Annotated in this window: 47 protein-coding genes, 1 tRNA gene and 1 CRISPR repeat array; of the genes, 12 read left to right on the forward strand and 36 right to left on the reverse strand. The window is 57.1% G+C overall.

Going from position 1 to position 51,540, the window contains the following annotated elements:
• The 4 genes from ACEN2J_RS15885 to ACEN2J_RS15900 form a co-directional block, all read left to right on the forward strand.
• Window positions 1-451 (forward strand): transporter associated domain-containing protein (locus ACEN2J_RS15885; RefSeq protein ID WP_442107091.1); only part of this gene is annotated, 451 nt, incomplete at its 5' end.
• A gap of 294 nt (window positions 452-745) precedes the next feature.
• Entirely contained in the window at window positions 746-1,756 is a 1,011-nt protein-coding gene (locus ACEN2J_RS15890) for a TerC family protein (RefSeq protein WP_442107092.1), read from the forward strand.
• The gene (locus tag ACEN2J_RS15895; protein WP_442107093.1) at window positions 1,753-2,382 is read left to right on the forward strand and encodes an exopolysaccharide biosynthesis protein; all 630 of its coding nucleotides are present in this window, start codon (window positions 1,753-1,755) and stop codon (window positions 2,380-2,382) included. The genes ACEN2J_RS15890 and ACEN2J_RS15895 overlap by 4 nt, the downstream gene beginning before the upstream one ends.
• A gap of 11 nt (window positions 2,383-2,393) precedes the next feature.
• Window positions 2,394-2,810, forward strand: a complete 417-nt coding sequence (locus ACEN2J_RS15900) for a KUP/HAK/KT family potassium transporter (RefSeq protein WP_442107094.1) — start codon at window positions 2,394-2,396, stop codon at window positions 2,808-2,810.
• A gap of 47 nt (window positions 2,811-2,857) precedes the next feature.
• On the opposite strand, the gene ACEN2J_RS15905 is transcribed toward ACEN2J_RS15900, so the two are convergent.
• Window positions 2,858-4,192: a hypothetical protein gene (locus ACEN2J_RS15905; RefSeq protein ID WP_442107095.1), complete on the reverse strand. Its 1,335-nt coding sequence runs from the start codon at window positions 4,190-4,192 to the stop codon at window positions 2,858-2,860.
• Between the two features lie 306 nt (window positions 4,193-4,498).
• Between ACEN2J_RS15905 and ACEN2J_RS15910 the strand changes: the two genes are divergently transcribed.
• The 6 genes from ACEN2J_RS15910 to ACEN2J_RS15935 all read left to right on the forward strand — a co-directional run bounded on the left by ACEN2J_RS15910 (window position 4,499) and on the right by ACEN2J_RS15935 (window position 8,503).
• Window positions 4,499-5,704, forward strand: coding sequence for a tyrosine-type recombinase/integrase (locus ACEN2J_RS15910; protein ID WP_442107096.1), 1,206 nt, complete (start codon window positions 4,499-4,501; stop codon window positions 5,702-5,704).
• Between the two features lie 316 nt (window positions 5,705-6,020).
• Window positions 6,021-6,224: a helix-turn-helix transcriptional regulator gene (locus ACEN2J_RS15915; RefSeq protein ID WP_442107097.1), complete on the forward strand. Its 204-nt coding sequence runs from the start codon at window positions 6,021-6,023 to the stop codon at window positions 6,222-6,224.
• Between the two features lie 98 nt (window positions 6,225-6,322).
• The gene (locus ACEN2J_RS15920) at window positions 6,323-6,595 is read left to right on the forward strand and encodes a winged helix domain-containing protein (protein WP_442107098.1); all 273 of its coding nucleotides are present in this window, start codon (window positions 6,323-6,325) and stop codon (window positions 6,593-6,595) included.
• 703 nt (window positions 6,596-7,298) lie between these two features.
• Window positions 7,299-7,622, forward strand: coding sequence for a hypothetical protein (locus ACEN2J_RS15925; RefSeq protein ID WP_442107099.1), 324 nt, complete (start codon window positions 7,299-7,301; stop codon window positions 7,620-7,622).
• Window positions 7,609-8,244, forward strand: a complete 636-nt coding sequence (locus tag ACEN2J_RS15930; RefSeq protein WP_442107100.1) for a hypothetical protein — start codon at window positions 7,609-7,611, stop codon at window positions 8,242-8,244. The genes ACEN2J_RS15925 and ACEN2J_RS15930 overlap by 14 nt, the downstream gene beginning before the upstream one ends.
• On the forward strand, window positions 8,234-8,503 hold the full coding sequence (locus ACEN2J_RS15935) for a hypothetical protein (protein WP_442107101.1): 270 nt from the start codon (window positions 8,234-8,236) through the stop codon (window positions 8,501-8,503). Before ACEN2J_RS15930 ends, ACEN2J_RS15935 begins: the two co-directional genes overlap by 11 nt.
• A 108-nt stretch (window positions 8,504-8,611) precedes the next feature.
• Here ACEN2J_RS15935 and ACEN2J_RS15940 read toward each other — a convergent pair whose 3' ends face one another.
• From ACEN2J_RS15940 to ACEN2J_RS16050, 23 genes are all read right to left on the reverse strand, one after another.
• A complete protein-coding gene (locus ACEN2J_RS15940; protein WP_442107102.1) occupies window positions 8,612-9,346 on the reverse strand; it encodes a hypothetical protein in 735 nt (244 codons plus the stop codon).
• A 948-nt stretch (window positions 9,347-10,294) separates the two neighbouring features.
• A CRISPR array of direct repeats spans window positions 10,295-12,093; the repeat unit is 29 nt; unit sequence CGGTTCATCCCCGCACATGCGGGGAACAG.
• 81 nt (window positions 12,094-12,174) lie between these two features.
• Complete coding sequence (gene cas2e, locus ACEN2J_RS15945) at window positions 12,175-12,462, reverse strand: type I-E CRISPR-associated endoribonuclease Cas2e (protein WP_442107103.1); 288 nt, start codon at window positions 12,460-12,462, stop codon at window positions 12,175-12,177.
• Complete coding sequence (gene cas1e / locus ACEN2J_RS15950; RefSeq protein WP_442107104.1) at window positions 12,463-13,404, reverse strand: type I-E CRISPR-associated endonuclease Cas1e; 942 nt, start codon at window positions 13,402-13,404, stop codon at window positions 12,463-12,465.
• Complete coding sequence (gene cas6e / locus ACEN2J_RS15955) at window positions 13,401-14,072, reverse strand: type I-E CRISPR-associated protein Cas6/Cse3/CasE (protein ID WP_442107105.1); 672 nt, start codon at window positions 14,070-14,072, stop codon at window positions 13,401-13,403. The genes cas1e and cas6e overlap by 4 nt, the downstream gene beginning before the upstream one ends.
• Window positions 14,069-14,773 carry a type I-E CRISPR-associated protein Cas5/CasD gene (gene cas5e / locus ACEN2J_RS15960; RefSeq protein ID WP_442107106.1) on the reverse strand — a complete coding sequence of 235 codons (705 nt, stop codon included), beginning with the start codon at window positions 14,771-14,773 and terminating at the stop codon, window positions 14,069-14,071. Before cas5e ends, cas6e begins: the two co-directional genes overlap by 4 nt.
• Complete coding sequence (cas7e, locus tag ACEN2J_RS15965; RefSeq protein ID WP_442107107.1) at window positions 14,773-15,834, reverse strand: type I-E CRISPR-associated protein Cas7/Cse4/CasC; 1,062 nt, start codon at window positions 15,832-15,834, stop codon at window positions 14,773-14,775. The genes cas5e and cas7e overlap by 1 nt, the downstream gene beginning before the upstream one ends.
• Entirely contained in the window at window positions 15,831-16,328 is a 498-nt protein-coding gene (gene casB, locus ACEN2J_RS15970; RefSeq protein ID WP_442107108.1) for a type I-E CRISPR-associated protein Cse2/CasB, read from the reverse strand. The genes cas7e and casB overlap by 4 nt, the downstream gene beginning before the upstream one ends.
• The gene (casA, locus tag ACEN2J_RS15975) at window positions 16,325-17,800 is read right to left on the reverse strand and encodes a type I-E CRISPR-associated protein Cse1/CasA (protein WP_442107109.1); all 1,476 of its coding nucleotides are present in this window, start codon (window positions 17,798-17,800) and stop codon (window positions 16,325-16,327) included. The genes casB and casA overlap by 4 nt, the downstream gene beginning before the upstream one ends.
• A gap of 87 nt (window positions 17,801-17,887) precedes the next feature.
• A complete protein-coding gene (cas3, locus tag ACEN2J_RS15980; RefSeq protein ID WP_442107110.1) occupies window positions 17,888-20,344 on the reverse strand; it encodes a CRISPR-associated helicase Cas3' in 2,457 nt (818 codons plus the stop codon).
• A gap of 112 nt (window positions 20,345-20,456) precedes the next feature.
• Window positions 20,457-21,566, reverse strand: a complete 1,110-nt coding sequence (locus ACEN2J_RS15985; RefSeq protein WP_442107111.1) for a hypothetical protein — start codon at window positions 21,564-21,566, stop codon at window positions 20,457-20,459.
• Between the two features lie 69 nt (window positions 21,567-21,635).
• A complete protein-coding gene (locus tag ACEN2J_RS15990) occupies window positions 21,636-21,845 on the reverse strand; it encodes a hypothetical protein (protein ID WP_442107112.1) in 210 nt (69 codons plus the stop codon).
• A gap of 97 nt (window positions 21,846-21,942) precedes the next feature.
• Window positions 21,943-23,601, reverse strand: coding sequence for a tyrosine-type recombinase/integrase (locus ACEN2J_RS15995; RefSeq protein ID WP_442107113.1), 1,659 nt, complete (start codon window positions 23,599-23,601; stop codon window positions 21,943-21,945).
• 252 nt (window positions 23,602-23,853) lie between these two features.
• A complete protein-coding gene (locus tag ACEN2J_RS16000) occupies window positions 23,854-24,066 on the reverse strand; it encodes a MerR family transcriptional regulator (protein ID WP_442107114.1) in 213 nt (70 codons plus the stop codon).
• 117 nt (window positions 24,067-24,183) lie between these two features.
• Window positions 24,184-25,053 (reverse strand): hypothetical protein, encoded by an 870-nt coding sequence (locus ACEN2J_RS16005; RefSeq protein WP_442107115.1) that lies wholly within the window; start codon window positions 25,051-25,053, stop codon window positions 24,184-24,186.
• On the reverse strand, window positions 25,054-26,253 hold the full coding sequence (locus ACEN2J_RS16010) for a tyrosine-type recombinase/integrase (protein ID WP_442107116.1): 1,200 nt from the start codon (window positions 26,251-26,253) through the stop codon (window positions 25,054-25,056).
• A 149-nt stretch (window positions 26,254-26,402) separates the two neighbouring features.
• Window positions 26,403-26,492: transfer RNA gene (locus ACEN2J_RS16015), tRNA-Ser, on the reverse strand.
• Between the two features lie 81 nt (window positions 26,493-26,573).
• Window positions 26,574-27,293: an alanyl-tRNA editing protein gene (locus ACEN2J_RS16020; RefSeq protein WP_442107117.1), complete on the reverse strand. Its 720-nt coding sequence runs from the start codon at window positions 27,291-27,293 to the stop codon at window positions 26,574-26,576.
• On the reverse strand, window positions 27,294-29,771 hold the full coding sequence (locus tag ACEN2J_RS16025; RefSeq protein WP_442107118.1) for a DUF3772 domain-containing protein: 2,478 nt from the start codon (window positions 29,769-29,771) through the stop codon (window positions 27,294-27,296).
• Window positions 29,768-30,799, reverse strand: a complete 1,032-nt coding sequence (locus tag ACEN2J_RS16030) for a cysteine synthase A (RefSeq protein ID WP_442107119.1) — start codon at window positions 30,797-30,799, stop codon at window positions 29,768-29,770. Before ACEN2J_RS16030 ends, ACEN2J_RS16025 begins: the two co-directional genes overlap by 4 nt.
• A 129-nt stretch (window positions 30,800-30,928) precedes the next feature.
• The gene (locus tag ACEN2J_RS16035; protein ID WP_442107120.1) at window positions 30,929-32,056 is read right to left on the reverse strand and encodes a gamma-glutamylcyclotransferase; all 1,128 of its coding nucleotides are present in this window, start codon (window positions 32,054-32,056) and stop codon (window positions 30,929-30,931) included.
• Between the two features lies 1 nt (window position 32,057).
• On the reverse strand, window positions 32,058-32,498 hold the full coding sequence (locus ACEN2J_RS16040) for a TrgA family protein (RefSeq protein WP_442107121.1): 441 nt from the start codon (window positions 32,496-32,498) through the stop codon (window positions 32,058-32,060).
• Between the two features lie 128 nt (window positions 32,499-32,626).
• Window positions 32,627-34,042 carry a cryptochrome/photolyase family protein gene (locus ACEN2J_RS16045; protein WP_442107122.1) on the reverse strand — a complete coding sequence of 472 codons (1,416 nt, stop codon included), beginning with the start codon at window positions 34,040-34,042 and terminating at the stop codon, window positions 32,627-32,629.
• A 147-nt stretch (window positions 34,043-34,189) separates the two neighbouring features.
• On the reverse strand, window positions 34,190-35,422 hold the full coding sequence (locus ACEN2J_RS16050) for an aminotransferase class V-fold PLP-dependent enzyme (protein ID WP_442107123.1): 1,233 nt from the start codon (window positions 35,420-35,422) through the stop codon (window positions 34,190-34,192).
• Window positions 35,423-35,641: 219 nt separating this feature from the next.
• Here ACEN2J_RS16050 and ACEN2J_RS16055 point away from each other — a divergent pair, with 219 nt between their 5' ends.
• A complete protein-coding gene (locus tag ACEN2J_RS16055; protein ID WP_442107124.1) occupies window positions 35,642-36,697 on the forward strand; it encodes an extracellular solute-binding protein in 1,056 nt (351 codons plus the stop codon).
• A 60-nt stretch (window positions 36,698-36,757) separates the two neighbouring features.
• On the opposite strand, the gene ACEN2J_RS16060 is transcribed toward ACEN2J_RS16055, so the two are convergent.
• The 9 genes from ACEN2J_RS16060 to ACEN2J_RS16100 form a co-directional block, all read right to left on the reverse strand.
• Window positions 36,758-37,753: an ABC transporter ATP-binding protein gene (locus ACEN2J_RS16060; RefSeq protein WP_442107125.1), complete on the reverse strand. Its 996-nt coding sequence runs from the start codon at window positions 37,751-37,753 to the stop codon at window positions 36,758-36,760.
• A complete protein-coding gene (locus ACEN2J_RS16065; protein WP_442107126.1) occupies window positions 37,750-38,748 on the reverse strand; it encodes an ABC transporter ATP-binding protein in 999 nt (332 codons plus the stop codon). The genes ACEN2J_RS16060 and ACEN2J_RS16065 overlap by 4 nt, the downstream gene beginning before the upstream one ends.
• Window positions 38,745-39,932 (reverse strand): ABC transporter permease, encoded by a 1,188-nt coding sequence (locus ACEN2J_RS16070; RefSeq protein ID WP_442107127.1) that lies wholly within the window; start codon window positions 39,930-39,932, stop codon window positions 38,745-38,747. The genes ACEN2J_RS16065 and ACEN2J_RS16070 overlap by 4 nt, the downstream gene beginning before the upstream one ends.
• A gap of 4 nt (window positions 39,933-39,936) precedes the next feature.
• Window positions 39,937-40,935, reverse strand: coding sequence for an ABC transporter permease (locus tag ACEN2J_RS16075; RefSeq protein ID WP_442107128.1), 999 nt, complete (start codon window positions 40,933-40,935; stop codon window positions 39,937-39,939).
• A gap of 82 nt (window positions 40,936-41,017) precedes the next feature.
• Complete coding sequence (locus ACEN2J_RS16080; RefSeq protein ID WP_442107129.1) at window positions 41,018-43,057, reverse strand: ABC transporter substrate-binding protein; 2,040 nt, start codon at window positions 43,055-43,057, stop codon at window positions 41,018-41,020.
• A 261-nt stretch (window positions 43,058-43,318) separates the two neighbouring features.
• Entirely contained in the window at window positions 43,319-44,824 is a 1,506-nt protein-coding gene (locus ACEN2J_RS16085) for a sulfatase-like hydrolase/transferase (protein ID WP_442107130.1), read from the reverse strand.
• Window positions 44,825-44,887: 63 nt separating this feature from the next.
• Window positions 44,888-45,721: a universal stress protein gene (locus tag ACEN2J_RS16090; RefSeq protein WP_442107131.1), complete on the reverse strand. Its 834-nt coding sequence runs from the start codon at window positions 45,719-45,721 to the stop codon at window positions 44,888-44,890.
• Window positions 45,722-45,835: 114 nt separating this feature from the next.
• A complete protein-coding gene (locus ACEN2J_RS16095) occupies window positions 45,836-47,326 on the reverse strand; it encodes a SulP family inorganic anion transporter (protein WP_442107132.1) in 1,491 nt (496 codons plus the stop codon).
• Window positions 47,327-47,552: 226 nt separating this feature from the next.
• The gene (locus ACEN2J_RS16100; RefSeq protein WP_442107133.1) at window positions 47,553-48,608 is read right to left on the reverse strand and encodes an Ldh family oxidoreductase; all 1,056 of its coding nucleotides are present in this window, start codon (window positions 48,606-48,608) and stop codon (window positions 47,553-47,555) included.
• 122 nt (window positions 48,609-48,730) lie between these two features.
• Between ACEN2J_RS16100 and ACEN2J_RS16105 the strand changes: the two genes are divergently transcribed.
• Entirely contained in the window at window positions 48,731-49,420 is a 690-nt protein-coding gene (locus ACEN2J_RS16105) for a GntR family transcriptional regulator (protein WP_442107134.1), read from the forward strand.
• Between the two features lie 9 nt (window positions 49,421-49,429).
• Here the strand turns inward: ACEN2J_RS16105 and purN are convergent, their stop codons facing one another.
• The 3 genes from purN to ACEN2J_RS16120 all read right to left on the reverse strand — a co-directional run.
• Window positions 49,430-50,017 (reverse strand): phosphoribosylglycinamide formyltransferase, encoded by a 588-nt coding sequence (purN, locus tag ACEN2J_RS16110; RefSeq protein ID WP_442107135.1) that lies wholly within the window; start codon window positions 50,015-50,017, stop codon window positions 49,430-49,432.
• Window positions 50,014-51,057 (reverse strand): phosphoribosylformylglycinamidine cyclo-ligase, encoded by a 1,044-nt coding sequence (gene purM / locus ACEN2J_RS16115; protein WP_442107136.1) that lies wholly within the window; start codon window positions 51,055-51,057, stop codon window positions 50,014-50,016. Before purM ends, purN begins: the two co-directional genes overlap by 4 nt.
• A gap of 180 nt (window positions 51,058-51,237) precedes the next feature.
• Window positions 51,238-51,540: hypothetical protein (locus ACEN2J_RS16120; RefSeq protein ID WP_442107137.1), on the reverse strand; the 303-nt coding region annotated here is incomplete at its 5' end.

The following is a 51,540-nucleotide window of genomic DNA, read 5'->3' on the forward strand; positions in this document are numbered from 1 at the left end:
ATCTCGTCGAGGGAGCCCGCATCGCAACGTCGCCGCCAGACACTTATGGGTAACTGCAAGGGTCATCGACCGGTTACGCACAGCACCCGCGCATATGGTGCTCGTCTATGACGAATATGGTAATTTCGAAGGTATTATCACGCCGATGGACGTTCTGGAGGCCATAACCGGCGACTTCCCGGACAGCGAAACCGACGAGCCTAAAGTCGTCACCCGCGCCGACGGATCATACCTTGTCGCAGGCTGGATGCCAGTAGACGAATTCGCCGACCTGCTGTCGCTGGAGCTTGACGAGGATCGCGATTACGAGACTGCGGCCGGATTTGTCCTTGAGAAGGTCGGCAGGCTGCCAGAGGTCGCTGAAAGACTTGATCTGCATAAATGGTCAATCGAGTTGGTCGATCTGGATGGTCGCCGCATCGACAAGCTTTTGGTGACGCGCGTGGGCTAGGGACCAAGACGGCTGGTAACCTGCTGCGCCAGGCAATCACACCGATCATTGCGATTATCGGAACATAGATCGGCGGCTAATCGCCTGCCTAGATGTGAACGCCCCGTCCCTGTTGCGACAGTAGAAAATCAAGGTCGCATTCAAAAAATAGATTTCTCTGGCAGGTGTTGCGCGCCAATTTGCCGCATGCCACTTCAAATGTGCTGGGTCAAGGTTTGCTCCTGAAGCCACGGCGCGTTGGGTGAATGAGACTTTCGAATACCCGTCAACCGTCTGTTTCGGAGTTTTGGCAACATGGACCTACTTTTCGTTGATTTCTTGGGAAAACCTGTCTGGAGCTGGATTGGTTTTCTTTTTCTCGTTCTGGCACTTCTGATCTTCGATCTTGGCGTGTTGCAACGCAAATCCCACGAAATCGGGGTGCGCGAAAGCCTGATGCTGTCAGCCTTCTGCATCAGCATTGGATTACTGTTCTCGCTGTGGGTCTGGTACTTTCTGGGCCAAGCGTCGGCGCTTCAGTATCTGACCGGCTTTGTGGTGGAGAAAAGCCTCGCACTGGACAACATCTTTGTCATCGCGATGATCTTTGGATATTTCGGAGTGCCGCGCGCCTATCAGCATCGGGTGCTGGTCTATGGAATCATCGGTGTCGTCATTTTGCGCGGCATCATGATCGGCCTTGGGGCTGCGGTGGTCGCACGGTTCGACTGGGTTCTTTTGATCTTTGCGGCGTTTCTAATCTTTACCGGCATCAAGATGCTGATGTCGGGTGGTGGAGAATACGATGTTGCGGCCAATCCCGTGCTTCGCTTCATGCGGGCCAAGTTCCGGGTGACCAACGATCTGCACGGCGAGCGCTTTTTTGTCAACGTGCCGCACGCCAAAACCGGCAAGGTGGCATTGTATGTGACGCCGCTTTTCCTGGCGCTTGTGATGGTCGAACTGGCCGATGTGATTTTCGCCGTCGACTCGATCCCCGCAATCTTTGCTATTACGCAGGATCCCTACATCATCTACACATCAAACATCTTTGCCATCCTCGGTCTTAGGGCGTTGTATTTTGCTTTGTCTGCCATGATCCATCGCTTTACCTACCTTCCAGCAGCATTGTCGCTGGTCCTGATCTTCATCGGAGGCAAGGTCATTGCAGCCGAAATTCTGGGTCTGGAGAAAGTGCCAGCTTCGATTTCACTGGGGATTACGATAACTATTCTGATTGGTGGCATCGTCGTGTCTTTGTGGCGCACCCGCGCTACGGCTGACAGTTCTGCTTCTGCCCCCATTGTTCAGGTCAAAGCCGAATGAACACTCTGTCCTCCGGACTGCCACTTGGCAAAGGCGCACCCGCGAAGAAGCTTTCTGATGTCCTGCGGGAACTCGATGAGGGCACGGGCGAGCGGATTTCGCTAGGCGATCTTGTCACCGCGTTAGGGGAACGAAGTTTCGTGCCCCTGATGATCCTATTCGCGTTGCCGAACGTGTTCTTTTTCATTCCAGGATCGTCTGTCATTACGGGATTGCCGCTTATCTTCATCGCGTTTCAGCTGGTCCTTGGGCGCCCTGCTGTCTGGCTGCCCAAGGTTCTGAACGAACGTTCGATAGAGCACGGCGCGTTCACCCGGGTTGTCACCCATGCCGTTCCTTGGATCGAATGGGTGGAGCGCATGGCGCGGCCGCGCTATTGGCCGTTTTCGCGGGTCGTGGCGGAAAGGATCGTCGGACTGACCAGCCTCGTGATGGCCATTTTCATGTTCCTCCCCATTCCTTTTGCCAATTCCCTGCCAGCCGTGTCGGTGATCACTTTGGCGCTTGGTCTGGGTGAACATGATGGGGTGTGGCTTACTGGCGGCGTGGTTGCCAGTCTCGTCTCAACAGCAATCGTATTTGCCATTTTTGCGGCAGGCACCTTCGCAATGCTGAGCTTTTTTTAAGGACTCAAGTGATGCTATCGCAGAATGAAGCCTCCACAGCGCTGCAAGGCCACAACGGAGTCACCCAACGCCCCAAACGGACCGCGGCCTTGACACTCGGCGCAGTTGGCATCGTTTACGGCGACATCGGCACAAGTCCGCTCTATGCGTTTCGCGAGGCGCTGCGCCCCACCGCAGAAGAAGGGGTCGTAATCCTGGTCCTTTCCTTTGAGACCTCAACAGCTTTGGCTGCGGCATATGGCATCGCGGTCAGTGGCAGCATGATTGTCACGACGGTGCTTGCTTACCTCATGCTGCACCGTGTCTGGGGCCTCCCAAAGGTCGTTGCCATGGTGGTCCTCGCACCGATCCTGTTGATCGAGGCCGCATTCCTTGCTGCCAATCTCGCGAAGGTTCCGGACGGGGGTTATCTACCAAACCCGAATTGACCGTCACTGGCACCGCCACCGGTTCTGCAACCACTTACGAGCCCCTCTCAGATGAAATGCTCGGGCGTGGAAAGCATGACCTCCTGCGCAATAAGAAGTCGGTCGGCTAGGCTCATACTGTCGCCATATGTCTCGCGCCCGCGGCTCGCTTTGAGCGAGTGGCCCATCAGTTCTCCACGATCATCCATTTGATAGCCCGCGCGCTTCATCCGGCTTTCCCAGCTGTGTCTGGTGCCGCCGATAGTGACGCCAACCGGCAACATGCCATTTTCACGAAGGTATTTGTTGACTGAAGCGCTGTAGCTACTCTTGTTCCTATACCTGGGGAAACCATCAGGATGCCGCTTGGCCGCTGCCAGGGCGACGCCAACCAATGGTATTTCCCGATGCGACGACAAATTCTTCACCTCTCGCCGCTCATCAGGATCGTCCGAGGCTTCATGCGCAATACGTAAATGTGGGATTGGGTTGTTCAAGCATATTGCTGAAGACGGCAAATTGTAAATTTCGTTCTGACGGCATCCCGTTTCAATGGAGATCAGAAGAATATCGCGCGCCTCTTCATTGAGTCCATCAAGGGCGCCCGGTGCGAACCATTTCTCAACGATCCAGTCGACAGGCACTTCAAGTTTCTGCGACGGCTTTGCATGACGGTCGCGAATAGATATTCCGGCAAAGGGTCGCGGCGGGTCTTCATGTTCGAGATCTTCATAAAAGCGCCCAAGCATGCCGTTCATATACGTAAAGTCTTTGTTCGCCGTCTCCGATGATTGCCCTTCCCGCGCTATTCTGGCCTTCCACCATTTTTTCCATGCCCGCGCTTCCGTCGAGCCAATGGAAGCAACAGCGATATCCTTGCCCAAAGCTGACATCAGGTTGTTTACTGCGCGCTGGCGAGGAGTGCGCCACAATCGCATTTGCTCGTTGTTTTTGAAACGGTTGTCATGTGCAGCCAGTGTTTCGGCATGTTCCACAAGTCCGGATAGCTTCAGCTTTGGCGCCTCAACCGCGCCCAATAACGCAGAGGCCACTGCTGCGTCGGGCGCGCCATTCGCATTGCGCGACGCCTCCACGCGCAACATGATTTCCTCCAAAGGCGCTTGTTCAACCTTATCCATCGATAGGAACTGAAAGCCTTGGATTGCAGCCAGTTGCTGCGCCGCTCGAAACTTTACTCCCGCATCATCATCACGTCCGGCAAGGCGAGCTTCCCAACCCTCGATGTATGACAACCAGACGCCCGCCGACTTTTGCATGGCGACACTGTAAGAATCCGTTTTGAGACTATCCCAGATAACCGGCCTGGGCTCGACCTGCGCATACCGCTTCGGGACGCGCCGTTTAAGATACCAGGTTTTCCTACGCAACACAGGTTTTGACATTCCTGACCACCTTACAATCCGCACTGTAGTGCAAAATGTGGTGCAGAAAGGGTAGCAAAATAAGGGGGAGTGTTGATCTCCGCCCGTCACGGTCGATCTAACTGTTTGATTTCAAACAGTAATAATATTTTTTGAGTCAAACTGCATGGCGGAGCGAGAGTCTGCCGCAACACATTCCGAGACGTTCCACTAAATGACCCATAGTTTAATGATTCAAAAGCCTTACACAGTTTTTCTTTCCGCTATGTTCCCCAAGATTCCCGTGTTATCCTATCTATAGTGGGGGATAGGCTGGGGGATTGATAATTGGCGACCAAAGGAATTCGAACCCCCGAAAAGGCGCTAACGGCGCAATTCGTGAAAACCGTCAAAGACCCCGGCAAGTATTTTGACGGGCATGGCCTATTCCTACGGGTGCAACCGAACGGACAGCGCCAGTGGGTGCAGCGCATCACGATACGCGGCAAGCGCTGCGAGTTGGGCTTGGGCAACCCGTCATTGGTATCTTTGGCCGAGGCGCGCGAAACGGCGCTGGCAAACCGCAAGCTGGCCGTTTCGGGTGGCGACCCCATGCTGGCGAAAAAAGAAGCCGAGGCCGTGCTGACCTTTGAAGAAGCCGCGCGCAAGGTTCACGCGCTGCACCTTCCCACATGGCGCAACGCCAAACACGGCGCGCAATTTCTAAGCACTCTCGAAACCTACACCTTCCCGCGCATCGGCGCTTTGAAGGTGGGCGAGGTAACGACTTCGGACGTTTTGGCAGTGCTGACCCCGATCTGGACCGCCAAGCCCGAAACCGCCGCACGGGTGCGCCAACGTATCGGCACGGTAATGAAATGGGCCGTTGCTCAAGGGTGGCGGCAAGACAACCCCGCGCAATCCATTGCCGAGGCCCTTCCTAAGCGCGATAAGAGCCTACAGCAGCACCGCAAAGCCCTGACCTATGCCGAGGTGGCCGATTGTCTAAAGGTGGTGCAGGCGTCGAACGCTGGGCTATCCACCAAGTTGGCATTGGAGTTTTTGGTACTCACTGCGACCCGTTCCGGCGAAGCGCGCGGCGCTACATGGGCCGAGATTGATTTGGGCGCATCCCCTTGCTGGACCATCCCCGCCAGCAGGATGAAAGCCAAGCGTGACCATCGCATCCCCCTAGCGCCCCGCGCTGTGGCGATACTGACCGAATCCACGGGGCTAACCGATGGCGATGGGTTGGTTTTCCCCGGCACCAAAACGGGCAAACCGCTTTCTGATATGACGCTTTCCAAGCTGGTCAAAGAACTGGGCTTTGACGCTGATGTTCATGGGTTTCGCACGTCATTCCGCACATGGGCGCAGGAACGCACCAATTTCCCCCGTGAAGTGGCCGAGGCCGCGCTAGCCCATACCATCAAAGACAAGGCCGAGGCAGCCTATGCGCGCTCGGATGTGTTCGACAAACGGCGCAAGATGATGGAGGGGTGGGCGGCATATTTGGCACAAGAGGCGGGTGAAATTTTCAAGCTCAGGCCATAAGATACCGCCTTAAGTTAGGGTCATAATATATTGTTTTTGTTAACAAAATACTTAACGAATAATCTTGCAAAAAAAATAATAACCACCCACAGGCCACGAAAATTCTGTGGAGAAAAGCAAAAAGGCCGTTGAACCACCACAGATAACAACCGAGACTGGAACTCCCCGGCCCTGTTTGGACGGGAGTAGCCGCCAATGGTGCTTGCAGGCACCAAAGGCTACTGGGGTTTGGAATCGAATTGGTTTCGCGTTTCCGACCCTTTTCTTGCATGGCCTGCGAATTATCGCAAAGGCAAAAACACTCGAAAGGGGCTTTATGTCCGAAAAATTGCGACACAAAATAGCCGACAGGCACTTACGCCGCCGCGCAGTAGAAGACCTGACCGGGCTTTCCCGTTCGACCATCTACAATCTGATGTCAAAAAATGCTTTTCCCCGCCCCGTCAAATTGACAGGCAAAGCCGTTGCATGGCCGGAAAGCAAAATCAGCGAATGGTTAGCCCAACGCGGCGCTGCATAAACCAACACCCACGCCTTCTTTAACAAAAGGCGCGGGCGCTGGGCAGTCTATCCAAATTCAGCGTATCAAACCGCGCCTCAACTTTCAATGAGGTTCGAATGAACATTAACGTCACCCTATTGGGCGGCGATTGCCCCCGGCGTTTCATTTTGTCTGGGCGTATCGGCCAAACACTTCACCGCCTGCACCTAGCGGGCAAGAAAGGCATAACGCCATTAGAAAGCCCTGCGCTGCGCCTTGCCGCGCATGTTCACTCTTTGCGGAAAATGGGTTTCATTATCGAAACCGAACGCGAACCGCACGGCGGGGCATATCCCGGCTACCATGCCCTCTACACGCTTGTAAGCGGCGTATCTGTGGGGGCAGCATGATGGCCCCAGAACCCCGGCGCACTCCTGCGCATGATGCCAAAGAAATGCAAATACGGCGCATACGGCGGCGCTATGGGTCTGGGGCATCAATGGCCCTTGTCCTAGCCGATCTGCACTTTGGCGAGGCCCTGCAATGGCCTTAGGGCGCAAACCATACAAAGCGCAAAAAAGGGGGGCTGGGCGTCACGTCCAGCTTTCCGAATACCTGCAAGCGACCGAGGCGTGGGCCAGCCTGAAACCCGGCCCTCGCGCCCTCTACATCGAATTGAAACGGAGGTTTAACGGCACAAACAACGGGCAGTTTTTTCTAAGCCAAAGGGACGCGGCAAAGGCGTTGAATGTTACCAAGGATACGGTGACAGGCTATTTTAGGGAACTGGCCGAGCGGGGCTTTATTATGACAACGCAGGGGGGCCATCTTGGTCCCTCTGGCATTGGGCAAGCGGCGCAGTACGCGCTCCAAGAAGAACCCTTGCAAGGAAAACCCGCAGCAAAGGGTTTCATTGCGTGGCAGGGAAAAACAAAACCCCGTCCAGAAAATCAGGTGCCCCGCCCCAATAATTAGGACACTCAACCCGCTAAGGGCGGCAAAAACTAAGAAAGCGTCCGAAAAACTTGGGCGCTTTCGCACCCAAACCACAAAGGCGCACCCCGTTTTTTTATGACACATATACATCAAGCCATAGGCAGGGAGTTTAGAGGGATGTTTGACTGGATCCAAACCGCCGCCGCCCAGCTGGCACAATCCGACCTTGGCCCAGCTCCTTCACCACTTTGGCACATCATTGCGACCGGGCAGATGGCCCATATCCTAATCGGCGCAACCCTTGCCCTATTCCGCGCCACTGCCCTGCTGGTGGTGGCTGTGTTTGTCGGCTGGGTGGCAAAGGAACTGCTGGGCGACATACCGAACGCGGGCGGCTCTTGGCCCGTGATTGCCGATAGCGTGGCCGACCTTTGCTGTGGCGCGCTGTGCTACATCATCGCAAAACATCAGATGGAGAAATACCGCTATGACCAAAGCTAAAGCAATCCAAGCCAAAGCTGCCCCCAGCGCGGTGAAACCATACGCCCCCAAAGCCAAGGAAATGGACCGTATCAAGGCGGTGGCCGCAAAGCAGGCGGCGCGGGCAGATGGCCCCCCGATGAAACTCAAAATGGTGGATGGGGTGCTGCAAATCGCTTTTACCCATGACGATACCGCGTTGGCGCATATCCTGATGATGGCAGACCTCGGCACATGCGACCCCAGCTTTTGGGAGGGCATACAAGGCCAGGTCGCAACAATCGGCGCGCAGGGCCGCAAGATAGACGAAGGCGCAAGCAATTTCCTGTTGTCGGTGGTGCGAGGCGTCCAGCCGCGTGATGAAATAGAGTCCATGCTGGCGGTGCAGATGGGCGCTATCCATCAAGCCACTATGATGATGGCCCGGCGGTTAAACCATGTGGAGAACATTCCCCAGCAAGACGCCGCCGAACGGGCATTGAACAAGCTGGCCCGAACCTATGCCACGCAGATGGAGGCCTTGAAACGCTACCGCACTGGCGGGCAGCAAAAGGTGACGGTGGAGCATGTGACCGTCAACGCAGGCGGGCAAGCGATTGTGGGGGCGGTGACGCATGGGGGGCGGGGTAGTAATGAAAACTAACGCCAACCCCATGCACAGCGCCCATACCGCGCCCAGATGCACAGCCAAAGCCAAGGCAACGGGCAATCGCTGCAAATCCCCGGCAAAACGCGGCTGGCAGGTTTGCCGGATGCACGGCGCGGGCGGTGGTGCGCCTACTGGCCCCGCGAATGGGGCTTGGGTGCATGGGGATAGGTCGCAGGCGGTGGAGCAAAACAGGCGCACCCTGATGGCACTGGTGAAACTGGCAAGGGATGGGGCTGCATCATGGGCGCGTTAAGACGCACAAGGCCGTTTGACAAGCTTAGCCCACTGCGTCCGCTAGGGCGCATAGACCTTTAGGGACCCGACAGTTTAAACTAAATACCGAAAGGATTGCGGCAGGACTTTAGCGCCGAAACTTGACGAAATCCAATCGGCCAAGAAGCGATGTCGCAAAATCTTTGGGGGTGATGAAATCGGGATTGCGAAAGTCGATGCGTGGCAAAGAGAAGCGCGCGGCAAAAAGACCATGCCAGTAGCGCGCGGCGCTCACGCCATATAGATGCTGGATAACCATAACCGTCGAAGCACGGCCATCTGACACTCCGTGCATCACAGGGGCAGATGAGATGTCCATGGCATGGAAGATGTCAGCGCAGAATGCGACTCCAGACTCGTCGGTAAAGGCTGGTCCGTCAATCAGAACGAAAGAGTAGTCGTGTTTCGGAATGTTAGAATGGATATAGCCGCGATACATCGCCATCTCGAATTTTTGCCTTGGGCCAAGGACTATTTCGACCACATCCCTGTATTTCTCGGGCAGGTTCTTCGTCGCCACGTCAAACCATTCGGGCACGCTTTCCATACTGACAATGTTGCCTTGATAATCTGGATGCTCTTTCCGAAGCTTCTTGACTAGGGCAGCCAGAACAAGGGTCGAGGAGCCGGTCCCGCTTTCGAGGATCCAGTTGGGGTGGTACTTTTGGATGGCATTAATTGACATCCAAAGGGTGATGAATTGTGTACCTGTGGTGCCGGATTTCTTTCCGTATTCCTGCAAATCATCCATGACGCCGGGCAACAATCGGTCAATTTTGCGTTTGCAGATGTAGTTTGCTGCACGCTGCACCATTTTCCGCATTGGATACTCCTCCGAACCATCTTAGTAGATTTCGTCTAAGTATCATTCCCGTTAACGTCAAGTTTACCTTGGATTGAACATTGATAAATGTGTCCCTGCTTTGGAAGGGCGCGGTGGAAACGATAGTGCGCTGACCGGAGAAAACCTTGTGCATGCAAGAATCCCTACCCCCTTATTTGGTCGCTTAATGCTGCGAACGAAGGGGCAAGATACGGTCCCGGCGCATAGGTCTAGGACATCAGATGCCCCCCCCAGCAAAAAAACTGTATTAGCAATCACGCCAAACGGGACCATTGGTGCTGACGCCTAAGGTCCGAAAGATTGGATGCCCCCTTGCGCGCGCGGGCGTAAAGCGATGCGAATGGCTAAAGCGCGAAACGGCAAGGGGGGGCGGCAAATCTTTGGGGCTATCGGCGCGAGTACCGGAGTGGGCTGCACTTTGCACGCATCCACAATTCAGAGGATTTGGCCTAAGGCCCGGGGGAGGTGCAAACCCCAGCGCCTTCAAAACAGGACCGGGCGGGGTAGCAAAATTTGCGCGCGGCCACTTCGGAGATAAAAAGTTGATGCTATCCGGTGTTGAAAAAGCTGGTCACTTCCAATCGGATTTTGGGTGACGCAAAAATGGTCTGGGGGATATGGTGGGGGATGAAATTTCACGCCATTCATCTAAGTTATTGAAAAATATCAATAAAAATACATGAAATGGCGGAGCGAGAGTCCTTAGAATGAAGCCATCAATGCGCTGATTTAAAACAAAAATAAAAACTTCCACAAAATACATACCACAAAAAATACCACATGACGGTTGAAAATTGCTGTTTTTGACATCACTCCCATAAGTACGGTTTGTAAGTTTGCCGCCTCACTCAACGAAATTGCATATCTCAAACAAGAATTCACGTTTTGAGAACGGCAGTTGAAAAATTTGCCACGGAAGTGGCGGGATTGTCCATCCCCGCACATGCGGGGAACAGGACGCCCCGTTCGTTGATGTAGTCGGCAAGCGCGGTTCATCCCCGCACATGCGGGGAACAGTTTTTGACGGACCGCTCGATCCGATCCATGACCGGTTCATCCCCGCACATGCGGGGAACAGGTAGTGGCCGAGAACCTGATCGACCGGCACCCCGGTTCATCCCCGCACATGCGGGGAACAGTGCAATCATTGTTGTGCCGCCTGTGCTGCCCATGGTTCATCCCCGCACATGCGGGGAACAGAACCCGAGGCGCAGCGCGTGTTCTGGACTGCCCGGTTCATCCCCGCACATGCGGGGGAACAGGCACTAACGGCGGAGGGCGTCACTAAGCCAGCCGGTTCATCCCCGCACATGCGGGGAACAGGTCACCTTCTGACGCGGATTTGATACCAAATTCGGTTCATCCCCGCACATGCGGGGAACAGAATGGACGGGAAACGCATTGCGTAAACACCGGCGGTTCATCCCCGCACATGCGGGGAACAGTCGTCGCAGGCTGTTGTTCAGACGCCTCTATACGGTTCATCCCCGCACATGCGGGGAACAGGCCGAACGCTCATTTGGCCAGCTGCGTTGACACGGTTCATCCCCGCACATGCGGGGAACAGCCGAACCTGACCAGTCACCGGCAATAATGAACCGGTTCATCCCCGCACATGCGGGGAACAGTCAAACGCGGGCTGCAAAACGGCAATCCCATGCGGTTCATCCCCGCACATGCGGGGAACAGGTCCAAGCCCGCGTGCTATCGCTGCCGTACAGCGGTTCATCCCCGCACATGCGGGGAACAGTTCAGGCGTTGACACGTGACCTTCTTGGGCTGCGGTTCATCCCCGCACATGCGGGGAACAGGAGCTTCTGGTCATCGCGGCGTTTAGGATAGTCGGTTCATCCCCGCACATGCGGGGAACAGGATGCGGGGACAAGGGCGAGGATTGCGGATTTCGGTTCATCCCCGCACATGCGGGGAACAGTGGCGGTTGTTTCCAGTCCCGTGGTTGTATCACGGTTCATCCCCGCACATGCGGGGAACAGCACGAAAGGATCGCCTCGATCCGCTGGCGGAGCGGTTCATCCCCGCACATGCGGGGAACAGTTCACCAACGGCAGCTTTTGTACGCGGGCCGCCGGTTCATCCCCGCACATGCGGGGAACAGGCAGGAAACCACGATGAAACCTCTACAGGTAGCGGTTCATCCCCGCACATGCGGGGAACAGGCCCGAGGGATCCCAAGCAGGCCCTGCGACGCCGGTTCATCCCCGCACATGCGGGGAACAGCCTCAATCGGCTCATTAGGCATTTACATATACCGGTTCATCCCCGCACATGCGGGGAACAGACCCACGGCGCTGCATCGTATGCGCGTGTGATCGGTTCATCCCCGCACATGCGGGGAACAGGAAAAGCTGTTTAACAATGATGGTACTCACCGCGGTTCATCCCCGCACATGCGGGGAACAGATGCCAAAGTATCATCACACATATATGCACCCCGGTTCATCCCCGCACATGCGGGGAACAGGTCTATGGGGCTAGGGGCGGCTGTAGAGGCTGCGGTTCATCCCCGCACATGCGGGGAACAGCAAGTCCAATACGGACGGAATAGCAGCAATGCCGGTTCATCCCCGCACATGCGGGGAACAGACCTTCCAGCGGTAAATCGGCGGGCTGTGGCGCGGTTCATCCCCGCACATGCGGGGAACAGTTTATACCATAATGCGGAAAGAGCCTCTGCACCGGTTCATCCCCGCACATGCGGGGAACAGACTTCCTGTAGATAATTGATCTACCAGGAAAATTACGATGTCAAAGAGCGTACCGATTTTATCGGCCTTTTAAAACGGCTATTATGACCGCTTATCTCCAAAAAAACTGACCAGCTTCAATCCGTCGAAATCCACCGGCACACGGCGGTTTTTGCCGGTTGTTAGAAAATCATAGCCTTGATCGGTTGGCGCTTTCCAGACCATGACGGCGTCGCCTTGGTCCAGCCCAGTCAGCACCTGCTCCCAGATCATCTCGCGGGTTCGGGTGGAGTAGTCGCCGACGTACACGCCCGCACGCACCTCCACCAACCAGGCTGCCAACCGCCCCCGCAGCCGAGGCGGCGCGTTAGAGATGACGACCACCATCATCTAGCGATGCCCCACGTCACCAGAGGGTGCAGGATCATCAAACGCGGGCGGAATTACATCTTCGGGCGATACTGGTTGCGGCAGTTCACCCGCCGAAAGCACCTCTTCAATCGCTGGGATAATCTTGGCCAGCAGCCCACTGCGACGGAACACATCGCGACAGGCAAGACGCACGGCACGGTCGGGTGCCATATCCAGCTTGTTGCGCGCCGCCTGCCCCGCGATGCGAAACGCCTCAGGCACCACAACTTCCAATTTGTAGAGATCGGCAATATCATAAACGAAGGACAAAGGTTTGCCGCTGTGCAAAAAACCGATGGCTGGGGCATATCCTGCGGCCAGAACGGCGGCTTCGGTCAAGCCATGTAGACACGCCGTCGCAGCGGAAAGGCAGCGGTTGGGGACGTCGCCCCCCTCCCAATCCTTGGGATCATAGCTACGGCGGGTCCATTTCACCCCATATTGCTGCGCCAGCAAAGCATAGCTTTCGCGTACACGCACCCCTTCAATCCCACGCAATTGATTAATTGATCTGCGCAGCGGCGCATCCTCACCAAAGCGCATCGCGAACATCTTACGCACTACCCGCAGCCGTGCGGTATCATCCAGCGCAATTGACGCTTGCCACAACAAGCGATCCGACCGCGCACCGCCGGGCTGCCCCGCAGAATAAAGCCGTACGCCCCCTTCACCCACCCAAGTAATCAAGGTGCCCACCCGTGCCGCCAATGCAATCGCGGCGTGGGAAATCCGCGCGCCCGGCTCCAGCATGATACCGGCCAGCCCGCCCACGGGGATTTGCGTGCGGGTGCCATCGGCGTCTACTGCCACGAAGGCCCCATCCAGCACATCCAGTTGCGCCCGTTCCACAAACACCAGTGATGCCCGATCTTTCAGCGGAATCGGGCGCGGGGGTGTAAGCCCTGGCAACTCGCCACTCATGACGCGCGGCGGATCATCATCAACCCGCAGCCAAAGGCTTTGGCCCGCCCGAACCCTAACGCCAGTTGCGCCACAAAGGCCGCAGGGTCGGTGATCTCAACCTCGCCAACCATGTCCAATACCCCGAATTGCGGCTGACCTTTACGCGGGCCGCGATACCCAGCCAAGGCCCGCGCAGCATAGCTTTGCACAACAACAGAACGCGGCACAAACCCCGCCGCATCTCCTTGTCGCGCCACCCAAGCAGCACCTTCCTGCTGGGCAATCGCATCCCGCGCCCCTGCCCGCTCACCCTTGGGCAAATCGTGCAGCGCGTCCATCACCACATCCACCCGCGCGCCCCCGCGCTTCATCCGCGTCGCATTTGCCCGCAACGCAAAAGCCAGCCGGTCCCCCACGGCCAGATCAGGGGTAAAAGGTTTCACCTCAATCGGATCAAACAGGTCAGTCTGCACAGGCGGGCGGCTAGACAGCGTGAAAAAAACACCCTCACGCTCTTCTCTCCATAGAAAATCACGGTCGCGGTCCGGCCCATCGCTGAACACCGCCCAAAGCAGCTTGTGATGGGCTACCACGCGGGCTCCCTCTTCCTCGGGGGAAATCAACGAGGATAATGCCTGCGCCGATGGGCTGCGTGATATCTCCAGCTTGCTTAAATACAATGTCACGCGGCCCCCTGCGGTTGAATGTTCACGCGGCGCAAGGCAACCTGGCGCGGCGCGAAATGCCAGTAGCAGCGATCCAGCGGCACGTCATGCACAGCAATCCGGTGGTTATCCTGCGGCGAGGCGTCGATTGCCATCAGGGCCGCACAGGTTGGCGCCCCATCAGGGCGGCACCGCAACCAAGGTGGCAGGGTCAGAGCTGCCAAGGCTGCCTCCGGCCCTTCGGCGCTCACAATCCGCGCGGCCAACGGGGCCGAAAGCGGGCAGGATTTCCGCCCCAGATACAGCGTGAACTGCGGGCGCGCCAATGCCGCACAGAGCGGCCCCAAATCACCATTCCACAACGCCACCCCATAAAGCGGTCCGGCCCGATAGTCGCGCAGGGTGATCGTGGTATTGGTCCGCTCGCCCGCCACGGCCAACGCCTCGGGGCGGGAGTTCGCAGACTTTACCACTGCCGAAGGGATGGTCTGCACCGTATGGTAGTCACGCAACGGCACACCTTCGTCAAAAATAGCAACCGCAAGCGACAGAGCATCCAGCCCCGAAAAATCCCCGCCACGTTTAATCCCCATTGCTGCCCCAACCAGCCCCAGAACGGCAGAACGCCCCGGCCAGCCCAATGAACCGCGACGCTCATGCCCCGCCAGTTCCCCGGTGGCCCCAAGGCTAGCGGTCAGCGTGAAAACCAAATGCGGCTGCATCAGACCGCCCGCACAGCATCACCGGCAAAGCGAACGATATCATCCATCTTCCCCCCTACCCCGACATGCATCACGCAGGCATCGGCCCAAACCTGACCATAAGCCACATCCAGATCGGCACGGGTCTTGTCCAGTGCCGCCACAGAGGTCTCCAGCCAAGGCTGCGTCTTGATGGGCGTAAAAAATGCCCCCGACAGATCGCGCGGTGCAAGGTCGCCGCATTCGGCGCGAATGTAGTAGGCGCGAGGGTGGTGCGCATGGCTGTTTTGCTTGCCGCGCGGGGTCGCTTGGGCCAAAGCGCGAGCCAAAGCCTCAATCCCTTTGACGGCAAGCGCTTTGTCTCCGCCCAAGTTGGCAATCAGCAGATCACAGTTCACACAGACATATTGATAGTAAATCCCCGACCCAAAAGCATGTTCGCCCAAATGGCCCGCGCCCGTCTCATCCGCCTTGTTCAGATCATCAACCGCCGAATACCAATCCTCTTCGGCCTGTGCGGCATGGGTGGTAATAGCATGGGCCACCTGCACCGCAGCTTCACGGTTGAAATCGGCATCATCGGCAAGCATCCGGCCAAACATTGCAATATCAACCGCCCCATCCGCGCGGCGCAGCACAAGCTTTTTCAGCTCCTTATCCTTTGGGACCTCTTCACCTGTAACGATTTTTTCGGCCAGCTCCATGGCCAAGCTCCACTCATGAGGAGAGATAAAGGTCAGAGTCGTCGCCACCTTGCCGCCCTCTTTCTTGGGCGCGTCCAACTTGCCAAAAATCACCGCGACCACATCCGCCGCTTTCCCAGCACCCTCGGCATCATGCCCTTTTGCCACAAGGTTTTCTACCAGCTTTTCATGCAAGCGTTTGGTGCGGGTACCGGTATGATCTGCCAGATCCAACGCGAAAAAGGCGCTTTGGCGGATCGCCCGTTTCAGCGATTGCGACGACATCCGTAGACGCGGCGCACCACCCAGCATTGCTTGCTTGGGCCGCCCCTGATCGTCGCGGTTGGGGTTAGAGGGGCCATAGCTGGTGAGCAAATGGAACTGCACGAATTGGGTCATTGGGTCATCTCCTTGCGCATATCTGCCGGGGTTTCAGCCCCGAAATACTGAAAACACCAGCGCGCGCGGGTCTTGTCGTTCCAAAACAACAGGTCCGCGCCAAGCGCTGCGATATTTGCCTTACCGTCGGCCATGCCAATGGCACGGCGCAACAATGGCACCAATTCATCGCCCTCTGCCCGCATCAGCCGTTGAAATCGCAACGTGGACAGAACTGGCTCTGCCCCTCCTAGACGCGCCGCCAAAGGGGCCGCCACATGATCGCGCAGCTCTGCCAACAGGCAGACCAGCCGCGCTAGGCGGGGCGCATCATTAGGGCCAAGCGACAAGGCGCGCGCGAGCTCCTGCACTTCGCGTTCCACCAGCGCCTCTATCGGGCCAGCCCGCCGTAACCGCGCCGCCAACGCGCGCGCGGCAGGCCGCTCTCGATCGCCAAGCGCCCGCCCCCACCAACCAAGAATAATCTGGCCGGGGGTTTTATCCTCGTCCGTCATGCTGCTTTTCCTTTCTTGGTTGCCGGGGGCTCCATCATCAGCGCCTGATAAATCTCGCGGCCATATTTACCGTAACCGTAGAAATTGCCCCCCAAAATCCCACGTGCGCGGATGATTCTAGCGATGATATCAGTTTCACGCTGGTCCAGCCCTGGCAGCGCCAGTGCCTCAAATTGTTCCAAAGCCTGCGCGCGCAACACCGCCAACCAATAGCGCGCAACCTCCTGTAGCGCCTGCCCCGCCTTCAGCGCGGCAATGCCTGTACCAAGCGCTGCTTCAGTTGCGTTATAAAACTGCTCTCTCTCACACTCCCGCGCCTCGCCCCCCGCCAAAACTGGCTCCAACGCCATCCGCAGCGCGAGCGAGGCCTGATCGGCGGCAAGGATCAACCCTTCCAACATCAAAGGACCATCGGCCTCCAACTCCAGATACGGCTGAACCGACCAGATGAAATCGCGCGGCTTCATATTGTCCATCGCCCAACCCGCTACAATGACCGAGGAATTGTCAAACAGCACCCGCCCCCGCCATTTGCGCAAACACGCTGCCCGCTCACGCAGCGTCCCGTCGGAAGCCTCGGCCAAAATGCCCAACCAATGCCTATAACCAAAACTGCCCGCGCGCGGGTGCACTGGCAACCAGATGTCGGCGACTTTTTGTCGGTAGTAGGGGGTCAGCGGGTGCTTCCATCCTGCGTAATTGGTGCCCCAAGGCTTTTGGATCACACCCGTGATCTGCCCGCCTCCCTCGACCAGACGCAACCTGCGTGGCATTCCGAAAAACCCTTCGACCCCGAAAACCTGCCCTTCTGGCGGCGCGGTTTCCAGCGCTTTGTCAGAAACGCGCGTGGCCCGCATCCACGGCAAATCGGTCAGCTTACCCGCCGCGCAATCTGGCACATTGGCCCAGACCAGCGACCAAAGCCCCTGCCCCGGATCGACCAGCGTGACCAAAGGCCCACCGCCCCGCATTGAGGTGCGATTGCCAGCCCCACCCGCAGGGGCATGGGCCTGAAAGGTAAACAGCGCCATGGCCGCCAAGGGCAAGGCAAGCGCAGGATAGCGGCCGCGATGTACCATCAAATCCGCATTATTCTTGGCCGCATTCGCGCCTGCGCTGTCAATGAACAACATATCCGGCGCATTCGGCTGGCCTTCTAACCCACCAAGTTCCTGCAAAAACAGCGGCCCGTCGCCGACCAGGTTGAACGCGGGCACAAAAGGGGCCAGCCGTTCGTGCAACCGCGCCGGATTGGCGCTGCGCCTTGCATCCCAATCCTCGACATCCGCTGGCGGGTCAGCCAAAGCCACAAGGCCGATCAGCAATTCAAGACACGCAATATTCAAATCCGGGCGCGGCCAATCTGGGCGCAACACGCCCGCCTCTGCCATTTGCCACGGCGCAATAACCCGCCGCGACCCATCTTCACAAATAACTGGAATCCAAGCATCATCAATCAAATTGAGCGACAAAACACCACCCTCAACACATCTAATACGGGAAGAAGACCACTTAAAAACAACCCTGTAAAGTTAAATTCTGTCGGATATGCGGTTTGCCTAGTCCCAAACCAACCCAAGCGTGGCGTCATAGCGCAATCCCTCGCAAATCCGCCCCTCCTCCCCCACCGGGCAAAGCCGCATCTGGCTGCGCTTCCATTCGGGCCAATCGGCGGTGATGGCGGCGATTTCCGAGGTGGTTTGATCGGACAAGGGCAAGGCATCCAGCCGCGACAAGGCCGCCGAAACCTCGGACAGCGTCCAAGCCTCCCACGCTTCCCCTTCGGCCCATGGCACCAACTGCCCCGCTTGCAGCCTTGCCAACACCAACACGCGCTGCATCTGTCCCAGCCGTGTGGGATAATCCGCATCATCATCGCCACGGCCCGCCGCGCGAAACCCTTCCTCCAGCCGAATGATGTTATGCGCGGCATGAGTCCGCTCGGCCTGCCCTTTGCCTTGCGCTTGTTGTTCGGCCCCCGTCAGCGCGTCAGGAACATCACGGGCCTGCACCCCATGCACCGCCTCAATCAAGTCGCGCAAGCCACCCGGGGCCACAATCTGCCCCACCGCAAACAGATGATCCGCCGTGCGCCACTGGTCCGCCACCGGATACACATAGGCCCCACGGTCCAACACACCATGCAACCATTTATCATCCCGCACCTCTGTCGGATCAGGTGAGATGACATACAACACAGGAGCCGCCACTGGCCTGCCCGCAGCTGGTCGCAGATCCATATGCCGCCACAAACGCCCTGCCCGCTGGATCAGCGCCGCCATCGGGGCCAGATCCGACACCATCACGTCAAAATCCAGATCGAGTGAGGATTCCAACACCTGCGTTCCGACCAAAACGCGCCCTGCACGGCCCGTGCCATCCTTGCCAAACCGTGCCCGCGCGTCGGCCTCTATCCGCTTGCGATCACTCAACGCAAAGCGCGCGTGCAGCAAATCCGCCGCAACCCCACGCGCCCGCAACGCCGCTACCGCCGCAATCGCATCATCCACCGCGTTGCGCACCCAAACACAGGCCGCACCTCGTGAAGCTGCATCCACCAACAAATCGACTGCCGCATCCATGCTGCCGAGCCGTTCCACCGCGACCGCACCTTTCGCACCAGTTTCTTGCGGTAAATCATTGCGCGCAGACCCAGCCGCCAGGGTCAGTGCCGGATAGGCCCGGCTGTTAGCTGCCCCGCCATAAATTGCCAGCAACCGCGCCCTTTGGGCCAAAGGCAGCGTTGCCGTCAGCAATATGGCCGAGCCACCCGCCGCGCGATGCATCCGCAAAAGCTGCTCTAACTCAGCCCCTATATAGGGTTCGCCCAACTCATGCACCTCATCCACAATCAGAATTTTCGACGACAGCCCAAAATGCCGTAGCGTTTGAAACTTGGTAGGCAAAACCGCAAGCAAGGCCTGATCGATTGTGCCAATCCCGACATCCGCCAAAAGCGCACGCCTGCGCCCATCACGCAGCCAATCAGTACAGGTCACATCATCGGGACTATACGCCGCAACGGGGAGCAAGTCGCGAAACGATTGCGACAAACCCGCGCGGCCATGCGCCAAAGTTACGCAGGGGGATGCATCAAACATACGCCCCACAACATCAACGGCCCGTGCAAACATCGCATCCGCTGTCGCCATCGTCGGCAAGGCAAAGAACAGCCCGCCCCCCTTGCCCGCCATCAGCATCCGCTGTGCGAGGATCAGGGCCGCTTCAGTTTTACCCGCACCGGTCTCGTCCTCAATCACCGCCAGCACCGGTCCGTCCTGCAACGCGATCTCGGCACAGGCAGACTGCATCGGGCGCAACGCAAAATCAAACATCTGGGTATTGCAGGGTGCGATGTCGGCCAACCCCGCTTCCCTTACCGCAAGGAGAGCATTCTCGCGGGCATGGCTCAGATAGCTTGTCAGTGGCATCTCGCGATTGCACGGTGCAAACCATTTCGTGTTGGACCCAATCCAATCCGCTGCAGTCACCAACCCCGGCAGCCACCAAGACAGCTCTATCGCGCGCTGAAGGGTCACTCCGTCCAACCGCGCTTCTGGCCACAACGCCAATACCTGCCTCAGCGCGGTGCTGGCATCACCCTGCCCACTGCCCGCCGCCATCATCGCCCGCCGAAACGCCGAACCCGCCATGGTGGGGGGCCGCCCGTGATGGCCTGCGCTGGCAGCATACAGCACTTCGCGCACCCGAGGCGTCCCGCCCAACTGCGCAGAAAGGGCTTGGTCATTGGCCAACAGATAGACCTCTGTCAGCTCCCAATGGCGGAAAGGTTGCGCCACACCCTCACGCAGCATGCGCCGAAAACTATCACTGACTTTGCCAAGGTCATGCAAAGCGGCCAGAAGCACAAAAGCATCACGCAGTGGTACCGGCAACACAAAACGTGCAGTCAACAGCTCGGCAACTGCCGCCACATCCAGCATATGATAAACCGCCGGATGCTCCACCCCGCCTTCGGATTCTGCAGATTTACCCGGCCACTCAAAAATAGTCATAAATTATCACCATTTCTTTTATTTATCATAAACTTGCATGTTTCTCGACCAACACAACTGCATCGCGCTGTCCGAGACAAAGCGCCAGGGGGGTAGCCGCAACGGGAAAGTGTCAGTTGCGCTTTAGAGTCTTTCCCCCCTCGCTCGCGATCTTCAGCGTACCGCCTGATGCAACGAGCAGCAGCGTCCATGTCGAACGCCCCGACGCTTTAGCTCCGCGCTGTGGCGAGGCCGCAACCCACGCAATCGTAGACTCTATGGCGCAACCTTCTGAGCTGCAATCCATGCGAACGCTTCCGGGTTCGACCAAGTAGTCACGGATCGGCCAACGTTTGGCAAAAGCTTTCTTATCGGCCATCACCTCAGCATGAGACATGCTTTTCCCGAAAAAATCCACGCCAGGGGCGTAATAAGCGGCCAGTCGTGGTAGGGCCTGTTCGTTTGGCAAAGACCAGTCGCTGTTGATGGATGCCAAAAGGACGACGGCGGATTCTTCGATTGTTGGATATTTCGGCGCAACTGGGGGTGTCACCGATGCTGGTAAATTGGCAACCGTGGCAGGGGCGCGCAAACTATCGGGGCGCATGCTGCTAATCGGTGTTTGTGAAAGAAAGGCGTTCACCTCCGTCACCCGCGCGTTGAAAGCAGTGTCGTCCAGTCCCAAGTTAAGTCGTGCTTTTTGGGCACCACTAAAGTAGTAAATGTCCTCCGTGCCGAACATCTTTTCATAGACAAAGGGGGGGGTGTCGAATTGGTTCATGATGCCGATAATGTCTGCTGTGGTGTATTGTGTCACAGCGGTCGTCACACTTTGAGAGGTAGCATTGTCGGCGTCAGGCCCGCCCGAGTAGAATTGATGAACTCCTAGTTCACCAAGAAGCAAACGGCTGGTACCGCCTAGGAAAATGTTGGCGCAGGAAGACTCGCAACTTGCGCCTTCTGGGACGTATGTTCCTATTTTGTTATCATGTAGGATAGCAGCGATCTGTAGCCCCTCGTAAAGGTTTCCTCCCGGACTAGCCGTCACAACAAGATCGATCGCTTGATCGCGCATGGCGCGTCGCAGTTCGAAAGAATCGTTACTTTTGATATGGCCCATCAAAAACAGCACGTTAGGAACGTCGTGACTGTATTGAAGGCTCCCGTAGGTTAAGGTGTCCGCGGTAGCCAATTCGGCGCTGATGATAGACGCTGCCATCGCAACGTTGCGTAAGAAAGACATTGGGGCATCGCCTTGGTTCAAGTAGATTTCAGGTACAGGAAGCACGGACTTCCCTACAATTCAAGTTTTTCACACTCCAGTCTCGATTTTGAGACGACGCCTATGCGACGTGGCGCAAGCTTCCATCGCAACGAAACACGGCGTGTAATCCGACAAAAGCTGGATAAGCCGTGACCGCGACACTGATTTGTTGAAAACAGCGACGCCATCGATCTTGACGCCGCAACCTTGAAAACTGTTCTTGGCAAGATCGATCGCCAATATGCTAATATCCGACATGGATGCCTCCCTCTTGGTGGTTACAACAAAAACATCTTGGCCCAATTGATGCCGCTGGGTGGGGGCATCCACCGCATCAGTTCATTTTGCCAGGACTTCAGCCCAAAGCATTAAGCCGCCCTCGCCTACTCAGCAACTCAAACAGATCTTCCAAGAACGCATCCTTTTGCTCGTCGGAGAGGCTCTTGACGATAGGCGCACTCCCATGCGCGATGCTTGCCAAGACCTCAGCCCGCTGAACTTCAGAGAACTTCGCGTAATGCGTCTCAGTGATACGTTCGCTTTCGTGCCCCATGTTTTCGGACCAAGCGCGCCTTTGGGCATGGGTCAGATGCTTTTCGTCCCGCAAAGAACCAATAGTGTGCTTCGCACTATGCGGCGAGTAATTGTTGGCTCCATTTCGGCAGGCAATAGCGAAAGCTTCCGAGGCGGCGTGTTTGGTGAGCATGACAGGGATTGGCTTGCGGTTCGGAACGACCGAAAGGCCGTGGCTAAACAGGTTTTCGGCACTTGGAAACAGCGCATCTTCATCGCGATAGTTTAACGCATGTAGGGTTTCGTACCACCGCACTACTTCTTCAGCGAAGACCGGAGGTATCGGAAACCACGAGATATTGGCGCTTTTGCCGTTTTTGGAGCGTAGCGTTGTGCCATCCTGGATGACCCGTTGCCCCGCTACATCCACATGTTTCAAGCGCAATGAGATAACCGTATCTGCGCGCAAAGCGCCAAGAAACGCGATGGCAAAGATCGCCCGCGCCCGCCGATCATAAAGGGACGCCGACGGCATCGCCAACAGCAAGGTTTGTGCTTCGTCGATTGTCGGAAATGCCCGCAACACGCGCATCGGGGCCGCAGCAAATGCCGCCTTTGGTAGCTGGAAATATGCTGACAGATCCTTGGGAAGCCGCGAAAAGCTGTCTTGCTTTAAGCACCATTCGAAAAAAGAGACGAGATGCGACGCGCGGTGTTTTACCGTCGAAGTGGAAAGGTTGTCGTCTTCATCCTTGCGCACCCGCCGCTTTAGATCATCGCGAACCCTTGCGGCGTCCTCGACCGTGTAGTGCTCAAACAGCTTTCCCCCACAGATTTCGTCACAATACCGGATCGCCGAGAGATGGCCATCGACCGTCTTATCGTCAAAGCGCCCTGAATAGGTCAACCATTTGTAAATGGTCCGGTCATTGGCGAGATAGAGCTTTGGCACGAGCACAGCCGCTTCAATCCCAATACCACCTGGGATTTGATCTTTCTCTTCGTGTAGGCGTTGCCTGCTGGAGTTTGGATTGCGACAATCCAAAACAATGTCGCGATCCGCCGCATTTGATAGCTTATAAAGCGGGTTTTCACAGTCAGGACAGACCGCAATATACATGTGCTTTCCAGATTTCGCATCTAAGTCTCGGACTGTTTCAACATCCGGAAAAACCGCCGCCTTGCATCCAGTGCAGTGAAACTCGCCCGCCCGAAGATTCTTGCGTGAACGCTCTCGGCGCTGGAGATGGAAGTGTTGAAGCGACGCGCCTTGAAACACATAGGGACGCAACAGATCAGAAGGCTGCAATCCCTCGCCAACCCAGTTCGAAATGGTATTGGCGCTGACATCAAAGAGCCGCTGAATATCCTCGACGTTGTAAACGCGGTTCTTTTTGAGCGGCACACCTTTATAAGACCGAGCCATGTTAGAACCCTCCTTTATTATGACGTTTCGGGTTTGATTTTGATTTTTGTGCGTGTTCGAAGCGCACGAGGTCACTGAGAATCCATCGCGTCGTGCCGGGTGTAAGTCTTATGGGCTTTGGAAAATCAGGGTCTTTTTTGACCCAGCGCCACACAGTTGATCGGAAGACTTTGTACCGATCCGCAACGTCCTGAACGTTGCAGTAGCTTTCCACGCACTGTGCGCAGGAAGTTTTCGCTTTGGGCGCGGGCTTCCTTGCAGGTGGGGGCATCTTGCGCGGCGTTTCAGAGAAAAGATCGGCCTGAGCTTGGGAAGGTTGGGCAACCATCACTTCACCTCCAACGATAGAGGTTCGACCTTACAGCCCTCGGCCCAAGCATTCAGGTCAGCGCCGAGATAGATGATCTTACGTCCGAGTTTGTAATAGGCGGGCCCGTTACCCTTGTGACGCCACTGCGCCAGCTTTTCACGATCCCCGATGACGTCGAGCTCGGGATCGCCCAGCACATAGGTACGATTATGTTGAAAAAGATTGGCCACGTTCTGGTCACCTCTGGTTTGTTTGAGGGTTCAGAACTGCACTTGATGAGGTTCGTTTTTGAAGACGGGCAAAAGGGACAAAACTCTAAACGACTTTTGTCCCTAGTTTTGTCCCATTTAATCCGGAGTTTTGTCGGTCGCGTTTACAGGCATTGAAATCGCGCGGCGCAGTGTTTTCACGGAAAAGGTCATCCGCGTTTCTTTTTCGAGGACTCTGCTTAGTTCCTTCATCGTCACACTATGCCCGTCAGGGTAGTGAAGATGATAGGCTTGTGAGATTGCTGCGACCTTGTTTGGTCGCCCCATGCTTAAGGGTTTCTGCAAGGTTAGATCACCAAGCTGCGGCAGTTCGAGCGCGTTGAGGACCAAGTTACGCCATTTACGGGCTGCTTTATCCTCAATGCACAGCGCGCTGCCGCGAAAAGTCGCGATCATGCGCGGTAAATAGTGCTCATCGATGACGTCGCAGATCCAAGGTGGCGCATCATCGGGCACGACATAGCGACCACGCTCAAAAGCGAATGGCAAAGAGTGAAAGTATATACGTTTAGAAACCTGGCCGTCCGATCCACCAAACTGCGCGTTCCAATCACTGAATGTCTGGGTTGTAACGTTCCATTCCTGAAAATGGTCAGATCCGATCCTGCGCAGCCAGAAGCCGTCCACACCTGCTTCTGTCGGATTGCGCGCAGCAAGAAAACTCTCAAAGGGCGACATCTTCGCAAAGAGCCTTGAGCGGGCCCCATCCGGCGCTGTTTCAAGTTGCGCTACGCGACCATCGGCTGCAGCGGCAAAGACGCGCATGTCCGATAATGTCGATAGAAAAACGTCCTCGCAATAGTCATCGGGAGAGCCGAAGGTCTCGCCTAATTGGAAGTCGCTTTTCCCAAACTGATCTATCGCGCGACGGCTAAGCGGCACACGGTACTTGGCAAAGAATTCCTTCCAAAGTTCAGCAAGTGTGACGTAGCCAGCAGGGCAAAACATTTAAGTATTTCCTTCCTTGCACATGGGATTGCAGCCGGATGAGACAAATTGCGACCATTGCGCCATCAGCATTCTCCGCTTTTCCAGCAAATCAGACCGCGCATAGGCGCGTTCCACATCATTCCCCACCTTATGCGCCAAACTCATTTCCGCAACCTCGCGCGGTGCGTTTGCCGCCTCAGAGGCCCAATCGCGGAAAGTGGACCTGAACCCATGCACAGTGACGCCTTCAACAGCCATCCGGCGCAACAGCATCAGCATGGCCATGTTTGACAAAGGCTTGTGCCGCTTTTGGCCTTCAAACACATATTCCGATTGCATCGCACGCAAGGGTTCGATGATCGCCATCATTTCATCGGTTAACGGCACCCGATGAACTACGCCGCCTTTCATCCGATCCGCAGGGCAGGTCCACAACCTCGCCTCAAAATCAACCTCGCCCCATTGCATCCCCAAGACCTCGCCCGTGCGTGATCCTGTTAGGCAGGTGAACATCAGCGCTTTTGCGGCCATCGCATCACGGGTTTTCAAATCGGCATAGAACGCAGGCACATCTGCCCACGTCATCGCGCTGTGGTGCTTAGGCTTGGCCTTCACCTTGGGCAACACTTGGGCATCGTGGATCGCAATCACGGGGTTTTCACCCGACCGGAAGCCCTTTGACTTGGCGACATCCAGCACGATCTTAATACGCTGCGCTAAACGTCGCGCAGTTTCATGCTTTTCGGTCCAGATAGGCGACAGGCACATCAGCACCTCCGGCTGACCAATGCTATCAATCGGCATCCGCCCGATCTTGGGAAAGGCATAGTCGCGCAAGGTGTTGATCCATTGCGCACCATGCTTGGTGTTCTTCCAAGTTGGCATCCGGTCAATATGAACTTGCCCCGCGACTTCCTCAAATGTGGGTATCTCACGAGTGGCATTAAATCGGGGGTTCAGGCCTTGTTTAGCCATGCGGCGATATTCCAGCGCGCGTTCCCGTGCCTGGTTCAGCGTGACCACATCGGCCCCGCCTAAACCAAAGTCAGTTCGCAAAGGTGCGCCTTTGGCATTCTTCTGGCCTTTGACCACAACCCGCACGATCCAGCGCCGTGCACCCGATGGATCAACGACCAAATTCAACCCGCCGCCATCGCCATGACGCCCAGCGCCCAGATTCTCCACCAGCTTCTTTGTCAGCTTACCAGTCAGGGCCATAGGTCATACCACATTTCATACCACTCAAGAAAAGCATACGAGGCCAATCGAAAGAAATCCAGAACAATCAAAAAGCGCAAGAAAGCCCAATGAAATAAAGAAAAAAGGCCGCCCAAGGCGACCCATTAAAATCATCAAAAAAGGTAATGTGGCGGAGCGAGAGGGATTCGAACCCTCGAGACGGTTCCCCGCCTACACACTTTCCAGGCGTGCGCCTTCGACCACTCGGCCACCGCTCCGTTATGGGGTCTTTAGCCTGCATTTATGGGCGCTGACAAGGGGGACAATCCACAATTCATGCGATTGCGCGCCCAAATACTTCAATCAACCAAACTTAGGCTAATACGGCGGTTCTGCCGCCCCTTATTTTCGACTTTTCCGAGGACCACCCGGCCAATTTCACCGGTGCGCGAGACATGGGTACCACCGCAAGGCTGCAAATCGATCTGCCGTTCAGCGTTACCGATGCGCACCAAACGCACGCGGCCTGTGCCCACGGGGGGCATAACCGACATGGTTTTCACAAGGCCGGGATTGGCCAACAACTCTTCATCCGTGATCCAGCTTTCTGTCACCGGAAAATCGCGGTCGATCAAGCGGTTCAGCGCCTCTTCGATCGCGTGCATATCGCGGGGTGCCTCGGGCATCGCGAAATCAAGCCGGCCCTTTTCGGCCGTGATTTGCCCGCCGGTCACCGGCAAGGGAATGACCACCGACAGCAAATGCAACGCAGTATGCACCCGCATGTGACGGTGGCGACGCGGCCAATCCAAAACTTGGCGAACCATGGTTCCCACAGCAGGCATTTGGGCAGGCGCGGCCGCCACAAGGCCCACTTGGTCAGTCCCCACTTTAACGGCCGTTGCAATCGGCAGGATCTTATCCTCCCACAGCAAATGCCCGCTATCGCCCGGTTGACCGCCGCCGGTTGGGTAGAACACAGTTCGATCCAATACAATCGCGCCTTCGGGCGTATGCGCCACGATCACGGCTTCGGCCTCGGATTGATAGGGGTCGGTGCGAAACAACAAATCCGTCATCTACAGCTCCTTGCGCGGCAAACTTGGTTTGTGCACCTCCTCGACCGGCTCAACCAAGGCCACCGGCTCTCCGGGTTGGCGCGCGGGTGCCGCCGCCAGTTGGGCCAAGACCTCGGGGTTGCGCAACCAGATGTCACGCTGCCCGAAGGGTATTTCAATCCCCTCTTCGGTAAAGCGGCGTGCGATCTCGTGGTTCATCTCGGACCGAACGGCCATAGAGAAATTCACATCGCGCAAAATCACCCTGATCTCAAAATCCAGACTATCTGCGCCGAAATCAACCAATAGAACATTTGGCGGCGGGTTTAACACGGCAAGCGGCTGCGCCTCGGCAATTTCGCGCAAGATCGTCTCGACCTTGCGGGTATCGGTGCCATAGGCAACGCCGACCTTTACGATCAAGCGCCCTGACAGGTTAAACCGCGTCCAGTTCGTCACCATGCCGGAAACAAAATCCGAATTCGGAACAATTACATCTGTCCGGTCAAAGGTCTGGATACGGGTCGAGCGCACGGAAATCCCGCTGACGGTGCCCATCACGCCGTTTACCTCAATCCAGTCGCCTTCGGAAATCGGCCGCTCGATCAGCAAAATAATGCCCGCGACAAAGTTTGAAACGATGTTCTGCAAACCAAAACCGATACCGACCGACAGCGCACCAGCCACGATCGCAAGGCCCGACAGATCGATGCCCGCAGCCGTCACCCCGATCAACGCCGCAAGGAAAATCCCGATATAGCCAACGCCCGCGACAATCGCGTTCTGCCCGCCTTGGTCCAGGTTGGTCTTGGGCAAAATCGTCGTTTTCAACGCCCCTTGCAGCAGACGTGTCACCAAGAACCAAAAGCCGAACACCACCGCCAGCAAAACATAATCTGATGGCGAAATACGGGTCTCGCCAATCTGAAACCCGTCGCGCATTTTAGTGAAAACTTCGGTCAGGTCTGCGATCCGTGCGCCCCAAATCAGCGCAAAGAACGGGGCCGAGGCAAAGCTAAGGAAAAAGCCGATCAGCACGGGCACCAGCGCATCGCGCCCACGCTCATCCGAACGGATAACCACCGAATAAATCGCCCCGACAAGGTTTTGCAGGGTCAACAGAAGCCCGATCAACCCGAGCGAGGCCACCATCGGAAACACCAAGCCTTGCGCCGCAGGAATATAGCCGATTGCTGCCAAGAACGGACCAATGACTGCCGCAGCCATCGCAGCGCGCGCGACTAGTGAAATCAGACGTGTCGCAAAAGATTGCGCTGTATTCAAATCCTCTTCGTCGCCTTGCTCTTCATTCGAATTGCGCAGCAGCAGTTTGCCCAAACGGAACAGGAAATACCCAGCAACCAAGATCGTCGGAAAAGACAGGATCGAGTTGCTTGCCTCGGTCAACTGACCGGCAGGCAAAAACGCTTTGCGCAGCACCTCAAAGCCCAGCACCAAACCCAAGGCTTGCGCCAGAAACCGGCCCTTGGCGCGCGCCGCCGTCGACATACGCAAATGCGTCTGAACACTGTTAGCACGCGGAAAATTGCTTGATCCGATCCAACGCGCGACAAACACAATGACGCCAAAAACCACCAGTTCGCCCGCGACAACCTCGCCCAGCGGGCCAAGCATCCCCGACATGATCGCGGCGGTTGAAAATGCAAGCACCCCAAGCGTCGGGATAACAATCTGGCCAAGTGAGGCCACAAAGGCCCAAATCTCACGCGCGTTGGACTGCCCGCGCTCTAACAGACGAAAGGCAACGCCTTCAATCAGCGCCCTGCCCCGTAGAATGGTAAGCGCCGAGAATAAAAGCAGAAAAACAATCGGCGGCAATTTATCCAACGCTGTCGCGCGCTTGGATTCGTCTTGCCAGTTCGTCGTCAGTTCATCCGTCAACCCCTTGGCCGATGCCAGTACCGAATCCATCGCCTCGGGCCAAGCCGCCGGATTTAAAGGCGTTGGCCAAAGCTGCAGCAGCGCATCGGTCTGGCGCTCACGGACCAGCACATCAATTTCACGGATCAGGCCATCGGCACGGCTATAGGCCTCGACGGCGGCAATCGATGGTGCCTGCAAGACAGTCAGCTGCTTGCCTAGATCAGCCCGACGCGCGGCGATATCTTTGGCCTCGGTCGTGCCTTCTGCCGGCGCCGGCCCCAAGGCGTCAATCTGCGCCCTGATCGTCGTCAAACGTGCCGCGTTTGTGCCTTGCGCCGCCAAAAACTTTTCACGCCAAGATGCGATCTCGCTGCGCAATGTCTCTAGCCGGATATCGGTAGAGTTGGGATCGCCAATCAAATCATCTGCCGAGGTCGCAAATTTTTCCCACTCGGCATAATCCAGCGGTGCCTCAACTTCTTCGGCGTCCGGGTTTACGCCGGTTGTCAAATTGGTCTGTGCCAAAACCGGCGCGATGCTGCCAAAACCAAGCAGCATCGCCACAGTCAGCGACAGGAAAAAGCGTGCGATTTTACGATCGGCTAAATGCTTCATTCTTCGAACACAGCCGGAATATCGCGCGGGCCTGCGTCCAGCCATTTTGGCACAGGCAGGCCTTTGGAATGCAGGAATTCCGGGTTAAACAGCTTGGATTGATAGCGCGTGCCATAGTCGCACAGAATGGTCACGATTGTATGCCCCGGCCCCATTTCGCGCGCCATCCGAATGGCCCCTGCGACGTTGATACCCGACGAGCCGCCAAGGCAAAGCCCTTCTTCTGACAGCAGGTCAAACACAATCGGCAGCGCCTCGGCATCGGGGATGCGATAGCTGTAGTCGGGCTTTAGCCCTTCCAGATTGGCCGTGATCCGCCCTTGGCCGATGCCTTCGGTGATCGACGAGCCGGGGCTGTCCATGATGCCTGTGGTATAAAACGAATGCAGCGCCGCGCCCTCTGGGTCGGCCAGCCCGATTTTCACGCCCTTGGGCTGCAAAGCAAGCGCCATACCAGCCAAAGTGCCGCCAGACCCAACCGCGCAAATGAACCCGTCAACCTTGCCGCCGGTCTGTTCCCAGACTTCGGGGCCTGTGGTTTCCACATGCGCCTGCCGGTTGGCCGTGTTGTCAAACTGATTGGCCCAAATCGCGCCATTGGGTTCGGTTTGCGCCAGTTTGGCCGCCAAACGCCCGGAATAGCGCACATAATTGTTCGGGTTCTTATAGGGCGCGGCAGGCACCTGCACCAATTCTGCGCCCGCAAGCCGCAGCATATCTTTCTTTTCCTGACTTTGGGTTTCAGGAATAACGATCACCGTGCGAAACCCCATCGAGGCCCCGACCAGCGCCAAACCGATGCCGGTATTGCCCGCAGTCCCCTCAACGATCGTGCCGCCGGGTTTCAGCAGCCCTTTGGCCACGGCGTCCTTGATGATGTAAAGCGCTGCACGGTCCTTGACCGATTGGCCGGGGTTCATAAACTCGGCCTTGCCCAGAATTTCGCAGCCCGTCTCCTCTGACGCTTTTTTCAGGCGGATGAGGGGGGTTTTGCCAATAGCATCGGCCAAATCGCTGTAAATCTGCATCTGCGCATTCCTCTTATCTTTAAGGCCATGTGTTGTGGTGGCCATTATCCTTGTGATTTATCTACGGCGTGGGGGCCCCAAACTCAAGCGTGACACCACCAACAAACGGGCCATGGCCCTAACATTGCCTCACGTTTCTGTGCGCGCCGCCTCGGCCATCAGCCGTGGGCGTTCGCGCGCTAGCCAGTAATAGCTTAACAACAGCGGCGCGGTTGTGGCCTCGCCCTGTGCTACAAGTGCTGCAAATGCGGCAAACGTCAGAATATGGCCCTTGATATCCTCGGCCTCGCTCGGCTCCCCGCCCAAAATAGCGGCCTCATCGGGCAGGTCAGTCATGGCAACATAGGAATAAACATACTCGGTTTTCGCGCCCGGCGACGGGTAATACGACCCGATCGGCAGCAATGCCCCAAGGGTCAGCCCTGCCTCCTCAACAGCCTCTCGCCGCGCCGCGGCCTCGGCCGTCTCAAACGGGTCAATCCGCCCTGCGATCGGCTCCAACTGCCACGGCTGCACATCGCCCCGCGCAAACGGCCCCACGCGAAACTGCTCCACACACAGAACCCTATCGCGCACGGGGTCATAGGGCAGCACCGTCACCGCATCGCCAGATACAAAGACCGCCCGTTTGACCATGGGGCTTTGTCCGCCGTCAAACTTTTTGAACGACAGGTGGTATTCCTCAACCCCAAAGAAATCAACATAGGCAAGCGATTGGTTTTGCACCGTAACATCCGCTGCTTGCGTCACCCGCCGCTGCTCATTTGGTCCGGCCTGCCCTGCCCGTATCCGGCTTGCCCCCCGCACCAACATCGGCCCCCGCCGCGCGGGCGCAATCGGCGCAGGGTATAGCGCCATCACATCCTCCGCAGTGGCCACAATAACCTCGCCACAGCGCGTGGCCCAATCGCTCAGGCTCCATGCCGCACCCGCCTGCCACAAACCGGGGGTGGGCACATAAACCCGCGCCTCCTGCGGACCCTCTGCCAATTGCACCCGACAGGCCTGCAATTCATAGCCAAACGGCCCTTCATAGTAATCCAGTCGCGCCACATCCTCATCCGTCAAATCGGTCAGCAAAAGCCCATCGGCCTTGGCGTCTTGTACCCGTTCGATCAGCGGAAAATCATGCCCCTCGGCCCAGAAAACCGCATGGTCTGGCAGCTTTGCGGCAAAGGCGGCAGGCGCGCGCCCCAACACAAGGTGCAAAAGCGTGGCGTGGCACAGCGTGCCATAAATAAAAAGCGGCGTCGTCATATCATTCCCACCGTTTCTTGGCCCATTCGGCGCCAAGCCCACCCAAAATACCGCCAATAATCAAAACGCTCAGGACCTGCACGGTAAAAACCAACAGCCCATGCTCAATCGCCAGCGCAACGATGTCGACAATCGCCTCCATCGGGCTGCCATACCGCATCCTATACGCCTTGCGGACCATCAAAACGATTGAACAGATCAACAGAGCCCAAGCTGTAAAGGTGACCGAGGTTCTGATCCCCGAACCGACGGCCCGCTGATAGCCAAGCCCAACCAGGCCGCCCATCACCCGCCAGCCAGAAATCACACCGATTACGATACAAATTGCGTTGAATTGGGCGTATTGCGTGCCCTCTGGCATCCCCAGCTTAAACGCTTGTGCGGCCATAAAGGCGACTGCCCCGAACCAAATGGCCGCAATCAGTTTTGAAATGGTCGGCATAGGGCCCCTGTCTGACTGTGCTGTAACGCCTGTTCTATGGCGCGCGCTTTGGATTGCATCGCACCACAGTTTCCGCGTTCAGCCATCCAAGCGCAAGGCCCCAGATTTGAAAACCCCAAAGGCCAGCGTCAGTCCTTATCGCGCGCCGCATAGGCGTCAAGCGCACGCTGCCGACCCTGCGCCAATGAAATCATCCGCTGGGGATAGGCCTGCCGCGCATCCAGCCCCCAAGCGCGTGGTACCGCGTCAAAATAGCTCAAAGCCTCGCGCCCCGGTACGCGCGCTAATTCGGCAATGAAACGGTGGCGATAAACTGCCTTGGCGTCAAACTTTGTCGCCTGCGTTTCGGGGTTAAACACCCGAAAATACAACGCGGCATCTGGGCCAGAACCAGCAACCCATTGCCACCCCATCGCATTCGCAGCCACGTCCCAATCGGTCAAACATTCGGCAAACCATTGCTGGCCCACGCGCCAATCAATCAACAAATGCTTGGTCAGATACGAGCCCGCGATCATCCGCGCGCGGTTGTGCATCGTGCCTGTCACATACATCTCACGCATGGCAGCATCGACAAAGGGCTCGCCCGTCATCCCACGCCGCCAACGCTCGGCATCTTCATTGTCGCCGCGCCAGCCAAACCCGTCCCATGTCTCGCGCCAATTGCGGGTGGTGATATGCGGCGAATGATGCAGCAAATGATAGGCATATTCGCGCCAAACCAGCTCTTTCAGGAAATGCTCGGCCCCTGCGCGCCCTTCATGTAGCGCCAGCATACCGCCGTGCCACACGGTCCGCGGGCCAATCTCGCCATAGGTCAGGTTTTCTGACAGGCGCGAGGTGGCCTCTACCGCTGGAAAATCGCGCCGCTCTTTATAGCCGTCAATCGGACCCTCCAAAAACGTCGATAGGCGCGCTTGTGCAACGGCTTCACCCACGCCCACATGCTGCGCCACAACCTCCGCTCCGCGCTGCATCGCGCGGCCCAACTGCCAATCCTCCAACGTATCACTGGCCGGCCAAACCGCAGGCCTGCGCAACCGCACAGGCGCAGGCAAAGGTACGGCCACATCCAGCCCCTTTACCGCCCGCCAAAACGGCGAATACACCTTGTAAAACCCGCCCTGCCCTGTGGCCACTGTCCACGGCTCAAACAGCAAATGCCCTGCATGGCTATGCGCCTCGATCCCCGCCGCCCGTAAGCCAGCCTTGACGTTTGTATCCCGCGCCTTGGCCTCGGGGTCATAAAGCCGCGCCCAATGCACAGCGCCCGCGCCCACCTCGGATGCCAAACCTTGCAGCACGTCCAACGCCGCCCCGCGCCGAAAGATCAGCCGCGCGCCAATCCCTTCTAATGCTCGCGCAAAAGCCGCCAGCCCAAGACCAAGCCGCCACTTGGCCGCCGCCCCCAAGGCCTCTGTCTCGGGGTCCAGCACAAACACCGGCACCACCGGTCTCCCCGATGCCGCCGCCTGCGCCAGCATCGGGTTATCCGCAAGCCGCAAATCCCTGCGTATCCAAACAATCAAAGGGCTATCCGTCATAGGCTCCATACCAATCTAATCGCAGTCATTACGGCCCAACGCCCCGAACAGATCACTCCCCCTCATCATCTGTTCAAAAATATCCTCGGGGGGGAAGGGTTTGCCACCGCAAACCCTGTTGGGGGGCAGACAGCCCCCCCACCGTCCTTACAAAACCGCGTCCAACGCTACAATCAATCGCGCCACCTCGGCCTCAGTGGTATAATGCACAAAGCTTAACCTCAGCACGCCTTTCTCTACATCCACCCCCATCGCCTCTAACGGTCGCACAGCATAGAAATCACCGCCGCCCGCCATAATCCCGTGCTGGGCCAGCTCTGCCGCTACAGGCTCGGCCGCGCGGTCTAATGCCACCGCCACAGTCGGCGCACGCAGACTTGCATCACGCGGGCCAATCAAGCGGATGTCATTGCGGGCCGCCAAATAATCCAGCAACGGCTGCAAAATCCGCACCTCATGCGCGCGCATCAAGTCATGCACAACTTGGTTACGCTCTAACGGCCCCGCATCGCCGCCCGGCACGTGATGGGCATAGAGCGCATCGATATAATCGGCCATCCCCGCACAGGCCGCCACTTGCGCGTGGTCCGGCCCCGCAGGCGTAAAACGCTTATACAGGCTGCCCGCATTGAAATAGTGGCATTGCGCTGGCAAGGCCGCACCAACAGCACGGCGCAGCACCATGATCCCTTGATGCGGGCCATAGGTTTTATAGGCCGAAAACAAATAGATATCCGCCCCAAGCGCGTTCATATCCGGAAAGCCATGCGGCGCATAGCTAACGCCGTCGACGCAGGTAAACGCCCCTGCCGCGCGGGCAATGGCGCAAATCTCGGCCACAGGGTTCACCTCGGCAACCACGTTGGAACAATGCGGAAAACAAACCATCCGCACGCGGCCATCAGCCAGCAACCCGCGTAATGCGGTTATATCCAGATGCCCCGTCTGCGGATCAACCTTCCATTCGCGGACCTCGATCCCGTCCTCGGCCAGCCGCCGCCATACACCCGAGTTCGCCTCGTGGTCTTGGTTTGTCACCACCACGGCGCCGCCTTGATCGGCAATCATCCGCCGCAGGGCCTGCGCCAAAACATAGGTATTCGCACTGGTTGACGGTCCAAAAGATACTTCGTCGCCCTCTACCCCCATCATCGCCGCCAACCGCGCGCGGGCCTCATCCATCTCGGCCCCGCCCAACTGCGACGCCGCATAGGGCGCATAGGGCTGCACTTTGCGATGCGTATAAAACCGTGTCAGCCGGTCAATCACTTGCACACAAGTGTACGAGCCGCCCGCATTCTCAAAGAACGCCTGCCCCGCCAAATCCGCGCTTTGAAACGCTGGAAACTGGCTGCGCACGAAATCCACATCTAAATCCATAAGGTCCCCGTAAAAATAATCTCCGCGCCCAAATACGCGGTTTTTTTCACCGCCAAGATTAGCCATTAGGCGCGCGCCCGCAACCCACCTTACGCTCCGATTTGACGCAGCAAAAAACGCTTTTTCCCCTTGAGCCGCCCGCCGCAACCGCCTAGCCTTTGCGTACAATGGGCGCCTATGCCCCAACGCTTAAAAACGAACCAACAACAGAGGTTACAAATGAAAACCACAAACAAACTGATGATCGGCGCCGCTTTTGCGCTCAGCTTGCCCTTCACTATGGCGCATGCAGCCGACCCCGATTTGATCGTGTTCGACTGGGCCGGTTTTGAAGATGCAAACCTGATCAAACCCTATGTCGATAAATACGGACAACTGCCCACATACGCATTCTTTGGCGATGATGACGAAGCCTTCCAAAAGGTCTCATCCGGCTTTAAGGCCGATGTCGCGCATCCTTGCTCGCAAATGGTATCAAAATACCGCGATGCCGGTTTGATTGAGCCATGGGACGTGTCGCGCATCCCTAATTTCGGTGAAATCGCCCCGCGTTTCCTGAAATCAAAAACGTTCAGCGATGACACCGGCGTTTGGTACATCCCAACCGATTATGCCTATACAGCCATTGCCTATAACACCACCGATGTGCCCGCCGAAGATGTGGCCTCGCTGGATGTCTTTCTGAACCCGAAATACGCTGGCCGCATCTCGCTGCCCGACAACACCGATGATGTTTGGGCGCTGGCCTTGCTTGCAACCGGCGTCACCGACTGGACAGACGTGACCGAGGATCAATTCCAAGCCGCCGCCAAATGGCTGCGCCAAGCGCATGAAAACGTCGTCGCCTATTGGGCAGACCCGTCCGAGCTGTCACAGCTGATGGCGGGTGGTCAGGTGCAAGTGGCGTGGTCGTGGAATGACTCCATCGCTTTGATGCGCGAAGAAGGCTTTCCTGTTGGTTTCCAACGCCAAGCCAAAGAAGGGGCGACCAGCTGGTTCTGTGGCTATGTGAACTTCAAAGACTCGCCCGGGTCCGAAGACAAAGCCTATGATTTCATCAACGCTTGGCTCGATCACGGCTCTGCCCGTGGGTTGCTTGACGGTTTTGGCTACGCCCATTCCAATGATGTCGCCATGTCGGAAATCCCTGCAGCCGATTTGGTTGCCGCCGATGTAAGCCCGCTTGAGACCACCTTGCTGGCCCAAACCCCGATTGAGCACACAATGCGCGACCGGATGCTGGAAGAGTTTGAGAAAATCAAAGCCGGCTTCTGATACCGGTTAAGGTAAAACCAAAGCCCGCCTTGTTTACACAGGGCGGGCTTTTTGCTGCGCCTAAACTGCTAGCAACTCCCGCCAACGGTGGCAGGAAACGGCATGCCCATCACCGGGGTTCTCCAGCGTGGGTTCCTCGATACGACAACGGTCAATCACCATCGGGCAGCGGGTGTGAAACTTGCAACCCGGCGGTTGGTTGGTGGGCGAAGGGATCTCGCCGATCAGCTTTTGCCCGCCCCTTCGGTCATCGGGGTCAAGCGAAGGGATCGCGGAAAACAGCGCTTTGGTATAGGGATGGCGCGGCGCCTTGAACAAGGTCCGTGTCGGCGCGGTTTCCACCAGACGCCCCAAATACATTACGGCCAAATGGTCGCAAGTATGCGCCACAACAGACAAATCATGGCTGATAAACAAAAACGTCAGTCCCATTTCACGCTGAATTTCCTTTAGCAGGTTCAGCACATCGGCCTGAATCGACACATCCAGCGCCGCCACAGACTCGTCCGCCACGATGAAATTCGGCCGTGACACAAGTGCGCGCGCGATAGAAATCCGCTGCCGTTGCCCGCCCGAAAACGCATGTGGAAAGCGGCGCAGATGCTCTAGGTTCAACCGACATTTCGCAGCAATCTCGCGCACGCGGGCATCCGTTTCCTCGCGCGATTTGGTCAGGCCCATCACTTCTAGCGGCTCGGCAATGATATCGCGCACTGTCATGCGCGGCGACAAGGCGGCATAGGGGTCTTGGAAAATCAACTGCGCCCGTTTGCGGTAATCTTTCAACGCGGGGCCGGTTAGCGTGCCAAGGTCATAGCTGACCTCGTCATCATTATAGGCCGCATGTCCGCCCGTGATTGGCACCGCTTTTAGAAACGCCCGCCCAAGCGTGGTTTTGCCCGATCCAGACTCGCCCACCAGCCCGAAAAACGACCCACGCTCGATGTCTAAACTGACATTATCAACAGCCTTGAGGATGGATTTATTGAACATCCCCGAGCCGATTTTGAACCCGACCGACAGGCCCCGCGCCGAAATTAACGGTTTATCGCTCATGCCTTGGCCCCTTCGGTATACAGATGGCAGGCAACCGCATGGTTGGCATCAATCTTCGCGCGCACAGGCAGTTTCACCTTACAAACGTCACCAATAATCTGCGGGCAACGGGTGTGAAACACACAGCCCGGCGGCCGTTCCAGCGGGGACGGAATATCACCCGCAACCGGCGTCAAAGGTGCATCCAGATCATCGAGTTTTGGCAAAGCCGCCAGCAGCCCTTGGGTATAGGGGTGCTTGGCGTGGCGGATCACATCGCGCACGGGGCCGGTTTCAATAACCTTTCCCAAATACATCACCGAAACCCTGTCCGCCGTCTGCGCAATCACCCCCAGATCATGGGTGATAAACAAGATGCCCATGTGAAATTCGGACACCAAATCCTTCATCAAATCAATCACCTGCGCCTGAATTGTCACATCCAGCGCGGTCGTCGGCTCATCCGCGACCAAAAGGCTCGGTTTGGTTGACAGCGCCATCGCGATCATCGCCCGCTGCCGCATTCCGCCTGACAATTCAAACGCATATTGATCAAACCGCTTACTGGGGTCCGAAATCCCCACGCGGTCCAGCATCTCGATTGAGATTTCTTTGGCCCGCGCTTTGTTCATATCGCCATGGATCAACAGCTGTTCCACCATCTGGCTGCCAATCGTAATCGCAGGTGCAAAACTCGCCATAGGCTCTTGAAATATCATCGAAATTGCACCGCCGCGTGCGACTTTCAGCTCTTTCGCGGTGCGCAGTTTCAACACATCCACCGCGCCCGCATCGGTGTGCAAAATGATCTTGCTTTCAGGGCTATAGACGGCGTTCTTGGCGTTCAGATGCATCAGCGCCTTGGCCGTTACCGACTTGCCCGAGCCACTTTCGCCGACGAGCCCCATCACTTCGCCCTTGTTAATGCTGAAACTCACATCATCCACGGCGGTAATCAGCCCCTCATCAGTGCGGAATTTCAGGGTCAGGTTTTGAACGTCAATCAGCACGGTCATTTCTTGCTATCCGAATAAGGGTCGGCGGCATCACGCAGGCCATCACCCACGAAAACAAAGGCCAAAACGAGGGCTATGAAAAAGAAGACGGGGATGAAATACCATTGATAATTCAGCAAAACATCCGCTTTGGAGACGTTCTGCATCATCGCGCCAAGGCTGTTTACCGGGTCTTTCAACCCCAGCCCAATAAACGACAGCGCGGTTTCAGACCGCACCATATAGGGGAAAGAAATCATCAAATCGACGATGATATAACTGGTGAAACTTGGCAACAAATGGCGCCGGATGATGTGGCTGCTGGACGCGCCGCACAGCTCGGCCGCCAGCACATATTCTTGGCTTCGCTCAGTCAGCAAATGCGTCCGAATACGCCGCGCCAGCGTCGGCCAACCGATCAGCCCAAGGATGATCGAGATAAAGAAAAACCGCGCCTCCGATGACCACTCAGGCGGCAAAAATGCCGCCATTGCCATGAACAACGGGATCTGTGGCACGGTCCGAATGGCATCGGTAATCATCTGCAGAACGCTATCCAGCCAGCCACCAAAATACCCTGCTACCCCGCCAATCGCCAAGGCGAGCACGAATGAAATCAGCACCCCCAACGTCCCTACGGCAAGCGAGGTCCAGATCGCGTGCAGCGTGCGGCTAAAGATATCCTTGCCGCTGGCATCGGTGCCGAACAGATGGATTTTACCACCCTCCACCCCGAACAAATGGATGTTAGACCGGATCAAGGCCAGATCAACATTCAACCCAAACGCATTGATATCAATGCCAAAAATGGAATACTCCCAATCGCGGGTAAAAAACTGCATATACAGGCGTTGCTCGCGATTTTCTTTCACAACCCAGCGGAAATTCGTGGCCATAGACCGCTCGCGCTCGGTCGCGTAAATAAAGGGGCGGAGGGAAAACCCGTTCTCATCCCACATCTTGGGCATCTGCGGTGCGCCGTTTTCATACTGGTCATCGCGCCCTGCAATCGTCGGATCATAGGGCGACAGGAACGGCGCAAACAGCCCCATCATAATCATGATAATCAACGCCCAAGCCGCGATCATAGCCGTCCGGTTCGATTTGAACCGCGCCGCAATCAGCTGGCCTTGGCCTGCGGTAAAATATGCCTCTTTGGCCTTTTGGTCGATATCGGGGGCGGTTGCCGTTTTGCGCCAAAACATAAGTCTATCCTATCAGCCCGCGACGCACGCGCGGGTCAATCAGGGCCAGCAAGATATCGGTCACGAAATTCAGCGCAACGATACTGGCGGTGAGAAGGAAAATAATCGCGCCGGCAAGCTGCTGATCGTTCGACCGCGCAAGGCTGTCAAACAACAGCGCCCCGGCCTCGGTCAACGTCAGGATCAGCGCGACAATCGGCAACTCATTGAAAATCCTGTTTAAATCAAAACCGAGCGAGTTGATAACCGGCCCCAAAGAATGCTTGGCCGGATAGCGCCAAAGTAGCCGCGACCCCGACACCCCCCGTGCCGAGGCGGCAGTGACGTAAAGTTTGCCAATCTCATCCAGCATCAGCGCCCGCACGGTTTGCAGGGCAAACGCCGTGGCCGACCAGCCCAGAATAAACACCGGCAGCCACGCACGAGACAGGAAATCACCAAACTTGGCCCAAGACCACGCAGCATCTCGATACTCCTTTGAAAACAATCCTGTAAGGCTATCCCCGAAATAGACGGTTGAGATCAGCATGATAATCAGCGCCAGTAAGAAGTTCGGCAGCGCAAGGCCAAGATAGCTGACAAAGCGCAAGGAATTGTTCGCAATCGGGCTGTCTGAACTAGCTGAAATAATCCCGATCGGCACCGCAATCGCATAAGACAGGATCAGCGCCGCCATACAGATGCCCAATGACACCCAAAATTTATCCGCCAAAAGCTGGTTAATATTCAGCCGCAAAATACAGCTATCGCCAAATTCGCCATGCACAACAACGTCATACACCCAAGATCCCCAGCGCGTCATGAACGGCCTGTCCAGCCCAAGCCGCACCTTTTCGGCCTCAATATCGGCCAAGGATATCTGCGACCCCGAGGTATTTTTGAACGCCAGATACCGCTCGGCGCAGGTGCCGGGCACCAGTTCCATCAGGGTAAAGACAATCAAGGAAACCGTCAGCAAAGTGACAATGGCCAAAAAGGCACGGGTCAGCGCGAAACGAAGCATGGGCGCGTCCTAACGAGAGGGGCGGGAAAAGCAGCAGGCGCGAACGCCTGCCACTACTTTAAGAACAAGGTGTAACCCGTTCTTATTCCTCAAGATACCATTGCGCACCGCGATACGGATAGGTGCGATAGTATTCATAAGACGCGGTTTTGAACTCGGGGAAGTTCTTGACCTTATTGTTCACATAGATCGGGTCTGGCGTCAGCGCGGTACCGATGAACAGCACGTTTTCGACCATCGCCGCAACCATCCGGTTCGCAATAGCCTTAAACTCATCCGTGCCGTTCGGCGTGGATTGCAAAGTCGCAATATCGGCCATCAAGCCCTTTACATATTCCGGCGGCTCAACCCCGCTGGCGCCTTTGCTATCCACCCATTCGGCCCACAGCATACCGCTGCGATGTGCGAAATAGTTTTCAAACGGCGGCACCCACAGCTCGTTATTGCCAAGGATAATGCCCAAAGGCTGGCCTTTTTCCCACAGGCCCACATCCAGCTGGTTCGACGATTGCGCAGAGCGGTATTCATCCGGCGTCACCTCTTTGACCGCCGATTTGATGCCCACATTGGCCCAATCCTGACTGACCAATTCAACCACCTGCCCCGCAATCCCTTGGGTGGCAAATTGCATGTTGATTACCAGCGGTGACCCATCGGGCAATTCACGGAAGCCGTCACCATCGACATCTTTCAACCCCAACTCATCCAAAATAGCCTTGGCTGCGTCTGGGTTGTACTCCATCGCAAAGGTTTTCCATTTAGGATCAATATATTCAGGCAGTGGTGAAAAGCCGGTATATTGTTGCAACTGCCCTTGACCGAAATAGGCCGTGCCGTTCAGGTTATCGCGGTTAATCGCCTCGGACATCGCGGTGCGGAACTTTACATCACCAAAGACGGCGCGCTTGGCCTCATCCGGATGGGTCACGTTAAACGAGATCGTCTGCATCGCGATCTTGGGCTTTAGCTGAATGGTATAGCCGCCCTTTTCTTGGTTTTCCAACAGCAGTGGCGCATCGGAAAGCTGCAAGCTTTGGGTTTTGTAATCCACCTCGCCATTGACCAGCTTTAGCAAACGGACCTCTTGGTCGTTGGCAAAAAGCTCATCCATTTCATTGATATAGGGCAATTGCTGGCCCGTTGTGTCAACCATATAGAAATAAGGGTTGGCCACGAAATGCCTGCCTTCGGTGGTCTCTTTCACCACGATATGGCTTTCCAGCGTTGGCGCGGCATCGCCCGGCATCTTTGCCACCAAGTCTGGCGAATTCAGCATCGGAGTCGCGGTATCCATCCAATCGGAGTTGCCGTAATAGGCGCGGATCACCGCATAGCCATTCTCAAACCCCAAGGATTGCGCCAGTTTGTCGGCATCAGGGTTAATATCGGGATGGAACTGGCCCAGAAAATGTTTAGGCTGGAAGGCTTGGGCGAAATGGGTCGCGAAATGTGCAAGCAGGCCGGGTTTCGGGGCTGGCAGGTTAAACACCACGGTGACATCATCGGGCGTGTCCACCGTCATCCGCTCGCCGCCAACGGTCACATAATCCTTTGGTTTCTCATTGATATTCGGGTCAAGTGCTAGATTGTCATACCAGAACTTTACATCCGCCGATGTAAACGGCTGGCCATCCGACCATTTATGCCCTGCGCGCAAGGTAAAGGTCAGCTGCGTAAAATCATCATTCCATTTCCATGACTTAGCCACGTTTGGCACGATGGTTTCGAGATCATCCGAATAGCGCACAAGGTTCACATGCCGGATCGACATGAAATCCGAAGTCCCCGCTTCGGTCGCGTTTGACAGCGCGTCCAGCGTACCGCCGTATTTGCCGGTTGAGGCATAAGGCACCACCACCAGCGGCTCGGAAGGCAAGCGATCCGCCACAGCAGGCAAAGCAGGGTTGTTGCGGATTTTGCTGTTAAAATCGGCCATGCTAGGGTTTTCCGACAGCTCCATCGTGCAGTTGGCAGCCGCTTGGAATTCAGCAAGGTCATATTGTTCTGGAAAGGCACCCGGGGCGACGCCGCCCATATCGGCGACCGAGATTGCAGGGCAGTTGGCGAGGGCTGCGAACGGTAGAATAAGCAGCGCAGCGCTACTCAATAATAGGCGTTTCATTGTCTCTCCTGTCGTGGGTTAATGCGGAAGTTTCTTCCTTCTTATGGCGTATCCGCCTTATGTAACAAAAATGCTACGAAGCTATGGCTCCTCGGTATAGGTCCAGTATTGCGTGCTATTTGGGTCCAGATCTAAACGCGCATAAACACTCAGGCGTATGGCCTGCAACAGCCTCGCCCTGCCGCAAGTATGGACGAGCATTTAAATTTCAGTCAAGTGAACTGTTTGGTAAAAAACCTGATCCATAGATCAGATTGCCTGTTATTGCGTCGTTGCAACGCCCGTTTGGCTAATCATAGTGCGCCGGAACCGCCCCCCGCCGTGCCGCATCCGGTGGTTCAGCAAGGCGCGTGTCATTGCCAAAAGCACGGGCTGCGCCGCCGCCTCGCTTGCAATATCGCGCATCTCGCCCGCCCCCGCATGATCAAACAACACAGGCGCAAGGCCTGCGTTGAAATGCACCAACGTATGCTGCGCGCCGCGTAAGATGCAAAAGTTGGCCTCCTCGGTGCGCAGCCCAAGCGTGATTTGCGTCGAGGTGGGCGTGACTGGATCGCCAAAATCTAGTTCGGAAAAGGAATAGTCTCGCCACTCAGCCGGGGTTTCCCCACGCAAAAACGGCAGCAAACTGCGGCCATCCATCGTATCGGGCACGGCCTGCCCCAGCCATTCCAGTATCGTCGGCGCAATATCTATCGACTCAGTCGGCAGCTCTACCACGCGCCCCCGCGGCCAGTGCGGATCACGGATAATCAGCGGCGTGTGATAGGCCGCGTCATAGAATGTCTGTTTGCCCCACGCGTGATGATCGCCCAGCATCTCGCCATGATCGGCCGTCACCACCAACAGCGTATCGTCATAAATCCCCGCCGTTTTCAGTGCCGCAATCACCCGCCCGATGTGATGGTCAACCTCGGCCGCCAGCCCCAAGTAAACGGCCCGCAAGGTATCGACATTTTCCGGCGTTGGTTGCAGATCGGCAAACCCTTCGACAACCGAAGCGATCGGTACCCGCGCGTGGCTGCAGCCGATAAATGGATGCCGCGCCTGTTCGGCGGCCTGATCGCCCATCGCCACAGGTGGGGGCAACGTTGAAGGGTCGACCATCCGGTTATAGGGCGCAGGGGCCACCAAAGGCGGATGCGGGCGAATATAGGTCAAATGCGCAAACCAGCCCGCAGGCCGCCCCAACAGGCCGCGCAAGAACTGGTCGGTCAGAAAGGCTGTGTCGCTATCCTCGGCGCAATACAGGGCCGCATCATCAAGGCGCGGGCCATTGGGCCGGAAAATATCGGGATAGGGCGGCACGTCATAGCCCTTGGCCAACAAATCCGCCCGCCACGGCAGGCTTTGCTCCAGCCGCATTTCCACCGCCTCATGGAACCCCGGCATCACCTCTTCATAGCTGGTTAGCGCGGGGTCATTGGCGTCATATCCGCGCGGGTCTTGGGCCGAGTCCGTATAGCCATAGAGAAGCGGCAAATACCCCGCCTTGCGCACTTCGGTCGCGATATTGGGCGTGTCTTGCGGCAAGGGCGTGCCATTGCGTACCGCCCCGTGGTTCATCGCATATTGCCCCGTCAGAATGGACGCCCGCGACGGCCCGCAAGGGTTCACCACTGAATAATGCCGCGTAAAGCTGACCGCCTCATCCATCAAAGCGCGCAAATTCGGCATGGACGTCACATCGGCCAACGCCCCCCAAAGACAATCGGCGCGCAATTGGTCAATAACGATAAACAGCACATTGGGTTTGGTGGATGGCATATCAGGGCCTTATCTAAGGATCGCCCTATGCAACGCCAAACCCAGCACCGAAAGCAAGCCCCTTTAGCGCACCAACATCACAGGTACTTTGCAAGACCGGATCATCTCGGTCGTGGTCGAGCCAATAATCAAGCTGCGGATACGGCTGTGGCCATAAGCGCCCATCACCAGCAGTTGAAAGCCTTCATCCTCAACCAGCTTGGCCAATGCAGTCTCGGGCTGGCCCGCAACCTGCCGCACCTCGGCCTTACCCCCCGCCGCCGCCAGACGCGCCTGCGCATCGGCAAGCCCCGCTTTCATCGCAGATCCCTCGCCTACGCTGACCACTGTCACGGCGATGTCTTTATACAGCGGGCTTTGCGCGATATGTTCAACCGCGCGCTGCGATGACTGGCCACCATCAAAGGCCAGCAACACCTTTGTCACCGGCGCAAACGCGCGGGCAGCCACCAACACCGGCACCTTGATTCCGCGCACAATCCGCTCAAGGTTGGACCCCAGATGCCCTTTGGCAAAATCCGCCGCCTCGCCCCGCTTGCCCACGACAATCAGGTCAGGCCCTGCGCCGATTTCCTCTAGCAAATCGCCATGCCGCAGCCGCGTGGCCGCATCCGCAACCCCTGCCTTGGCCAAAATGGCCTTGGCATCCTCAAGTATCGCCCGCCCGCGGTGCATGACCAACTTGGCGCGTAGGGCATCCAGTTCGGCCAGTTCCTCCAGCAAAGCCGTTCGCGCGCCGAGGCGGATCGAGCCGGACAAATCCTGCGCTCCGCCCTCGCGCCGCCCCAAAACATGCAGCAGCTCAACACCCGCACACAGCCGTGCGCCTGCCCAACCCGCCAATTCGCACACCGATTGCGCGTAAACCGACCCATCCACCAATGCGATGATCTTCATGTATCCGCCTCCTATAGCGTTTCGACTTTAACTCAAAACCGTGCCCTCACATAACGCGTTGAAATCTATGATTTCAGGCAGGCGCTATGTGAGGGCATTTCATGTCGAAGCGATTTAATGTGCCAACATATTATCAAGCGCGCCGGGTTTATCATGCAGTGCCAACTCATCCACGATGGTCTCTGACGCCTTATTCATCCCGACAATCTGCACCTCGGCCCCGTCACGGCGGAACTTCATCACCGCCATATCCAGCGCCGAAACCGATGAGATATCCCAGATATGCGCATCCGACACGTCAATCACCACGCGCTCCAAAACCTCATGGAAATCAAAGGCTTTCATAAAATCCTCAACCGAGGCAAAGAACAACTGGCCCTCAACCTTATAGACCCGCTCAGCCCCATCCGCCGACAAGGTCGACTTCACACGGAACAGCTGCGCAATCTTGCCCGCAAAGAAAATCCCCGACAGCAGCACACCAATACCAACCCCGATCGCAAGGTTATGGGTATAAATAACGGCTGCCACGGTGGCCAGCATCACCACTGAACTGGATGTCGGATGCGTCCGCAAAGCCTTGATCGAAGACCACGAAAACGTGCCGATCGACACCATAATCATAATCGCGACCAGTGCCGCCATCGGAATCCGGCTGACCCAATCGCCAAGGCCCACAACAAATACCAACAGCATGACACCGGCCACAAAGGTCGAAAGCCGCCCGCGCCCGCCGGATTTCACATTGATAATGCTCTGACCGATCATCGCACAGCCCGCCATACCGCCGATAAAACCAGTCGCCGTATTCGCAAGCCCTTGCCCAATACACTCTTGGTTGCGGTCAGACGTGGTGTCGGTCAGATCATCCACGATGTTCTGCGTCATCAGGCTTTCCAGCAAACCCACCACAGCCACAGCCAGCGAATAGGGCAAAATGATCTGTAAGGTTTCAAGCGTCAGCGGAATTTGCGGGATTAAAAACACCGGCAGCGTATCGGGCAACGCGCCCATATCGCCCACCGTCCGCACATCCCAACCAAAGAACAGCGTCAAACCTGTCAGCACCACAATCGTCACCAAAGGCGACGGTACCGCCTTGGTAACATATGGAAACAAATAAATAATCCCCAAACCCGCCGCAACCAAAGCATAGGTCAACCACGTCACCTTGGTCGGGTCCAACTCTGGCACCTGTGCCAAAAAGATCAAAATCGCCAGCGCGTTCACAAACCCCGTCATCACCGATTTTGACACAAAGCGCATCACGCGCCCCAGCTTCAACAGCCCCGCGCCAATCTGTAACAGCCCCGCCAGCACAGTCGCCGCCAACAAATATTGCAGCCCGTAATCCTTGACCAGCGTCACCATCAACACCGCAGTCGCCGCCGTCGCCGCCGAAATCATCCCCGGCCGCCCGCCAGTTATCGCACAAATCACCGCAATAGAAAAACTGGCATAAAGCCCAACCTTCGGGTCAACGCCGGCGATGATAGAGAAGGCAATCGCCTCGGGGATCAACGCCAAAGCCACAACCAGCCCCGACAGCAAATCCGCCCGCACATTGCCAAACCACTGCTGACGATACAAATCCAGTGAAATCATCTATCCTGTTTCCCCAATCGCCCGCCCCTGCGGCCAGCCCCTAAAATCAAACGCCATCCCTACAGCCAAGCCCCCCAAAAGCCAACCCTTGCCCCAATACTTCCCCTACACTTCCCCCGCTTTCTGTTCGGCACAAATATCCCGGGGGGTCCGGGGGGCTGGCCCCCCGGCTCCGGTTCGGGGCCGGCTTTGGTTAATGGGTCACACCACCCAATCTATAAACGCCCTACCACGGCAGTCCCAACCCAAACCGCGCCGCCAGCCCGTTAAACGCTTCCACCGTCACCGGGTCCAACGGCACCCCCTTAATCCGGCGCCGCGCGGCTTCCTCCCACTCACGGTCACCGGGCGCCAGCACACGTGCCCCCGCACGCGGCACAGACCCGCGCAAGGCCGCCAAATAGCGGTGCATCACAGCACGCAGCATTGCCCCCCCGACAAACCCTTCGGGGTCCATCACCATGACAAACGCCCCCATCTCGCGCGGCGCTGAATGATCCTCGCCGCCCATAAACGGAATTTCAGGGCTCAGCCGCATTCCCGTCAATGCTGCCGAAAATATCTCGGCCACACCGCCCAAGGCCGCGCCCTTAAACCCGAACGCCCCGCCGACTGGTGCCAACATTGCCGCCAGTGCGGGGTCCAACACCTCATTACCCGCGGCATCTGATGCCACGCTCTCTGGCAAATCCACCCCAAGCGAACGGTACAGCTCGACCCGGTTATACGGCACAGCCGAGGTTGCCATATCCAAAAGCCACGGGTTGGCCTCGCCCGTAGGCACCCCTACCGCGATCGGATTGGTGCCATGAAACCGCTCGGCCCCGTCATGCAGGCGCACAAAACTGTCCGAGTTGGCCACCACCAGCGCCACATATCCCCGTTCAGCCGCAGCCCAAGCATAGGCCCCTGCCGGCCCAAAATGGCTGGTATTCTGAATGCCCACCGCGGCAATCCCTTGCACCGCCGCCATCTCTATCGCCAAATCCAGCGCGTGATAGGTCGCCCGTGCGCCTTGCGCATTGCCCGCATCCAGCAAGCCCGTCCCCGGCTTAACCTGCCGAAAGGTCATCACCGGTGCCTGCGCCACCTCGCCTCCCGCCAAAACGTCGATATAATAGGGCAGCAACCGCACCCCATGGCTGTCGACGCCGTGCAACGACCCGTGCATCATCGACCTCGTCGCATCACGCGCTGTCTCATGATCCGCGCCCACCGACAGAAACGCCGCCTCACAAAACCGCGCCAAAACGTCAATTTCTACCCGAACTTGAACTTGCATCGCGCCCCCAGACTTGATTTTGCACAAATAGGCAGTGCCACGCACGCTCCTGTCAAGGCAAACGCTTCCCTACGCCCGCTTTTCCTGCGACAAGGGTCAAAGCCCATGTACCGGACGTCTCAATGCCCCTGCCCGCCGCCTTTCAGTTTTCGCTTAAACCCGCTAGAAACGCCCAGCCTCAGGCCGCCGAGGCCCTGCGCCACGCCATCCTGACCGGCATCCTGCCACCGGGCACCAAAGTTTCGGAACAAGAAATCGCCGATACCATCGGCACCTCGCGCCAACCCGTGCGTGAGGCGTTTTTGCGTCTGGCTGGTGAAGGCTTGCTGGAAATCCGCCCTCAGCGCGGCACGTTTGTCTCAAAAATCACAGCGACCGAGGTACTCGACGCCCGCTTTGTGCGCGAAGCGGTTGAGGCCGATTTGATACGCCTTGCCTGCCAAAAAGCCGATGGCGAAAACATAAAAAACCTGCGCGACCTGCTTACTGCCCAAGCAAACGCCAAAAACGCCGCGCAGTTCATGGCTTTGGATGAGGCTTTTCACCGCGCCATTGCCCAAATCGCAGGCCGTGCCCGCGCGTGGGACCATCTGCAACGCCTGAAATCGCAAATGGACCGTGTGCGGTTTTTGCAGCTTAAGGAATTCCCGATTCCGACCTTGATCGCACAGCACAAAGCGATGGTCGATGCCATCGAGGCACATACCTCTGATACAGCCGAGGCGGAAATGCGCGCCCATCTGCGCCTGATCGAGGCAGATTTACCCAGCATTGCGGCAGCCCATCCCAACTATTTTTCAGCTCCACTTTAAGGCCGCCAGTTAAAGCCGCAGCATCCCGCGCTCACCCGCACCAAAGCGGCGCAGCACGGCAGGGTACAGCCGGTGCTCTTGCACCAAAACCCGCGCGGCCAGATCATCGGCTGTGTCGCCAGCCAAAACCGGCACCACCGCTTGGCCCAACACCGGCCCCGCGTCCAACACCGCCGTCACCTCATGCACCGAACAGCCGGCCTCTGTGTCGCCCGCCTCAATCGCGCGGGCATGGGTGTGCAGGCCGGGGTATTTCGGCAGCAAACTTGGGTGAATGTTCAACATCCGCCCTTCAAACTGCGCCACAAAGCGGGGCGTCAAAACACGCATAAAGCCGGCAAGGCACAGAATATCGGGCTTTGCCGCCAAAATGGGCTCTAACAGAGCGGCCTCAAACGCCGCCCTGTCTTTGCCAAAAGGGCCATGATCGACCGCCGCCGTGGCAATCCCCATCGCGCCCGCAACCCGCAGCCCCCCCGCTTGCGCGTCATTCGAGGCCACCAACACAGGGCGGCAGGGGTGATCCCCAACCATATCCCTGCACAAGGCGACCATATTCGAACCACCCCCAGAAATCAGGATGGCAACGCGCTTCACAGCAGCTTACCTTTGTAAATTACGCCTTCGCCGGGCACGACGTGGCCCATCACGACGACTTTTTCACCCGCATCATGCAGCTGCATCGCCAGCGCCTCGGCACGGTCGGCCTTGACCACCAGCATCATGCCGATGCCGCAGTTAAACGTCTTCAGCAGCTCAGGCTCGGACATCCCCGCCATTTCGGCCAACCAGCGAAAGACTGGCGGCAAAGTCCATGCCGACAGGTCAATCTCACAGGCCATGCCCTCGGGCAGCACGCGCGGCGGGTTTTCCGTCAAGCCACCACCGGTGATATGGGCCAACGCATGCACGCCGCCTGCCCGCACCGCAGCCAATGTTTGCTTTACATACAGTCGCGTTGGCGCCAACAGCGCCTCACCCAGCTTGCCCGCGCTAAACGGGCTTTTCGCATCCCAGCTAAGGCCAGACAGCTCGACCACCTTACGCACAAAGGAATAGCCGTTGGAATGCACGCCATTCGACGCAAGACCCAACAGCACATCGCCAACCTCGACCCCTTGGGGCAAGGCTGTGCCGCGCTCCATCGCACCCACAGCAAAACCGGCCAGATCGAAATCGCCTTTGTGGTACATGCCCGGCATCTCCGCCGTCTCGCCGCCGATCAGCGCGCAACCCGAGGCCTCACACCCCGCAGCGATGCCTTCGATGATCCGCGTGGCTTGATCCAGTTCCAGCTTGCCGGTCGCAAAGTAATCGAGGAAAAACAGCGGCTCGGCGCCTTGGCACACAAGGTCATTCACGCACATCGCCACCAGATCAACGCCGATGGTATCAACATTGCCCGTATCAATTGCAATCCGCAACTTGGTGCCAACACCATCAGTGGCGGCCACCAAAACCGGATCGGTATAACCCGCAGCCTTTAGGTCAAACAGCGCCCCAAAGCCACCAAGCCCCGACATAACGCCCGGCCGTGCCGTCCGCTTGGCCGCAGGTTTAATCCGCTCAACCAGCGCATTACCCGCATCAATATCCACACCTGCATCGGCATAGGTCAGCCCGTTTTTATCCGTCATATCCGCCCCCGGCTTATATGGGCCACATCTGTGCCCAAGGATTCCCGTCTCCCTTAGACGATTGGCACCCTTTGCACAACAAAGCGAAGGGGTCAGCACAGTGCTAACCCCCTAAATTCGCGCATTTGGGGGTGCCTTTCGCAAAGGCACCCCAATTTTTACACCGGTTTTCAACCCAGCTTAGCGAGACAAAGCAACCTCAATGGCTTGTTTCACTTCATAGTCCTGCATATCCGTGTCGGTCGTCAACAAACCCTCGATAATGGTGGCTTGGCGCGCAGTCAGGTTGTCAAACGATACACCTGGCAAGATGTGCTCGGCTTCCATTTTAGCAGGGACCGAAAGGGTGGTTTTGTCGGTAAAGGCATTCGCGGCACCAACAGTTGTCAGGGCGATCAACGAGGCAAGAATAATACGTTTCATCATGTGTTCCTTTGTGTTTTCTGGTGAGAGGGCGCAGCGATTAGCTGGCCAAAGCTTTTT

It is taken from the genome of Pseudorhodobacter sp. W20_MBD10_FR17 (assembly GCF_052119765.1).
GTDB lineage: Bacteria > Pseudomonadota > Alphaproteobacteria > Rhodobacterales > Rhodobacteraceae > Pseudorhodobacter.

Excerpts from the sequence above, each read along its gene's own strand:
- ACEN2J_RS16065 (WP_442107126.1), bottom strand. The coding sequence starts at position 38,748 with ATGACCGTGCTGATTGACGTTCAAAACCTGACCCTGAAATTCCGCACT.
- ACEN2J_RS16100 (WP_442107133.1), bottom strand. The coding sequence starts at position 48,608 with ATGCAAGTTCAAGTTCGGGTAGAAATTGACGTTTTGGCGCGGTTTTGT.
- ACEN2J_RS16035 (WP_442107120.1), bottom strand. The coding sequence starts at position 32,056 with ATGACGACGCCGCTTTTTATTTATGGCACGCTGTGCCACGCCACGCTT.
- ACEN2J_RS16095 (WP_442107132.1), bottom strand. The coding sequence starts at position 47,326 with ATGATTTCACTGGATTTGTATCGTCAGCAGTGGTTTGGCAATGTGCGG.
- ACEN2J_RS15930 (WP_442107100.1), top strand. The coding sequence starts at position 7,609 with ATGACCAAAGCTAAAGCAATCCAAGCCAAAGCTGCCCCCAGCGCGGTG.
- ACEN2J_RS16025 (WP_442107118.1), bottom strand. The coding sequence starts at position 29,771 with ATGAAGCATTTAGCCGATCGTAAAATCGCACGCTTTTTCCTGTCGCTG.
- ACEN2J_RS16040 (WP_442107121.1), bottom strand. The coding sequence starts at position 32,498 with ATGCCGACCATTTCAAAACTGATTGCGGCCATTTGGTTCGGGGCAGTC.
- ACEN2J_RS15935 (WP_442107101.1), top strand. The coding sequence starts at position 8,234 with ATGAAAACTAACGCCAACCCCATGCACAGCGCCCATACCGCGCCCAGA.
- casB (WP_442107108.1), bottom strand. The coding sequence starts at position 16,328 with ATGACGGACGAGGATAAAACCCCCGGCCAGATTATTCTTGGTTGGTGG.
- ACEN2J_RS16010 (WP_442107116.1), bottom strand. The coding sequence starts at position 26,253 with ATGGCCCTGACTGGTAAGCTGACAAAGAAGCTGGTGGAGAATCTGGGC.
- ACEN2J_RS16005 (WP_442107115.1), bottom strand. The coding sequence starts at position 25,053 with ATGTTTTGCCCTGCTGGCTACGTCACACTTGCTGAACTTTGGAAGGAA.
- cas1e (WP_442107104.1), bottom strand. The coding sequence starts at position 13,404 with ATGAGTGGCGAGTTGCCAGGGCTTACACCCCCGCGCCCGATTCCGCTG.
- ACEN2J_RS16085 (WP_442107130.1), bottom strand. The coding sequence starts at position 44,824 with ATGCCATCCACCAAACCCAATGTGCTGTTTATCGTTATTGACCAATTG.
- ACEN2J_RS16080 (WP_442107129.1), bottom strand. The coding sequence starts at position 43,057 with ATGAAACGCCTATTATTGAGTAGCGCTGCGCTGCTTATTCTACCGTTC.
- ACEN2J_RS16075 (WP_442107128.1), bottom strand. The coding sequence starts at position 40,935 with ATGCTTCGTTTCGCGCTGACCCGTGCCTTTTTGGCCATTGTCACTTTG.
- cas3 (WP_442107110.1), bottom strand. The coding sequence starts at position 20,344 with ATGACTATTTTTGAGTGGCCGGGTAAATCTGCAGAATCCGAAGGCGGG.
- cas7e (WP_442107107.1), bottom strand. The coding sequence starts at position 15,834 with ATGACCCAATTCGTGCAGTTCCATTTGCTCACCAGCTATGGCCCCTCT.
- ACEN2J_RS16105 (WP_442107134.1), top strand. The coding sequence starts at position 48,731 with ATGCCCCTGCCCGCCGCCTTTCAGTTTTCGCTTAAACCCGCTAGAAAC.
- ACEN2J_RS15915 (WP_442107097.1), top strand. The coding sequence starts at position 6,021 with ATGTCCGAAAAATTGCGACACAAAATAGCCGACAGGCACTTACGCCGC.
- ACEN2J_RS15905 (WP_442107095.1), bottom strand. The coding sequence starts at position 4,192 with ATGTCAAAACCTGTGTTGCGTAGGAAAACCTGGTATCTTAAACGGCGC.
- ACEN2J_RS16060 (WP_442107125.1), bottom strand. The coding sequence starts at position 37,753 with ATGAGCGATAAACCGTTAATTTCGGCGCGGGGCCTGTCGGTCGGGTTC.
- ACEN2J_RS15925 (WP_442107099.1), top strand. The coding sequence starts at position 7,299 with ATGTTTGACTGGATCCAAACCGCCGCCGCCCAGCTGGCACAATCCGAC.
- ACEN2J_RS15985 (WP_442107111.1), bottom strand. The coding sequence starts at position 21,566 with ATGTCTTTCTTACGCAACGTTGCGATGGCAGCGTCTATCATCAGCGCC.
- ACEN2J_RS16050 (WP_442107123.1), bottom strand. The coding sequence starts at position 35,422 with ATGGATTTAGATGTGGATTTCGTGCGCAGCCAGTTTCCAGCGTTTCAA.
- ACEN2J_RS16090 (WP_442107131.1), bottom strand. The coding sequence starts at position 45,721 with ATGAAGATCATCGCATTGGTGGATGGGTCGGTTTACGCGCAATCGGTG.
- ACEN2J_RS15920 (WP_442107098.1), top strand. The coding sequence starts at position 6,323 with ATGAACATTAACGTCACCCTATTGGGCGGCGATTGCCCCCGGCGTTTC.
- ACEN2J_RS15900 (WP_442107094.1), top strand. The coding sequence starts at position 2,394 with ATGCTATCGCAGAATGAAGCCTCCACAGCGCTGCAAGGCCACAACGGA.
- cas5e (WP_442107106.1), bottom strand. The coding sequence starts at position 14,773 with ATGCAGCCGCATTTGGTTTTCACGCTGACCGCTAGCCTTGGGGCCACC.
- purM (WP_442107136.1), bottom strand. The coding sequence starts at position 51,057 with ATGACGGATAAAAACGGGCTGACCTATGCCGATGCAGGTGTGGATATT.
- ACEN2J_RS15895 (WP_442107093.1), top strand. The coding sequence starts at position 1,753 with ATGAACACTCTGTCCTCCGGACTGCCACTTGGCAAAGGCGCACCCGCG.
- ACEN2J_RS15890 (WP_442107092.1), top strand. The coding sequence starts at position 746 with ATGGACCTACTTTTCGTTGATTTCTTGGGAAAACCTGTCTGGAGCTGG.
- ACEN2J_RS16055 (WP_442107124.1), top strand. The coding sequence starts at position 35,642 with ATGAAAACCACAAACAAACTGATGATCGGCGCCGCTTTTGCGCTCAGC.
- ACEN2J_RS16030 (WP_442107119.1), bottom strand. The coding sequence starts at position 30,799 with ATGCAGATTTACAGCGATTTGGCCGATGCTATTGGCAAAACCCCCCTC.
- cas2e (WP_442107103.1), bottom strand. The coding sequence starts at position 12,462 with ATGATGGTGGTCGTCATCTCTAACGCGCCGCCTCGGCTGCGGGGGCGG.
- ACEN2J_RS15990 (WP_442107112.1), bottom strand. The coding sequence starts at position 21,845 with ATGTCGGATATTAGCATATTGGCGATCGATCTTGCCAAGAACAGTTTT.
- ACEN2J_RS16070 (WP_442107127.1), bottom strand. The coding sequence starts at position 39,932 with ATGTTTTGGCGCAAAACGGCAACCGCCCCCGATATCGACCAAAAGGCC.
- ACEN2J_RS16045 (WP_442107122.1), bottom strand. The coding sequence starts at position 34,042 with ATGACGGATAGCCCTTTGATTGTTTGGATACGCAGGGATTTGCGGCTT.
- ACEN2J_RS16020 (WP_442107117.1), bottom strand. The coding sequence starts at position 27,293 with ATGACGGATTTGTTGTTTCGCACCGACCCCTATCAATCCGAGGCCGAA.
- ACEN2J_RS15940 (WP_442107102.1), bottom strand. The coding sequence starts at position 9,346 with ATGCGGAAAATGGTGCAGCGTGCAGCAAACTACATCTGCAAACGCAAA.